Consider the following 56,345-nt stretch of genomic DNA (forward strand, 5'->3'; position numbering starts at 1 on the left):
TGGAACGGCATCAAGTCCGTCATCACCCCGGTGGTGAACTGGATCAAGAGCGCGATCCCGAACGCCTTCTCGGCCGTCAAGGACAAGATGTCCTCGATCTGGAACGGCCTCAAGGGCATCGCGACCCGGGCCTTCGAAGGCATCAAGAGCGGCGTATCCGGCCCGGTCAACGCCGTCATCGGCCTGATCAACCGGATGATCCGGGCGGTCAACGGCGTCAAGGTCAGCGTCCCCGGCTGGGTCCCGGTCGTCGGCGGCAAGACCTTCGGCGTCAACATCCCCACCATCCCCATGCTCGCCACCGGCGGTGTCGTCATGCCGCGCAGCGGCGGAGTCCCGGCGATCCTCGCCGAGGCCGGCGAGGCCGAGGCCGTCCTGCCGCTGTCCAAGCTGGACCGGCTGCTCGCCATGACCGCCCGCCGCGCCCGGATGACGGCGCAGCTCCAGTCCGGCAGGGGCGGCGGCGGTGCCGGGCTGCACATCGAGAACTACCACGCGGCCCGTAACAGCGACCCGCAGTCCACGGCGGACGCGCTGATGTACCTGGCGAAGGCACGCGGATGAGTGCCGCCGCCGTCCGGATGCCGGCGTTCAGGCGCCTGACGCCGACGATGACCTCCCTGCGGCAGGGCGCCGACACGGCCGGCGGCACGCTCAAGCGGCTCAAGCAGGACGTCCAGTCGGCGGCCGGCGGCGTCGCCCGGTTCGCCACCGACCTGCGGACCGCCGGCACCTCCGTACGCACGCTCGGGAGCACCGCGTCCGGCACGGCGACCTCCCTCGGCCGGATCCAGCGGTCGAAGGCGGCCGCCGGCCTCAAGAAGCTCGGCGCCGCGGCCGGCAAGGTCCGTACCGCCGCGGGGAAGCTCGGTCCCGCGGTCGGCGCCGTCCTGGCGATCCTGGCCCCGCTGCTCCCGATCACCGACACCGTCACCAAGCTGATGGACACCTACGGCACCCTCATGACCATCGCCTCGGTCGCCATGACCGGTGTCAACCTCGCCATGCGCGCCAACCCGCTCGGCTTCGTCCTCGGCATCCTCATGCCGGTCATCTCCTGGCTCATCGAGTACGCGGTGAACAGCGAGACCGGGCAGAAGATCATCAAGCAGGTCATGCAGCAGGCGCTGAAGGGCTTCCAGTCCGTCTGGACGTTCCTCCAGCCGGTCCTGAAGCTGATCGGCCAGGCGGTCGCGACGTACTTCAAGGGCTATCTGGCCGTCTTCACGACCTTCCTCAAGGTCATCGGGAACGCCGTCAGCGGTTTCTCCCGCGTCCGCACCTCCGTCACCTCCGCCACCCACGCCCTGCGCGGCATCGCCTCGCGCACGATCGGCGGCATCAAGGACGCGGTCCGCCCGTTCCTGTCCTTCTTCACCGACAAGATCCCGGGCTTCTTCCGCACCGCCAACGACGCGGTCGGCAGGGCCCTGCACGGCATGGGCGAACTGATCAAGGGCGCCCTCACCGCCGTCCTCGGCGTCGTGAAGGGGCCGATCAACGGCCTCATCGCGTTCGCCAACTGGATCATCGACGGGCTCAACAAGCTGAGCTTCAGCATCCTCGGCAAGAAGTTCGGCGTCGACATCGACAAGATCCCGATGCTCGCCGAGGGCGGCGTCGTCTTCCCCGGTGCCGACAGCGCGCCGCGCATCGACCCGCTCACCGTCCTCGACACCCGCCGGGTCCCCGCGATCGCCGAGCCGCCCCGGCAGCCGTACCGCATCAGGGACTTCTACGAGGACCCCGGCGCCGGCCCCCGGTCGACCGCCGAGGACCTGCTCTTCCTCGCGGCCGCCCACTGCTGAAGTCCGCTCACCCGACACCCCCTCAGAAGTGAGGTGACGGCCCCATGGCCGAGACCACCACCGCCTACGCCGGAAACACCTTCACCGCCGACCTCGCGCCCGGCTCGCTGATCACCCAGGACGGGCAGATCCAGTGGGCCGGGCTCCTCATCGGCCCCGGCACCCCCTTCAACGTCGACCGGTCCGGCCTCCAGGGCTGGGAGGACCTGCCCGAGTACGACTCCTCCGACGCCGACCGGCCCACCTCGCACGGCGCCTGGCCCGGCTCCCGGTACGCCAAGCCGCGCAAGATCAGCGGCACGATCGTGCTGATGCCGGAGTACGACGCCGCCACCGAGGCCATCCGCGCGCTGCGCCAGTCGCTCGCCCTGCTCGACGAGGAGCGCTGGCTCACCGTCCGGCTGCACGGCGAACTCCTCGCCGTGCGCGCCCGGATCGCCCAGCGCGTCGTCCCCGCCGACCAGGGCTTCGCCACCCAGGGCAGCTCCAGGATGTCGATCCAGTGGCTGGCCGCCGACCCGCGCCGCTACGCCGTCAACGAGCAGACCGCGAGCACCACGGCCCCGCAGCCCGAGACCGGGCTGACCTGGCCGCCGGAGGGCCTGCAGTGGCCGCTCTCCTGGGGCCAGGCCACCTCCACCGGCGACGCCGTCGCCGAGAACACCGGCTCCGCCGCCGCCCACCCGCTGATCGCCTTCCGCGGCCCGTGCTCCATGCCGACCGTCACCGAGCGGATCAGCAAGCGCCGGCTGCGGTACGCGATCGACCTCGCCGCCGGCGACGAGCTCGTCGTCGACACCGCCAACGGCACGGTGATGCTCAACGGCACCGCGTCCCGCCGCCACACCGCCATGGCGGACTCCAGCCCGGAGGAGCTGTTCGTGCTCGAACCGGGCCGCACGGAACTGGCGTTCCGGCCCGACGAGGCGACACCGGAGGCCGTCATGACGATCCGCTGGCGCAGCGCCGAGTGGTGACCCGGGCCCCGCTCATCCCCTCGACCGCTCCCCGCTCCCCGCTCCTCACGAAAGAGGTGAACCCATGACCGTACGGGCCGCCTGGCTCCAGCCCACGGGGCAGACCCGGGAGGACACCCGGATCGCCCTGTCCGCGCTCCTCACCCCCAACGGGCAGAGCGCGGCGGAGACTCCGCTGCGCTCGCGTCCCGGCATCGTGCCGGGCGGCCTGGTGCTGACCGGCACCGGGCCGATGCAGTGCTCGATCGGCACCGGCCGGGCCGTCGTCCAGGGCGGCGACACCGCCCAGGGCGCGTACATGCTCGCGGTGACCGCCCCCGAGACCCTCACCGTCGCCGACGGCGACCCGCAGAACGGCCGGATCGACCTGATCGAACTGGCCGTCCTCGACGACGCCTACGACAAGAGCGGCTCCACCACGGCCGTGATCCGTCTGATCAAGGGCACGCCCTCCGCCACCCCGGTCGCCCCCAACTCCGGCCCCGGCAGCGCCTTTCCGCTGTACACGGTCTCGGTCCCGGCCGGCACCTCGGCGGGCACCGGCGGCGTCCAGTGGAACACCCCGGGGGTCGTCGCCACCCAGCACTACCCGATGACGGCGCTCGGCGGCATCATCCCGACCAGCGGCTTCAAGGGCGCCTACCCGGGCCAGTACCGGGACGTCGCGGGCCTGCTCCAGCGCTGGGACGGCACGACCTGGATCTCGTACCCGAAGCACATCGGCGGGATCGCCCCGCACGGCACCATGACCAACGGCGGATACACCGGGCAGTACCGCGACAACGCCGGGATCCTCCAGCGCTGGGACGGCGCGGCCTGGCAGTACGCCGAAGGCAAGGCGACGATCCTGTTCAGCGCCTCGCAGACCGCGATGCAGAGCGTGCCGGCCGGCACCTGGACGCCGATCACCCTGCAGAACGTCGACATCGACGACTTCACCGGATGGAACGGCACCGAGAGCTTCGTCGTCCCGCGCACCGGCTGGTGGCGGGTCTCCGGCCACGTCGCCTGGAACGGCGACTCCACCACCGGGGTCCGCGGCGCCCGCATCCACCTCGGCGGCGTCGGCGTCCCCCGGATGACCTGGCTCGCCCCGGCGTCCACCGGGGCCGTCACCGTCGGCGGCCAGGGCCTGATCAAGCTCACCGCCGGAAACGTGCTGCAGCTCGCCGGCTACCACAACCACACGGCCGCGGTCCGCACCCTCGGCGGCTCCGGCTACTACTCCAACCTCTCCGCCCAGTGGATCCGGTCCTGACCCCGCCCTCCCCGTAACCCGATTGGAGCAACCCCATGAACCTGCGCAGCAGCTGGGTCCTCGAGACCGGCCAGACCCGCGAGGACACCCGCCTCACCCAGATGGGCGCCACCAACCCGCTCAACCCCGTCCAGGTGCGGTCCGGCATCCTGCCGGGCTCGTACGACGGCAAGTACCGGCTCTCCGGCTTCTGGATGACGAACTCCGCCGCCATGTCCGCGGTCGTCTCCGAGGGCCGGGCCGTCGTCCAGGGCGACATCTCGCAGGGCGCCTACCCGGTGACGCTGCCGACCTCCGAGGTCGTCACCTTCGCCCCCGGCAACGCGCAGTTCGACCGGATCGACCTCGTCGTCCTGCGGATCTACGACAAGCTCTACGAGGGCACCCGCAACGAGGCCGTCATCGAGGTCATCCAGGGCGTCCCCGAGGCGAACCCGAAGGCCCAGCAGGTCCCGCCGCGGAGCCTCCCGCTGTACGAGGTGCGGGTCCCGATCGGCGCCAGCGCGGGCAACGGCGGCATCCCGTGGGCCTCCGCCCTCAAGGACCTGCGCTCCACCGTCGTCTCCGCGGGCGGCATCCTCCCGGTCGAGGGTCCGGTCCAGCCGGGCGCCTACCCGGGCCAGTACCAGGACACCCCGAACAGCCAGTTCCAGCGGTGGGACGGCGGCAAGTGGGTGTCGTACCCGGAGGCCGTCGGCGGCATCATCCCCGCCTCCGCCTCCACCACCCAGGGCAGCTACACCGGCCAGTACCGGGACACCACGGGCGTGCTCCAGCGCTGGAACGGCTCGGCGTGGGCGCCGGCCTTCCCGGGGCCGTACTTCGCCGACCAGCTGGACGCGGGCTACACCCTGTCGACGACGTACGTGAACACCCTGCTCGACCGGACCACGAACCCGTTCACGCTGACCTTCACGGCCCCGCCCTCCAAGAACGTGCTGATCACCTTCGGCACGCGGGTGGAGACCATCCTGGAGTCCGGCACCAACGCCGCCGCGGGCGCCTGGATGTGCCTGAAGATCACCCAGGGCAGCACGGTCGTCCGTGACCTGGACGACGAGTACGCGGTGAAGGGCGGCCGCTCGTCGGCCCCGGCGGACGGCGTCTCCGCCTCGACGGTGCAGCGCCTGTCCGGCCTCACCCCCGGCGCCCCGTACACGCTCACCGCGTACTACCGCACCACGCACACCAACATCCGCGCGTGGTTCGACAACAGCTTCATGCAGGTCACCCCGCAGTACTGAGCCCGCGCGGCCGCCGCCCCGCCCACGCCCCGCCCGACAGGAGAACCGCATGCCCGTACGATCCGGCTGGCTGACGCCCACCGGCCAGACCCGTCAGCACACCCGACTCACCCACATCGGCGCCACCACCCCCGCGAACCCGCTGGCCTCGCGCTCCGGCATCCTGCCCGGCACGTACGACGGCAAGTTCCGGGTCGGCGGCCTGTGGATGGCCTCCACCGGTCCGATGACGGCCACCGTCTACCACGGGCGGGCCGTCGTCCAGGGCACCAACACCGACGGCGCCTACCCCGTCACCCTGGACCAGGACATGGTCGTCACCTTCGGCGACGGGGACCCGCTCAACCCCCGGATCGACCTGGTCGTGCTCCGCGTCTACGACCACGACGCCGACACCCAGGGCAGGTACGAGGCCGTCGTCGAGATCGTCAAGGGCGAGGCGAAGGCCGCCCCGGTGGCCCCGGCCGCCCCGGCCCGCTCGCTGGTCCTGTTCAGCGTGAAGGTCAAGGCCGGGGCCTCGGCGGGCAACGGCGGCATCGACTGGGCCGGCGGCGCCTCCACCGACCTGCGCACCACGCTGGTCGCCGCCGGCGGCATCCTGCCCGTCTACAACAACGCCGGTGTCCCCGGCTCCTACCCGGGCCAGTACCAGGACAACGACAACGCCCACTTCCTGCAGCGCTGGGACGGCACCGCCTGGACCGCCTACCCCAAGGAGATCGGCGGCATCGCGCCCGCCGGCACGATCACCACGGGCAGCTACCCCGGCCAGTACCGCGACAACGGCGGCCAGCTCCAGCGCTGGAACAACAACGCCTGGACCGCCTACCAGCCGCCCGTCGAGGTCGAGACGGTCAGCACGGGGGCCACCCCGGCCGCCGGCTGGACCCTGGGGGCCTTCGCGGGGCGCAGGACCCGCGGCGTGGCCACCGTCTCCGTGACGGTGGCCCGCAGCGGTCCCGACCTCACCGCCACCACCGCCGGCAACCTCAGCCCCGACGAGCTGGTCTGCACCCTGCCGACGGGCTGGCGTCCCACGATCGCCTACGAGGCGTCCGGCACCGACTTCTACGGCCAGGGCGCCTTCACCTTCTCGCCCGACGGCAACGTCCACGTGCGCACCTGGTCCGCCAACGGCGTCATGACCGCCGGACGGAACATCCGCATCACCGCCACCTACGTCCTCTGAGGGGCCCTCGATGGCCATCGACACGCCCTACCGGGCGATCTTCTGCGACCTGCTCACCGACCAGACACTCGACATCCTTCCGCTGCGGGACGTCTCCTTCGACGACTACATCGGCAAGGCCGGCTCGCTCTCCGGCACGATCCCCATCCCCGACAAGGCCATCGCCGAACGCGTCAAGAAGGTCCGGGAGGGCCGCACCGCGGTCTACCTGGAGCGCGGCGGGGACCTGTGGTGGGGCGGCATCGTCTGGACCAGCACCCTGCAGTCCAGCGGCCGCGGGGTGCTCACCCTCGGCATCCAGGCCGCCACCTTCGACTCGTACGCGGGCCGCCGGCGCATCCGCACCGACATCACGTACGACACCCCCACCCAGCAGCTGGAGATCGCGCGCAGGCTGTGGGCCGAGCTCGACGTCCAGACCTACCCCGGCGACCCGGACGCGGAGAACCCCAAGCGCCTCGGGATCACGTTCGGCGACGAGCAGCCCCGGAAGCCCGAGATCAAGCGCACCGTCTCGTGGCGGAAGGGCGACGAGACCGTCTACCTGGACGCGCTCAACCAGATCGCCGAGATGCAGGACGGCTTCGAGCACCAGATCCTGGTCTACCGCGACCCCGTCTCCGGACAGCGGATCCGGCAGCTCCGGCTCGGCGAGCCCAAGATCGTCAACGGCTCGACCGACCTGCTCTTCGACCGCCCCGGCGTCATCCTGTCGTACTCCTTCCCGTACGACGCGACGCGCGGCGCCACCACCGCCGTCGCCCGCGGCGCCTCGGCGAACGCCAACGCGGCGGCCGAGTCCCGGCCGCTGTACGGCAAGGAGCAGTACCGCAGCGAGCTGCTCGCCGACGGCTGGCCGCTGATCGACCTGTCCTCGGACCACAACGAGATCACCGACGAACTCGCCCTGGAGGCGCTGGCCTCGGCCGAACTCGACCAGGTCATGGGCGCCGTGGTGATCCCGACGATCACCATCCACCTCGGCGGAATCGTTCCGCCCGCGCTCATCGGACGCATGGCCCGCATCCGGATCCACGACGAGTGGTTCTCCCAGGGCCTCGACGCCCGCTACCGCATCATCGGCGTCAAGGTCACCCCGCCGGAACGCGGCCGCCCCGACACCGCCGAGCTCTACCTCGAGGAGTCCTGATGCCCCAGCTGCCCGAGGACATCATCGACCGGCTCAACCAGATGGAACGCCGGCTCAAGGACCTGTCCACCGCCGTCAACACCCGGCCCGCGGTCAACGAGTTCCGCCCGACGCAGACCGGCAGCGTCACCATCACCCGGCCGCTGTTCCGGATCTTCGACGGCTACAACCACGAGATCTTCGCCGACGACATCATGACCGGCGGCCTCGCCCGGCCCTGGCTGCCGCTCATGCCGCCCCTGGCGAGCGACACGAGCAAGTGGCCCTCCACCACCGCCGCCGCCTTCACCACCGTCGCCCGCTGCTCCAACCCGATCTGGCAGCCGAAGATGCGGCTCGCCGTCAACACGGCGGCGTCGACCGGCGGCGCCGGCCAGGTCCGGGTCCTCGTCGACAACGTCCAGTTCGGGCCCGTCGTCACCGCCGGCACCACCTACGACCACCTCGGCCTGCTGCCCGGCGACATGAAGACCCGGTTCGGCCAGACGATGTACATCGAGATCCAGGCCCTGGCCACCGCCGGCACGGTCTACGCCCAGCCCGCCCTCATCCACGGCGCCCAGACCTGACCCACCCGCCGAAGAGCGACCACGAGGAGCACCCATGAACATCGACCCCACCCAGCCCTGGGGCGTGGCCATCGACTACGCGGGCCGCGCCGTCGTCACCGAGGACGGCCACACCCTCACCGTCCGCGTGTACGACAACACCATGGGCTACACCCTGCAGCGCGACCCGGTCACCGGGCAGTACCCCTCGGTGTACATCACCGCCGAGGTCAACGAGAGGGGCGCCGGCGACACGACCCTGCGCGGCTACGGCCTGATCGTCGTGGACGCCAGGGACGGCGTCCCGGCCGTCCCCGACCAGAGCGCCGTCCAGCGCGCGGTCGCCGCCGCGCTCGCCGACTTCGAGGCCCGTCGCACCGCCTACGCCGCCCTGTGCGCGACCTGGGCCCCGTCGGCCCCTCCGGCCCCGTAGGCCCGTAGAACCCTTGAGGCCTCGCAGGGCCCCGTAGGCCCGACCCGCGCCCCACCTCGTCCACACGCCCGACCGGCTCCCGGTGCGGGCTTTTCTCATGCCCGCACCCCGCCCGCTCTCCCGTCCGGAGGACACCAGATGGCCACTCCCCTCACCGCGGAACGGCTCCTCGCCGCGCTCCGCGCCGAAGGCGTCACCGTCGTCGAACACCCCGGCTGGCGCACCCACAACCGCAACGGCCACGGCGCCTGGGGCCCCGTGACCGGCGTGATCATCCACCACACCGTCTCCGCCGGCACCGCGAACACCGTCGAGATGTGCTTCGACGGCTACGAAGGACTCCCGGGCCCGCTCTGCCACGGCGTCATCGCCAAGGACGGCAGCGTCCACCTCGTCGGCAACGGCCGCGCCAACCACGCCGGCGGCGGCGACCCGTCCGTCCTCCAGGCCGTGATCAGCGAGACGTACGGCGACCGGCCGCCCACCCCCCGCCAACACCAGGGCAGCTCCGGCGCCGTCGACGGCAACTCCCGCTTCTACGGCTTCGAGTGCGTCAACCTCGGCAACGGCACCGACCCCTGGCCGCCCGCCCAGCTCGACGCCATCGAACGGGTCTCCGCCGCCCTGTGCCGGGCCCACGGCTGGGGCGCCCGCTCCGTCATCGGCCACAAGGAGTGGTCGGACTGGAAGGACGACCCCCGGGGCTTCGCCATGCCGACGATGCGCGACCGGATCCAGGCCCGGCTCAACAAGGCCCCCGCCAAGCCCGCGCCCGACGCCGGCAAGCCGGCCGCCCCCCGACTCCAGCCCTTCCCGGGCACCTCGTTCTTCCGCAAGGAGACGAGCTCCCCGGTCATCACCGCCATGGGCCGCCGCCTCGTCGCCGAGGGCTGCTCCGCCTACACCGTCGGTCCCAGCCCCCGCTGGGGCGAGGCCGACCGGCTCAGCTACGCGAAGTGGCAGCACAAGCTCGGGTTCCGCGGCACCGACGCCGACGGCATCCCGGGCGCCGCGTCCTGGAACGCGCTGAAGGTCCCCTACACGAAGTGACCCCGAGGAGCACACCGATGTCCGATGCCGCCAAGCGCACGGCCCGTACCGTCCTCCAGTCCGCCGTCGGCATCGCCGTCGTCCTCCCCGCGATCGTCGACGCCTCCGGCATCCCCGCGACCCTCCCCTGGGTCGCGGGGGCGCTGGCCGTCGCCGGCGGGCTGGCCCGCGTGATGGCCCTCGACCTGGTGCAGAACCTGCTGCCATCCTGGCTGCGCCCCACCCCGGGCGGTGCCGATGACCGAGCCTGACCCGAACGACCCCGTCGCCGTGGCCCTCGAACTGGAGCGGCTCCGCGGCACCCTGGAGGCCGGTTTCGCCCGCGTCGACGGCTCGCTCGCGCTGCTCGTGCAGCGCAGCGACCAGACCGACAGGCAGCTCGCCGACCACGAGGCCCGCCTCGACGACCTGGAGCGGGCCCGCTGGCCGCTGAGCAGCATCGCCGCGCTCACCGCGAGCGCGGGCCTGCTCGTCGCGGTCTGGGAACTGGCCGCGCGCTGACACGCCGAAGGGCGGCCACCCCGTCGCCGGGGTGACCGCCCTTCGCACCACTACTTACTGGTTGTACGGACCGTAGTCGTAGTCCTCCAGCGGAACGGCCTGGCCGGAGCCCGAGCCGAACGGCGAGTAGTCGATGTCGTCGTAGCCGACGGCCGAGTACATCGCGGCCTTGGCCTCCTCGGTCGGCTCGACCCGGATGTTGCGGTAGCGGGACAGACCCGTACCGGCCGGGATGAGCTTACCGATGATGACGTTCTCCTTGAGGCCGATGAGGCTGTCGGACTTGGCGTTGATCGCCGCATCCGTCAGGACTCGGGTCGTCTCCTGGAAGGAGGCGGCCGACAGCCAGGACTCCGTCGCCAGCGAGGCCTTGGTGATACCCATCAGCTGCGGACGGCCGGAGGCGGGGTGACCGCCCTCGGTGACCACACGACGGTTCTCGGTCTCGAACTTCGACCGCTCGACCAGCTCGCCCGGCAGGAGCTCCGCGTCGCCGGACTCGATGATCGTCACGCGGCGCAGCATCTGCCGGATGATGATCTCGATGTGCTTGTCGTGGATCGACACGCCCTGCGAGTTGTAGACCTTCTGGACTTCGCCGACCAGGTGGACCTGGACCGCGCGCTGACCGAGGATCCGGAGCACGTCGTGCGGGTTGGTGGCACCCACGGTGAGCTTCTGGCCCACCTCGACGTGGTCGCCCTCGCCCACGAGCAGACGGGCACGCTTCGAGATCGGGAACGCCGTCTCGTCGGTGCCGTCGTCCGGGGTGACGACGATCTTCTTGGTCTTCTCGGTCTCCTCGATGCGGACGCGACCGGCCGCCTCGGAGATCGGGGCGACACCCTTCGGCTGCCGCGCCTCGAAGAGCTCGACGACACGGGGCAGACCCTGGGTGATGTCGTCACCGGCCACACCACCGGTGTGGAAGGTACGCATCGTCAGCTGGGTACCGGGCTCACCGATGGACTGGGCGGCGATGATGCCGACCGCCTCACCGATGTCGACCAGCTTGCCGGTGGCGAGCGAACGGCCGTAGCAGAACGCACAGGTGCCGACGGCGGACTCACAGGTCAGGACCGAGCGGGTCTTGACCTCCTCGACGCCCGCGTTGACCAGGGCGTCGATGAGCACGTCACCCAGGTCGACGTTGGCCGGCGCGATGACCTTGCCGTCGACGACGACGTCCTCGGCGAGCATCCGCGCGTACACGGAGGTCTCGACGTCGTCCGTCTTCCGCAGGACACCGGCCTCGTCCTTGGCCGCGATCCGCAGCTTCAGACCGCGCTCGGTGCCACAGTCCTCCTCGCGGATGATGACGTCCTGCGAGACGTCCACCAGACGACGGGTCAGGTAACCCGAGTCGGCGGTACGCAGGGCGGTGTCGGCGAGACCCTTACGGGCACCGTGCGTCGAGATGAAGTACTCGAGGACGGAGAGGCCCTCACGGAAGGACGCCTTGATGGGACGCGGGATGGTCTCGTTCTTGGCGTTCGACACCAGACCACGCATACCGGCGATCTGCCGCATCTGCATCATGTTTCCTCGGGCACCCGAGTCAACCATCATGAAGATGGGGTTCGTCTTGGGGAAGTTCGCGTTCATCGCCTCGGCGACCTCGTTGGTCGCCTTGGTCCAGATCGCGATGAGCTCCTGCGTGCGCTCTTCCTTGGTGATCAGACCGCGCTCGTACTGCTTCTGGACCTTCTCGTCCTGCGCCTCGTAGCCCTTGACGATCTCCTTCTTCGCCTCGGGAACGACGACGTCGGAGATGGCCACGGTGACACCGGAACGGGTCGCCCAGTAGAAGCCCGCCGCCTTCAGGTTGTCGAGCGTCGCCGCCACGATGACCTTGGGGTAGCGCTCGGCGAGGTCGTTGACGATCTCGGAGAGCTGCTTCTTGCCGACGGAGTAGTCGACGAACGGGTAGTCCTCGGGCAGCAGCTCGTTGAAGAGCGCGCGGCCCAGCGAGGTCTTCAGACGGAACGAGTCACCCTGCTGCCACTCCGGCTCGCCCTCCTCGGCGACCGGGGGAACCCAGCCACGGGGAGCGACGGTGCCGACCGGGAAGCGGATCTCGATCTGCGACTGCAGCGCGAGCTCGCCGGCGTCGAACGCCATGATCGCCTCGGCCGTGGAGCCGAACGCGCGGCCCTCGCCCTTGGTGTCACGGAGCTCACCGTCGGTGGTCAGGAAGAACAGACCGAGGACCATGTCCTGGGTCGGCATCGTGACCGGACGGCCGTCGGCGGGCTTGAGGATGTTGTTCGAGGACAGCATCAGGATGCGGGCCTCGGCCTGCGCCTCCGCGGAGAGCGGCAGGTGGACGGCCATCTGGTCACCGTCGAAGTCCGCGTTGAACGCGGTGCAGACGAGCGGGTGGATCTGGATGGCCTTGCCCTCGACCAGCTGCGGCTCGAAGGCCTGGATGCCGAGGCGGTGCAGCGTGGGCGCACGGTTCAGCAGGACCGGGTGCTCGGCGATGACCTCTTCGAGGACGTCGTACACGACCGTGCGGCCGCGCTCGACCATCCGCTTGGCGCTCTTGATGTTCTGCGCGTGGTTCAGGTCGACCAGGCGCTTCATCACGAACGGCTTGAAGAGCTCCAGCGCCATGGCCTTCGGGAGACCGCACTGGTGCAGCTTCAGCTGCGGACCGACGACGATGACGGAACGCGCGGAGTAGTCCACACGCTTGCCGAGCAGGTTCTGACGGAAACGACCCTGCTTGCCCTTCAGCATGTCGCTGAGGGACTTGAGGGGACGGTTACCGGGACCGGTCACCGGACGACCACGACGACCGTTGTCGAAGAGGGCGTCCACGGCCTCCTGAAGCATGCGCTTCTCGTTGTTCACGATGATCTCGGGCGCGCCGAGGTCGAGGAGTCGCTTCAGACGGTTGTTGCGGTTGATCACGCGGCGGTACAGGTCGTTCAGGTCGGAGGTCGCGAAGCGGCCACCGTCCAGCTGCACCATCGGACGCAGGTCCGGCGGGATGACCGGGACGCAGTCGAGAACCATGCCCTTGGGGCTGTTCGCGGTCTGCAGGAACGCGGAGACGACCTTGAGGCGCTTGAGCGCACGGGTCTTCTTCTGGCCCTTGCCGGTGCGGATGATCTCGCGGAGGCGCTCGGCCTCCTCCTCCAGGTCGAAGGACTCCAGGCGCTTCTGCAGCGCCGCGGCACCCATCGAGCCGTCGAAGTACGTGCCGAAGCGGTCACGCAGCTCGCGGTAGAGGAGCTCGTCGCCCTCCAGGTCCTGGACCTTGAGGTTCTTGAAGCGCGACCAGACCTCGTCCAGACGGTCGATCTCGCGCTGCGCGCGGTCGCGCAGCTGCTTCATCTCGCGCTCGGCACCCTCGCGCACCTTGCGGCGCACGTCGGCCTTGGCGCCCTCGGCCTCCAGCTCGGCGAGGTCGTTCTCGAGCTTCTTGGCGCGGGCCTCCAGGTCGGAGTCGCGACGGTTCTCGATCTGCTGACGCTCGACGGAGACGTGCGCCTCCAGCGAGGGCAGGTCACGCGTACGACGCTCGTCGTCGACGTACGTGATCATGTACGCCGCGAAGTAGATGACCTTCTCCAGGTCCTTCGGGGCGAGGTCGAGCAGGTAGCCAAGACGCGACGGGACGCCCTTGAAGTACCAGATGTGGGTGACGGGGGCGGCGAGCTCGATGTGGCCCATCCGCTCACGACGCACCTTGGCGCGGGTGACCTCGACGCCACACCGCTCACAGATGATGCCCTTGAAGCGGACACGCTTGTACTTGCCGCAGTAGCACTCCCAGTCCCGGGTCGGACCGAAGATCTTCTCGCAGAAGAGTCCGTCCTTCTCGGGCTTCAGGGTGCGGTAGTTGATGGTCTCCGGCTTCTTGACCTCGCCGTGGCTCCACTGACGGATGTCGTCAGCGGTGGCCAGACCGATCCGGAGCTCGTCGAAGAAGTTGACGTCGAGCACTATGCGTCAATCCCTCTCAGGGTTGTAAGGCTTTGGGGTCTGATACGGGGGTCCTGGGGCCGGCCGGGGACTCAGCGGTGAAATCGCCGAGTCCCCGACCGAACTCCCGTCAGACCTCTTCGACGCTGCTCGGCTCGCGCCGGGACAGGTCGATGCCGAGCTCCTCCGCTGCGCGGAAGACGTCCTCGTCGGTGTCGCGCATCTCGATGGACATGCCGTCCGAGGACAGCACCTCCACGTTGAGGCACAGGGACTGCATCTCCTTGATGAGGACCTTGAAGGACTCGGGGATGCCGGGCTCAGGGATGTTCTCGCCCTTGACGATGGCCTCGTAGACCTTCACGCGGCCGGTCACGTCGTCGGACTTGATCGTCAGCAGCTCCTGGAGGGCGTACGCGGCGCCGTATGCCTCCAGCGCCCACACCTCCATCTCACCGAAGCGCTGGCCACCGAACTGGGCCTTACCACCCAGCGGCTGCTGGGTGATCATCGAGTACGGGCCGGTCGAACGCGCGTGCAGCTTGTCGTCGACCAGGTGGTGGAGCTTGAGGATGTACATGTACCCGACGGAGATCGGGTCCGGGAACGGCTCGCCGGAGCGGCCGTCGAACAGCCTCGCCTTACCGGTCGGGAGCACCATGCGCTCGCCGTCGCGGTTCGGGATGGTGTGCTGGAGCAGACCCGCGAGCTCGTCCTCACGCGCACCGTCGAAGACCGGGGTCGCGACGTTGGTGCCGGGGGCGACCTGGTCGGCGCCGATCGCCTGGAGGCGCTGCGCCCACTCGTCCGCGAGACCGGAGACGTCCCAGCCGCGGCTGGCGAGCCAGCCGAGGTGGATCTCCAGGACCTGTCCCGGGTTCATTCGGGACGGGACACCCAGCGGGTTGAGGATGATGTCGACCGGGGTGCCGTCCTCGAGGAAGGGCATGTCCTCGATCGGGAGGATCTTGGAGATGACACCCTTGTTGCCGTGACGGCCGGCGAGCTTGTCACCGTCGGTGATCTTGCGCTTCTGGGCGACGTAGACGCGGACCAGCTGGTTCACGCCCGGGGGAAGCTCGTCGCCCTCCTCGCGGTCGAAGACGCGGACGCCGATGATCTTGCCGATCTCGCCGTGCGGCACCTTCAGCGAGGTGTCACGGACCTCACGGGCCTTCTCACCGAAGATCGCGCGGAGCAGGCGCTCCTCCGGGGTCAGCTCGGTCTCGCCCTTGGGCGTGACCTTGCCGACCAGGATGTCGCCGGCGACGACCTCGGCACCGATGCGGATGATGCCGCGCTCGTCGAGGTCCGCGAGGACCTCCTCGGAGACGTTCGGGATGTCCCGGGTGATCTCCTCCGGGCCGAGCTTGGTGTCACGGGCGTCGACCTCGTGCTCCTCGATGTGGATCGAGGAGAGGACGTCGTCCTGCACGAGGCGCTGCGACAGGATGATCGCGTCCTCGTAGTTGTGGCCCTCCCACGGCATGAACGCCACGAGGAGGTTCTTGCCGAGCGCCATCTCGCCGTCTTCGGTGGCGGGACCGTCGGCGAGGACCTGGCCCTCGATGACGCGGTCGCCCTCGTCCACGACGACCTTCTGGTTCACAGAGGTGCCCTGGTTGGAGCGGGAGAACTTGTGCAGGCGGTACGTGATGTACGTGCCGTCGTCGTTGGCGACCGTGATGTAGTCGGCCGACAGCTCCTGGACGACACCGTCCTTCTCGGCCTTGAGCACGTCGCCGGCGTCGGTGGCGCAGCGGTACTCCATGCCGGTGCCGACGAGCGGGGCCTCCGACTTAATCAGCGGGACGGCCTGACGCATCATGTTCGCGCCCATGAGGGCACGGTTGGCGTCGTCGTGCTCGAGGAACGGGATCATGGCGGTCGCGACCGACACCATCTGGCGCGGCGAGACGTCCATGTAGTCCACGTCGGCGGGCTCGACGTAGTCGACCTCGCCGCCACGCTTGCGGACGAGGACGCGCGGCTCGGAGAAGCGGAGCTCGTCGTTGAGCGCGGCGTTGGCCTGCGCGATGACGAAGCGGTCCTCCTCGTCGGCGGTGACGTAGTCGACCTCGTCGGTGACCTGGCCGTCGACGACCTTGCGGTACGGCGTCTCGATGAAGCCGAACGCGTTGACGCGGCCGTACGAGGCGAGCGAACCGATCAGACCGATGTTCGGGCCTTCGGGGGTCTCGATCGGGCACATGCGTCCGTAGTGGGACGGGTGCACGTCGCGGACCTCGAAGCCGGCCCGCTCACGGGAGAGACCACCGGGACCCAGCGCCGAGAGACGACGCTTGTGCGTCAGACCCGACAGCGGGTTGTTCTGGTCCATGAACTGGGACAGCTGCGAGGTGCCGAAGAACTCCTTGATCGACGCCACGACCGGGCGGATGTTGATCAGGGTCTGCGGGGTGATCGCCTCGACGTCCTGGGTGGTCATCCGCTCGCGGACGACGCGCTCCATACGAGCCAGACCCGTGCGGACCTGGTTCTGGATGAGCTCGCCGACGTTGCGCAGACGACGGTTGCCGAAGTGGTCGATGTCGTCGGTCTCGACGACGATCTCGTTGCCGTTCTCGCCGATCGTCTCGGTCTCGCCCGCGTGGAGCTTGACCAGGTACTTGATCGTGGCGATGACGTCGTCGGTCGTGAGGACACCGGCGTCCAGCGGCTCGTCGGCGCCGAGCTTCTTGTTCACCTTGTAGCGGCCGACCTTCGCGAGGTCGTAGCGCTTCGGGTTGAAGTAGAGGTTCTCGAGCAGCGTCTGAGCGGCCTCACGGGTCGGCGGCTCGCCCGGACGGAGCTTGCGGTAGATGTCCAGCAGCGCGTCGTCCTGGCCCTGGGTGTGGTCCTTCTCCAGGGTGGCGCGCATCGACTCGTACTCGCCGAACTCCTGGAGGATCTGCTCGGTGGTCCAGCCGAGGGCCTTCAGGAGGACGGTGACGGACTGCTTGCGCTTGCGGTCGATGCGGACACCGACCAGGTCGCGCTTGTCGATCTCCATCTCCAGCCAGGCACCCCGGGACGGGATGATCTTGGCGGAGAAGATGTCCTTGTCGGACGTCTTGTCGATGGAGGAGTCGAAGTAGACACCGGGGGAACGGACCAGCTGCGACACCACGACACGCTCGGTGCCGTTGATGACGAAGGTGCCCTTGTTCGTCATGAGCGGGAAGTCGCCCATGAAGACCGTCTGGGACTTGATCTCGCCGGTCTCGTTGTTGGTGAACTCGGCGGTGACGAAGAGCGGGGCGCCGTACGTGAAGTCACGGTCCTTGCACTCGTCGATCGAGTTCTTCGGCGGCTCGAAGCGGTGGTCGCGGAAGGTCAGCGACATCGACCCGGAGAAGTCCTCGATCGGGGAGATCTCCTCGAAGATCTCCTCCAGACCGGACTTCGTGGGGACGTCCTGTCCCGACTCAAGGGCAGCCTCGACGCGAGCCTTCCAGGCGGCGTTGCCGAGCAGCCAGTCAAAGCTCTCGGTCTGCAGCGCGAGGAGGTTCGGAACCTCGAGGGGCTCCTTGATCTTTGCAAAGGAGATGCGCAGCGGGGCGGTGCTTGCGCCGTTGTTCGTATTGGTCGAGGCGTTGCGCGAGGCGGCCAAGAGGGGGTCCTTCCGAGGGCTCGGACTCACTACGCGCGTACCGGTCCCCAGCAACGCTTCACGGCAGACGTTTCCTGAGATGACCAAAAGGCCAGGTCAGACGGGGTCGGTCCACGAAGCTGATGCGAAGGTATGCCCCTGGTGACGGGCAGGGGGCAGCTAACAGGCAGCGCAAAGGGTCAGTGTAGCCACTTGGCTCACTGATGTCCAGGGCGACTTCTTCGCGACCCTCGTTGCTCTCAACTCCGCCGTACCTCGCGCCGTGCGGCGCACCTCGATACTGCCCGTTCAGTCGTCGATCCATGCCTCGGAAACGGATCGTTGTGACGACGCGTCCTGAGAATTGCGCGCTGCGTGCGGTTCGTCAAGACCCGCCGGTCCGCGGGGCGCACGGCGAAGATCACCATACTCCGCTTCACGCGCCTCTCAGGCCCCTCGCCACGCCCGTCCCGGGAACGCCGAAAGGCGACCACCCAGAAGGGTGATCGCCTTTCGCTGCCCCCGCGTTACACGGGGGCAGGAGTCAGCTACAGCGACTCGAAACGGTCTTACTTGACCGTGACGGAGGCGCCGGCGGCCTTGAGGGACTCGGCAGCCTTCTCGGCGGCCTCCTTCGCGACCTTCTCGAGGACCGGCTTCGGGGTGCCGTCGACGAGGTCCTTGGCCTCCTTGAGGCCCAGGGAGGTGAGCTCGCGCACGACCTTGATGACCTGGATCTTCTTGTCGCCGGCACCCTCGAGGATGACGTCGAACTCGTCCTGCTCCTCGGCCTGGGCGCCAGCGTCGCCACCACCGACGGCGGGACCGGCAACGGCGACGGCCGCGGCGGCGGTGACGTCGAACTTCTCCTCGAAGGCCTTCACGAACTCGGAGAGCTCGATGAGGGTCATCTCCTCGAACTGGGCGAGGAGGTCGTCCTGAGAGAGCTTCGCCATGATGGGCGATCCTTCCACTAATCTCGGCAGGTGCCGATGTGTCTATAGAGGCGGGCGTAACGGCCCGCTACGACCCGCGCACTAGGCGGCGCGGATCAATGCGCGAGCCGAATTACTCGGCACCGCCCTGCTCGGCGAGCTTGACGCGAAGCGCTTCCGCGGTGCGGACGAACTTCGACGGCAGCGCCTGGAAGAGCGAGGCAGCCTGAGACTGCTTGCCCTTGAAGGCACCGGCCAGCTTGCTGAGCAGAACCTCGCGGGACTCGAGGTCCGCAAGCTTCTTGATGTCGTCGGCGGAGAGAGCCTTACCGTCAAGGACACCGGCCTTGATGATGAGGTTCGGGTTCTCCTTGGCGAAGTCACGCAGAGCCTTCGCCGACTCCACCGGGTCACCGGTGACGAAGGCGACCGCGGTCGGACCAGCGAAGTGCTCGTCCAGTGCGGTGATCCCGGCCTCGTTGGCCGCGATCTTGGTCAGCGTGTTCTTCACCACGGCGTACTGGGCGTTCTCACCGAGCGAACGACGCAGCGTCTTGAGCTGCGCCACGGTGAGACCCCGGTACTCGGTCAGCACGGCGGCGTTGGAGCTCTGGAACGCGTCCTTGAGCTCGGCCACCGATGCAGCCTTGTTGGGCGTCGGCATAGTGCTTCGGCCTCCTTCCGGGTGATGAGGACCGCTCAGAAGGGGACTGAACAAAACAAAACGCCCCGGGCGCAGGCGCACGGGGCTGAGCTCGACCGGATCGTGAAATCCGGGAACTTTCCACAGTCACCTGCGCGGGTCGTCCGTCGTGAGCGGATCCTTCGGCCACCGCACCCGGTAGGGCACAGCAACGACCAGCGGTCTTTGGCTTCTGTGGAAGAGTACGTGACGGCCTGGGCCGGGAGCAAATCAGCCCCGGGCGAGGCGCTTCAGGAGGTCCGGGAAGGCGACGGTGTCCTCGGCGGGCGGGGTCCGGAAGGCGGCCTTGGTGCCGAAGCCGGAGTACGTCGTGCTGAGCGAGGTCATGGCTCCGCCCCCGGGGGTCGGCGTGTGGACGACCGTCTTCACCGGGTACCCGTCCGCACCGATCCAGACCTGCATGAGCTTGCCCCCGGGGAGTTCGCCCTCGTAGCCCTGGGCGCCCTTGAAGTCGCCGCGCGTCGCGGGGCCGACGTGCTGGAGCGCCGGCGACCCGGCGAGGAGGCCGAGTTCCTTGGGCAGGTCCGTGTTCACCGCGGCCAGGCCGCCGGTCAGCTGGAGCGTCAGCTCGTCCCCGGCGGCGGACGCGGCCTCCACCTTCAGCCAGCGCTTGCCGCCCGTCTGCGCGGACAGCCCCGTCCCCAGGTCCACGTAGGTGGCACCGCCCACGGAGCGCACGAACGTCTCGACGGGGGCTCCCGGGATGTCGGCCAGGTACGACGAGTCGTAGACCTTCAGATCGGCGGCCGAGGGCCCCCATGCCTGGACCCCGGTGAACGTGCTGCCGCCGGGCGCCCTGTCGTCGCCCACGTTGAGGCGCATCTCGACCCTGGCGCTCTTCGCGGCCGCGGCCTTGGTGTACGCGGCCCGGACGGCCTTCGCGGCCTCCTCCGGGCTCTGGGTGCGCTGCGCGCTCGGCTGCGCCGTCGCGGACGCCCCGGCCGCCTTCGTACCGCTGTCGCCGTCCTGGCACCCGGCGACACCCGCCACGACGGCCAGCGCCACCACGGCGTGCCTCCATCGGAAGCCGTTCCCCACTCGTCCCCACCCCTTGATCGTTCTCGTACAAGAAACCGGCCCCGCGCCTCCGGAGAGGTGCGGGGCCGGCGTGACCACTCAGCGAACCGGTGAGGTTCAGACCGCGGCCGGGTCCTCCTCGACGAGGAGGTTACGGGTGCGGTTGGAGTCCAGCGGGATGCCGGGGCCCATGGTCGTCGTCAGGGTCGCCTTCTTGATGTAGCGGCCCTTGGCGGCGGACGGCTTCAGACGGAGGATCTCCTCCAGCGCCGCGGCGTAGTTCTCGACCAGCTTCGTCTCGTCGAAGGAGACCTTGCCGATGATGAAGTGCAGGTTCGAGTGCTTGTCGACGCGGAACTCGATCTTGCCGCCCTTGATGTCGTTGACAGCCTTCGCGACATCGGGGGTGACGGTGCCGACCTTGGGGTTCGGCATGAGACCACGCGGGCCGAGGACGCGGCCGAGGCGGCCGACCTTGCCCATGAGGTCCGGGGTGGCCACCACGGCGTCGAACTCGTTCAGGCGGTTGCCCTTGGAGATCTCGTCGATGAGCTCGTCGGAGCCGACGATGTCGGCGCCCGCGGCGATCGCGGCCTCGGCACGGTCACCGGTCGCGAAGACCAGGACCCGGGCGGTCTTACCGGTGCCGTGCGGAAGGTTCACGGTGCCACGGACCATCTGGTCGGCCTTGCGCGGGTCGACGCCCAGGCGGAAGGCGACCTCGACGGTGCCGTCGAACTTCGTGGTGGCGGTGTCCTTGGCGAGGCGGACGGCCTCGAGGGGAGCGTAGTTCCGCTCGCGGTCCACCTTGGCGTCCGCGGTGCGGAGAGCCTTGCTGCGCTTCACTGCTTCTCCTGTTGGTTCAGGTGTGGAGTCGTGGTGCGGGCCGCGCCGGCCCTACCACTGAAGGTCACGAGAGGGGGGTGATCAGCCCTCGACCGTGATGCCCATGGAGCGGGCGGTGCCGGCGATGATCTTGGACGCGGCGTCCAGGTCATTGGCGTTGAGGTCGGGGAGCTTGACCGTGGCGATCTCGCGGACCTGGGCGGCCGTGAGCTTGGCGACCTTGGTCTTGTGCGGCTCGCCGGAGCCCTTGTCCACACCCGCGGCCTTGAGGATCAGCTTGGCGGCCGGCGGAGTCTTGGTGATGAAGGTGAAGGTGCGGTCTTCGTAGACCGTGATCTCCACCGGCACGACCATGCCACGCTGCGACTCGGTCGCGGCGTTGTAGGCCTTGCAGAACTCCATGATGTTGACGCCGTGCTGACCGAGCGCGGGGCCGACCGGCGGGGCCGGGTTGGCCGCACCGGCGTTGATCTGGAGCTTGATAAGCCCCGTGACCTTCTTCTTCTTGGGAGGCATTGCTCTCTCCGGGTCCTAGTGAGAGTGTTCAGCCCGCCATCCGGTCATCCGGATGGAGGCATACCGCACAACGATAACGGGTATAGACGTGCGGCTAAAAACCGAGCAGGTCAGAGCGGCTTTTGACAGCCACTCTGACCTGGTCGGAAGACGGTGAGATCAGTTCTTCTGGATCTGGTCGAAGCTCAGCTCGACCGGGGTCTCGCGACCGAAGATCTCGACGAGGCCCTTGACCTTCTTCGAGTCCGGGTTGATCTCGTTGATCGTGGCCTGGAGGGTCGCGAACGGGCCGTCGGTGACGGTGACCGAGTCGCCGACCTCGAAGTCCAGGACCTGGACCTCCAGCTTGCGGGCGGGAGCCGGCTTGCCCTCGGCCTCGGCGGCCTCGCGGGCGGCCTTCTCCTCGGCCTCCGGGGCGAGCATCTTGACGATCTCGTCCAGGGTCAGCGGGTACGGGTCGTAGGCGTTGCCCACGAAGCCGGTGACGCCGGGGGTGTTGCGGACGACGCCCCAGGACTCGTTCGTCAGGTCCATGCGGACGAGGACGTAGCCGGGGAGCTTGTTCTGCTTGACGTTCTTCCGCTCGCCGCCCTTGATCTGGACGATCTCTTCCTCGGGGACCTCGGCCTGGTAGATGAAGTCCTCGACGTTGAGCGAGACGGCGCGCTGCTCGAGGTTGGCCTTCACGCGCTTCTCGTAGCCCGCGTAGGTGTGGATGACGTACCACTCGCCGGGGAGGGTGCGGAGCTCCTCGCGGAGCGCGGCGACCGGGTCGACCGGGGCGGCCGGCTCGGCCTCCTCCTCGGTCTCTTCCTCCGCGTCCTCGGCCTCGGCCTCGGCGTCCTCGACCTCGTCGGTCTCGTCCTCGTCGGCGTCGACGGTCTCGTCGATCTCGACGTCGTCCTCGTCCGCAGCGTCCTCTGCAGCGTCGACCTCGACGTCCTCGACGTCCTCGTCGGCGGCCTCGACGATGTCCAGCTCGTCCTCGACGGACTCGGACTCGAAGGCGTCGTTCAGGTTCGCGTCAGACACGGTGGCTGCTTCTTCCTGCGATACAGATGGGGTGGAACAAAAAGTCAGCCGAAGACGTACTTGACTGCTTCCTGGAAGCCATAGTCAATCACGGTGACGAGGCCGATCATGATGACGACGAAGACAATCACCACGGTGGTGTACGTCGACAGCTGGCTGCGCGTGGGCCAGACGACCTTGCGGAGCTCGGCGATGATCTGGCGGTAGAAGAGCGCGAGACGGCCCAGAGGGCCCTTCTTTCCGCGCTTCCCGCCCTTGCGGGACTTCTTCTTCGACTCTGAGGTCTCGTCGTCGGCATCAGGCATGTCGATGGAGCCTACGGCGTCCGTCACGATCTCTCACCTGATTCCGGGTCGGCCGTGCCGCGCCCGGGTGGAGCCGCACGGCGGTGCAATGAAGTACGTACATGCGCACAACACCTGGCGGTGTGTGTAGCAGGGCCGGAGGGACTTGAACCCCCAACCGCCGGTTTTGGAGACCGGTGCTCTACCAATTGAGCTACGACCCTTTGTCGGTGCCCCCAACGTACCGCATCGTGAGATGTGGTCGGTGCGGGCCAACGAGGAGTGAGCATACGTGGTCAGGGGCCCCTACGTCGAACAGAAAGCGCGCCGACCTGCCGTCGGACGCGCGTACGACCGGTAATGACCGGTCCTGTCCGGTCCGTGAAACCTGTGTGCCGGGCCCGGAGGCGGTCTGGGACGATGGCCGCATGAGCGCTGCTACCCCTCCCACCGAGCGTCGGGTCTCCGCCCGGATCGGTGCGATCTCCGAGTCCGCCACCCTCGCCGTCGACGCCAAGGCCAAGGCCCTCAAGGCCGCCGGGCGCCCGGTGATCGGTTTCGGCGCGGGTGAGCCCGACTTCCCGACCCCGGACTACATCGTCGACGCGGCCGTCGAGGCCTGCAAGAACCCGAAGTACCACCGCTACACGCCGGCCGGCGGTCTGCCCGAGCTGAAGGCCGCGATCGCCGCCAAGACGCTGCGCGACTCCGGTTACGAGGTCGACGCCTCCCAGGTCCTGGTGACCAACGGCGGCAAGCAGGCGATCTACGAGGCCTTCGCCGCGATCCTCGACCCGGGCGACGAGGTCATCGTCCCGGCGCCGTACTGGACGACGTACCCCGAGTCGATCCGCCTCGCCGGCGGTGTCCCGGTGGAGGTCGTCGCCGACGAGACCACGGGCTACCGGGTGTCGGTGGAGCAGCTGGAGGCGGCCCGCACGGAGAAGACCAAGGTCGTCCTCTTCGTGTCGCCGTCGAACCCGACCGGCGCGGTGTACAGCGAGGCGGACGCCGAGGCGATCGGCCGCTGGGCCGTCGAGCACGGTCTGTGGGTCCTGACGGACGAGATCTACGAGCACCTGGTCTACGGCGACGCGAAGTTCACCTCGCTGCCGACGATCGTGCCCGAGCTGCGCGACAAGTGCATCGTGGTGAACGGCGTGGCGAAGACGTACGCGATGACGGGCTGGCGCGTCGGGTGGATCGTCGGCCCGAAGGACGTCGTCAAGGCCGCGACGAACCTGCAGTCGCACGCCACGTCCAACGTGAGCAACGTGGCCCAGGTGGCCGCGCTCGCCGCCGTCTCCGGGAACCTGGACGCGGTCGCGGAGATGCGCACCGCCTTCGACCGCCGCCGCCAGACGATCGTGCGGATGCTGAACGAGATCGACGGCGTGTACTGCCCGACCCCCGAGGGCGCGTTCTACGCGTACCCGTCGGTGAAGGGCCTCCTCGGCAAGGAGATCCGCGGCAAGCGCCCGCAGACCTCCGTCGAGCTCGCCGCCCTGATCCTGGACGAGGCCGAGGTCGCGGTCGTCCCGGGCGAGGCCTTCGGCACCCCGGGCTACCTGCGCCTGTCGTACGCGCTGGGCGACGAGGACCTGGTGGAGGGCGTGTCCCGGATCCAGAAGCTCCTCGCCGAGGCGAAGGCCTGATCCTCCTGAGGTGCGGGCCCCCGGTTCTCCGGAACCGGGGGCCCGTTTTTGCGTTCTAGCAAGGTCCCGATCGGGGAAATGGACTTCATTCGTCCATTCGAGTGCGGCAGTATCGGCCAATGGAGCACGTACGCGATCTCACCCTGCTGCCCAAGGCCCATCTGCACCTGCACTTCACCGGTTCGATGCGGCCCACGACGCTGCTCGAACTGGCCGACAAGTACGGCGTGCACCTCCCGGAGGCGCTCAGGAGCGGCACCCCGCCCAAGCTGCGGGCCACCGACGAGCGAGGCTGGTTCCGGTTCCAGCGGCTCTACGACATCGCCCGCTCCTGCCTGCGCTCCCCCGAGGACATCCAGCGGCTCGTCCGGGAGGCGGCCCAGGAGGACGTCAGGGACGGCTCGGGGTGGCTGGAGATCCAGGTCGACCCGACCTCGTACGCCCCGCACCTCGGCGGGCTGATCCCGGCCCTGGAGATCATCCTCGACGCGGTCGACGCGGCCTCCAGGGAGACCGGGCTCGGGATGCGGGTGCTGGTCGCGGCGAACCGGATGAAGCACCCCCTGGAGGCACGGACGCTGGCCCGGCTCGCGGTGCGCTTCGCCGACCGGGGCGTGGTCGGCTTCGGGCTCTCCAACGACGAGCGGCGGGGCATGGCCCGGGACTTCGACCGGGCCTTCGCGATCGCCCGCGACGGCGGCCTGCTCGCGGCCCCGCACGGCGGCGAGCTGACGGGGCCCTCCTCCGTACGGGACTGCCTGGACGATCTGCGGGCGGCGCGGGTCGGCCACGGGGTCCGGTCGGCGGAGGATCCGCGGCTGCTGCGGAAGCTCGCCGAGAAGGGCGTGACCTGCGAGGTGTGCCCCGCGTCGAACGTGGCCCTCGGGGTGTACGAGAAGCACGAGGACGTGCCCCTGCGGACGCTCTTCGAGGCCGGGGTGCCGATGGCGCTCGGCGCGGACGACCCGCTGCTCTTCGGCTCGCGGCTCGCCGCGCAGTACGAGATCGCCCGCCGTCACCACGGCTTCACGGACGCGGAGCTGGCCGAGCTGGCCCGTCAGTCCGTGCGGGGTTCGGCGGCGCCCGCGGACGTGCAGGCGAAGCTGCTCGCGGGGATCGACGACTGGATCACGGGCTGATCCCCTTCAGCAGGGTGCGGGCGAGCGCGCGGGCGAAGTCGTCGAGGGAGTCCGGCGGCCTGCGGTCGGGGCTCATCTCCCAGGCGAAGGAGCGCTGCACGCAGGCCCCGAGGAGCAGGGACGCGGTGGCGACCGGGTCGGCGTCGGCGCTGACGCGGCCGTGCCGCTGCTCGGCGCGGAGGTAGGCGGCGAGGCCCTCGATGGGCTTGTGGGGGCCCATGCCGTACGTGCGCATGGCCTCCTCGTGGCGCCGTTTGAGCTGCGGCTCGGCGTACAGGGACGCGACGACCGGGAAGGTCTGCTCGTAGAAGAGGGCGGCCTGCCGGGCGACCTCGACGAGGTTCTCCTCCACGGTGCGGCCGCCGGGGTCGGCGGCGAGGGTGCCGAGGAGCCCGCCGAGCTGCGGCAGGCGCTCGTTCAGGACGGTCAGGAAGAGCTCTTCCTTGCTGCTGAAGTACTTGTAGAGCGCGGCTTCCGAGCAGCCGGCCGCCTTGGCGATCTCCTTGGTGGTGGTGCGGGCGAGCCCCGCCGTCCGCATGAGGTCGCGGGCGGCGTCGACGATCCGGGTCCGGGTCGGTTTCTGATCCATGCATCCTCCAGCCACGCTTGACGTCTAGGTGAGTATCCACTCACCCTGGAGGTGAGTGAATACTTACCCACCCAGGAGGGTGCGACATGAAGCTCACAGTCTTCGGCGCGACCGGCGGCATCGGCCAGGAGATCGTCCGGCAGGCGCTGGCCTCGGGGCACGAGGTGACGGCGGTGGTGCGCGACCCGGCACGGCTCACGGTGACCGGCACCCGTCTGACGGTCCGCCGGGACGACCTGACCGACCCGGAGGCGCTGCGCGCCGCCGTCGCGGGCCGCGACGCGGTGCTCTCGGGCCTCGGCGCACGGACCCGGGCCGACGCGGGCGTGGCCGCCCGGCTGACCCGCTCGGTGCTCACCGCGATGGAGGCCGAGAAGACGCGCCGGCTCCTGGTGGTCAGCGCGGCCCCGCTGGGCCCGGTCCCGGACGGCCAGGCCCTCGTCGACCGGGCGGTGCTCTCGATCGTCAACGCCGTCCTGAAGGACGTCTACGCCGACCTGCGGGTCATGGAGGCCGACCTCGCCGCGAGCGGCGCCGACTGGACCTCCGTGCGCCCGCCGAAGCTGACGGACGGGCAGGGCACCGGGCAGTACCGCGCGGTCGTCGGCGGCACCCCGCCCCGGGGCCGCTCCCTCGCTCGCGCGGACGTCGCGCACGCCATGCTGGCGATGATCGACGACCTCGCGACGGTCAGGCAGGGCGTCGGGGTCGCGTACTAGGGGGTGTTCGAAAGTCCTGTGCGGTGCGGGACTTCCGAAACAGCCCCTAGAGCTCCACGCCCACGGTGACGGGCTCGTTGACGAGGGTGACCCCGAAGGCCTCGCGCACGCCGGCGACGACCTCGCGGGCGAGGGCCAGGAGGTCCTCGGTGGTCGCCCCGCCGCGGTTGGTCAGGGCGAGCGTGTGCTTGGTGGAGATCCGGGCGGGCCCGGAGCCGTACCCCTTGGTGAAGCCCGCCTTGTCGATCAGCCAGGCGGCCGAGGTCTTCACGGCACCGTCCGCGCCCGCGGGGAAGGCCGGCGGCGTGACGTCCGGGCCGAGCCGCCCGGCCACGCGCGCGAGGAAGGTCTCGTACTCCCCCGCCGTGAGGATCGGGTTGGTGAAGAAGGATCCGGCGGACCAGGTGTCGTGGTCCTCGGGGTCCAGGACCATGCCCTTGCCCGCGCGCAGCTTCAGGACGGTCTCGCGGGCGGCGGCGAGGGGCACCCGGTCCCCGGCCCCGACGCCCAGGGCGCGGGCGGTCTCGGCGTACTTGACCGGCGCGGACATCCCGTCCGCGTCCTCCAGGCCGAAGCGGACCCGCAGCACCACGTACCGGTCGGGCTGGTCCTTGAAGAGGCTGTGCCGGTACGAGAAGGCGCACGCGGCATTCGTGAGGGTGACGGTCTCCTCGGCGCGCCGGTCGTAGGCGACGACCTCGGTGATCGTGGCGGAGACGTCCTGCCCGTAGGCGCCGACGTTCTGGATCGGGGTCGCGCCGGCCGAGCCGGGGATGCCGGCCAGGCACTCGATCCCGGCGAGCCCGGCCTCGACGGTCCGGGCGACGACGTCGGTCCAGACCTCACCGGCGGCGACCTCCAGCCGGGTCCCGTCGAGGGTGACGCCCGTGGTGGCGACGCGCAGCGCGGTCCCCTCGAAGCCCTTGTCCCCGATGACCAGGTTGGATCCGCCGCCGATGATCAGCAGCGGGGTGCCCGCGGCGTCGGCCTCGCGGACGGCGGCGACCACCTCGTCGTCGGTGGTCGCCGTGACGAGCCGGGTGGCGGGGCCGCCCAGCCGGAAGGTGGTCAGGGGCGCGAGGGGGGCGTCTGCGATCTGCTGCACGGGCTCAAGCGTACGGGCGCGGTCGCGGCAGGAGAAAAGGCGACGGCCCCGCCGGGAGTGGCGGGGCCGTGCGCGGCGCGGTGCCGCGGCGCCCTCGCGCGGCACCGGGGGTGCCGTCACGCGGTGATCAGCCCCGGCTTCCCGGCGTCGGCCCCGGTCCCGGCCCCGGCCGCGGACTCCGCATCGGTCCCGGCCTCGACACCGGCCTCGGTCCCGGCCGCGACACCGGCCTCGGAGGGCGTCGCGGACAGCACCTCGGACTCCGTCTCCGCCGTGCGTCGGGCCTCCTGGCGCCGCGAGGGGGCGAAGAGCACCGCCACCGCGCCGAGTGCCACCGCCCCGGCGCCGACCCACAGCGCGGGGACCAGGCCGTCGACGAAGCTGCGGCCCGACTCGTATCCGCCCTGCGCGGTGAAGATCGAGGCCATGACGGCGACGCCGAGCGCGCCGCCGACCTCACGCAGCGCGTTGTTGGCGCCGGACGCGATGCCCTGCTCCGAGGGGCGGACGCTGGACATCACGAGGTTGGCCGCGGGGGCGAAGTACAGCGCCATGCCGATGCCGCTCACGACGAGGGCGGGGAGCTGGGCGGCGTACGAGGCGTCGGGGGTCAGGACCAGGGCGAACCAGGCGAGGCCGAGCGCCTGGAGGGCGAGGCCCGCGGCGACGACCGGCCGGCCGCCGATCCGGTCGGAGAGGGCGCCCGCGATCGGCGCGACGATCATCGGCATTCCGGTCCAGGGCAGCATCCGCAGCCCCGCCTCGGTGGGCGAGTAGCCGAGCACGCCCTGCATGTACTGGCTGAGCAGGAAGATCGAGCCGAACATGCCGAGGAACATCAGCAGGCTGGCCGCGTTGATGCCGGAGAAGGCGCGGTTGCGGAAGAGCCGCATGGGCAGCATCGGCGCCTTGTTGCGGATGCCGTGGTGGACGAAGCCGCCGATGAGCGCCGAGCCGGCGATCAGCGCGGTGAGCACGGTGGCGGAGGTCCAGCCGTCGAGCGGACCGCGGATCAGTCCGTACACGATGCCGAACAGGCCGCCGCTGGCGAGGAGGGTGCCGGCGATGTCGAGCCGGGCGCCGACGCCGTACGACTCGGCCAGCCGCAGCCGGGCGAGCGGCAGGAGGGCGAGGCCGAGCGGGACGTTCAGCCAGAAGATCCACTGCCAGGACATGTGCTCGGTGAGGGTGCCGCCGATGAGCGGGCCGGCGGCGACGGCGAGGCCGTTGACCGCGCCCCAGATGCCGAACGCCATGCCGCGCCTGGCCGCCGGGACGGCCGCGGTGAGCAGGGTGAGGGTGAGCGGCATCATGATCGCGGCACCGACGCCCTGGACGGCGCGGGCGGCGATCAGCGCGTCGATGCCGGGGGCGAGCGCGGCGGCGGCGGAGGCGCCGGTGAAGACGGCGAGCCCGGCGACGAAGAGCCTGCGGCGGCCGAAGCGGTCGCCGAGGGCGGCGCCGAACATGAGCAGGACGGCGAAGGTGAGGGTGTAGGCGCTCACCGTCCATTCGAGGTCGTGCAGTCCTCCCCCGAGGTCCTCCCGGATGGAGGGCAGGGCGGTGGTGACGACGAGGTTGTCGAGGGCCGCCATGAAGCCGGCGACGCTGGTGATGACGAGGGCCCAGGCGGCGGAGCCGCGGCGGGCTGCGGGCTGGTTCATTGCTGCTCACCCTTCGGGTTAGTTATTGATGACTAACTTCTACGAACAGGGGTCGGCCGGCGCGCGGGCCGGTCCCGGGCCGGAGCCCGGGTGCACTACTTCTCCAGCCGTCCGAGGCGCCGGGCCGAGGGGTAGAACCCCTCCCAGACCCGGTGCTCGGGCGGGAATCCCATGGCGACGAGGTTGTTGATGAGCATGCCGTACGCCAGGAAGGTCGTGGTCTCGCCGACGTCGGCGCCGAGCGGCAGATGGACGGTCTCCCAGAGCTCCATCCAGCCGGCCCGGACGGCCTCGCCGAACTCGTGGTCGCCGGCCTCCTCCGCGGCGGCCACCGCGACGTACACCTGCATCTGCATCAGGAGCCGCTCCGGCTGCTCGGCGATGAGCCGGGTGTAGGCGTTGGCCATGGCGTGCAGGGCCTCCTCCCCCGACAGCCCCTCGGCGGCCTCCTCGAAGACCCGCCGGGTGTCCGCCAGGCAGCGTTCGGACGCCGCCAGGAAGATCGCCTTCTTTCCGGGGAAGAGCCGGAAGAGGTACGGCTGCGAGACGCCGACACGGCGGGCGATCGCCTCCGTGGAGGTGCCGTGGTAGCCGCCCCGGGCGAACTCCCTCATCGCGGCGCGGATCACGCTCTCGCGCCGTTCCTCTGCGCTCATCCTGACCATGCATAGAAAGTTAGTACTCAATCACTACCTTCGTCAACCCGGGAAAAGGGGCGGCCTCGTCGGGACGGCCGCCCCCACCCGGAATCCGGGGTCAGGCCAGTCGCACGACGGCCCGGGACATGCCCAGGACCTTCTGCCCGGCGGAGGTCGCCGTGAGGTCGACGCGCACCCGCTGGTCGTCCAGCTTGGCGGCGACCTTGGCGGAGACCTCGATCAGGGCGCCGGTGTCGTCGTTGGGGACGACGACCGGCTTGGTGAAGCGGACGCCGTACTCGACGACGGCGGCGGGGTCGCCGGTCCAGTCGGTGACGACGCGGATCGCCTCGGCCATGGTGAACATGCCGTGGGCGATGACGTCCGGGAGGCCGACCTCGCGCGCGAACCTCTCGTTCCAGTGGATCGGGTTGAAGTCCCCGGAGGCACCCGCGTACCGGACGAGGGTGGCGCGGGTCACGGGGAAGGTCTGCGCGGGCAGCTCGGTGCCGACCTCGACCTCGTCGTAGGCGATCTTCGCGGTCATGGTCAGGCCCCCTCGGGTGCGCGGGAGACGAGCTTGGTCCAGGCGGTGACGACGTGCTCGCCGGAGGCGTCGTGGACCTCTCCGCGGATGTCCAGGATGTCGTTGCCTGCGAGGGACTTGATCGCCTCGATGGTGGAGGTGACCGAGAGCCGGTCCCCGGCGCGAACGGGCCGGGTGTAGGCGAACTTCTGGTCGCCGTGGACGACGCGGCTGTAGTCGAGGCCCAGCTGCGGGTCCTCGATGACGGCGCCGGCCGCCTTGAAGGTGATGGCGAACACGAAAGTGGGCGGGGCGATCACATCGGAATGTCCGAGCGCCTTGGCCGCCTCGGTGTCGGTGTACGCGGCATTGGCGTCACCGATCGCCTCGGCGAACTCGCGGATCTTCTCGCGGCCGACCTCGTAGGGCGCGGTGGGCGGATAGGTCCGGCCCACGAAGGACTGGTCGAGCGCCATGGACTCGATACCTCCTGGATTTGTTGCCGACAAACGACACGAGGCCGCCCCCGAGTGGGGACGGCCTCGTGTACGAGCCTGATTAGCGCGTCTCGCGGTGCGCAGTGTGCGAGTTGCAGCGAGGGCAGTGCTTCTTCATCTCAAGACGGTCCGGGTTGTTACGCCGGTTCTTCTTGGTGATGTAGTTCCGCTCCTTGCACTCCACGCAGGCCAGCGTGATCTTCGGGCGGACGTCGGTGGCAGCCACGTGAGTGCTCCTTGACGGACGGATGGACGGATGAACGCATAGAAGAGTAGCCGATCGAAGGACCGACCCCACAATCGGCTACTGTCTGTAGCGGTGACCGGACTTGAACCGGTGACACAGCGATTATGAGCCGCTTGCTCTACCGACTGAGCTACACCGCTTTGATGATCCGGACCCCGTCCGAAGACGGGATCCCTCTCACCAGAGCCCCAATACGGAATCGAACCGTAGACCTTCTCCTTACCATGGAGACGCTCTACCGACTGAGCTATTGGGGCGAGCGAGGAAGACATTACACGGTCTCCGGCCCATCACCCAAATCCGTTTCCCCACGGCCTCGCGACGGCCCTCACCAGGCGTCCCGTACGCCACTCGTGGCCTCATCGGTACGACTATTGCGCTCCTCCTCGAAGGTCGCTCCGAGCGCCCCTAGGCTCGGCCCCACCCTTCGTGATCTTGACCCTTGAGGAGCCTTGAGGAGCCTGATGTCAGCCGACAGCAAGCAGCCCCAGCCGCCCGAGGACGGGGCCGCCACCACCGCCGACTCGACCTCGCTCCTGCTCTCCCACGCGCGGCTCGGCGACGGACGGACGGTGGACGTGCGGCTCGCCGGCGGCCGGATCGAGGCCGTCGGCACCGCGGGCAGCCTCACCACCGCGGGCGCGCGGGTCGACCTCGGCGGCTATCTGCTGCTGCCCGCCGCCGCCGAACCGCACGCCCACGCCGACACCGCGCTCTCCGCCGACACCCCCGGCCCCGTCTCGTACGCCCCCGAGGAGGTGCAGCGGCGGGCCACCGAGGCGGCCCTGCTCCAGCTCGGCCACGGCGCGACGGCGCTCCGCGCGCACGTGCGCATCGGCGACGTCCACGGACTCGGCCCGCTCGAAGCCGTGCTCCAGGCCCGGCGCTCGCTGCGCGGCCTCGCCGACCTGACGGCCGTCGCGGTGCCCCGGCTGCTCACGGGCGTCGCGGGCGCGGACGGGCTCGCGATGCTGCGGGACGCGGTGAAGATGGGCGCCGGGGTGGTCGGCGGCTGCCCGGACCTCGACCCGGACCCGGCGGGCTACGTGGAGGCCGTGCTCGACGTCGCCGCCGAGCACGGCGCCCCGGTCGACCTGCACACCGACGGGGACGACCCGGCGCGCCTGGCCCGGCTCGCGGCGATGGCGGGCGGGCTGCGGCCCGGGGTGACGATCGGGCCGTGCGCGGGGCTCTCCCGGCTCCCGTCCGAGGCCGCCCGCCGCGCGGCCGACCAGCTGGCGGCGGCCGGGGTGGCGGTGGTGTGCCTGCCGCAGGGCGGCTGCGGGGGCACGGAGCTGCGCGGCGCGGCCCCGGTGCGGCTGCTGCGGGCGGCCGGGGTGCGGGTCGCGGCCGGCAGCGGAACGCTGCGGGACGTGGCCAATCCGGTGGGGCGCGGTGACCCGCTGGAGGCGGCCTACCTGCTGGCCTCGCTGGGCGGTCTGGCCCCCCAGGAGGCGTACGCGGCGGTGGGCGCGGAGGCGCGGGCGGTGATGGGCCTCCCCGAGGTGCGGGTGGAGGCCGGCTTCCCGGCGGAGCTGCTCGCGGTGCGCGGCGAGCGCCTGGCGGGCGTGCTGTCCCTGGCGTACAGCCGGATCGTGGTGCACCGGGGGCGGGTGGTGGCGCGGACGAGCGCGGTGCGGGAGTACTGCGACTCGGCGGCGGCCCTGGACCTGCCGCGCCAGGCGCGCCCGGAGCGGCCGCCCGAGCCGGGAAGCCCTCCGGCCGGTCCCGTCGTACGGTCGTGAGTATGCGCATCGTCATCGCTGGAGGACACGGACAGATCGCCCTGCGCCTGGAGAGGCTGCTCTCGGCGGCCGGGCACGAGGTCGCGGGGATCATCCGCACGCCGGAACAGGGCGCCGACCTGCGGGAGGCGGGCGCCGAGCCCGTCGTCCTCGACCTGGAGTCGGCGTCGGTCGAGATGGTCGCCGCGGTGCTCCAGGGCGCCGACGCGGCCGTCTTCGCGGCGGGCGCGGGGCCGGGCAGCGGCGCCGGCCGCAAGGACACGGTGGACCGGGCGGCGGCCGTCCTGTTCGCCGACGCGGCGGAACGCGCGGGCGTGCGCCGCTATCTGGTCGTCTCCTCGATGGGCGCGGACGCGTCGCATCCGGGCGACGACATCTTCGACGCCTACCTGCGCGCCAAGGGCGCGGCCGACGACGAGGTCCGCTCCCGTACGCGCCTGGAGTGGACGATCCTGCGGCCCGGCTCCCTGACGAACGACGCGGGCACGGGCATGGTCCGCCTGGAAGCCCGCACGGGCCGGGGCCCGGTCCCCCGCGACGACGTGGCCGCGGTCCTCGCCGAACTCCTCGACACCCCGGCGACCGCCGGCCTCACCCTGGAACTGATCGCCGGTTCGGTCCCGCTCTCGGTCGCGGTGAAAGACGTGGCCGGCAACTGACCCGCCCCGCCCCCGGAAACGAGTGAAGGCCCCCGGCGCAAGCACCGGGGGCCTTCTTCACGTGGCGACGCCAGGATTCGAACCTGGGTAGGCTAAGCCGACGGATTTACAGTCCGCTCCCATTGGCCACTCGGGCACATCGCCATGGGTTCGTTGCTGTGGTTCCCCGCTGTTCTGCGGTGTTCCCCGGCAACGACGTAAACAATACCTGATCCCCGGGGGTGGTTCGCCACCGGATTGATCAGCGGTTCGGCCGGTGACTCACCCCCTAGGCTTTGGGGGTACCCCACAGCATCCGAGCAAGGAGCCACGAGTCATGGCCGACTCCAGTTTCGACATCGTCTCCAAGGTCGAGCGGCAGGAGGTCGACAACGCCCTCAACCAGGCCGTGAAGGAGATCTCCCAGCGCTACGACTTCAAGGGAACCAACGCCTCGATCTCCTGGTCGGGCGAGAAGATCCTGATGCAGGCGAGCGGTGACGAGCGCGTCAAGGCGATCCTCGACATCTTCCAGTCCAAGCTGATCAAGCGGGGCATCTCGCTGAAGTCGCTGGAGGTCGAGGGCGAGCCGCAGCTGTCCGGCAAGGAGTACAAGCTCTTCGCCTCCGTCCAGGAGGGCATCTCCCAGGAGAACGCCAAGAAGGTCGCGAAGGCCATCCGCGACGAGGGCCCCAAGGGCGTCAAGGCGCAGGTCCAGGGCGACGAGCTGCGGGTCAGCTCGAAGAGCCGGGACGACCTGCAGGCCGTGCAGGCGCTGCTCAAGGGCAAGGACTTCGACTTCGCGATCCAGTTCGTGAACTACCGCTGACCTCGTCACGGGCCGGGACGGTCGTGTCCGAATACCGCCAGCCCCGCGCGCCGCGGTCCCCGCACACTGGGTCTCAGGAAGACCCGTGCGGGGAGAGGAACCAGTCATGACCGTGTACGCGTACGTCGACGGCCCCCTGGGCGAGATGCTCCTCGTCGGGCAGCTCGCCGAAGGGGGCCGTGCCGTGCTGCGCTCCCTGTCCCTGCCGGGGCAGAAGGGCGCCGTCGCGGTCGAGGACGGCTGGACGCTCGCGCCCGGGGCGTTCACCGAGGCCGCGCGGCAGCTCGACGAGTACTTCGCCGGGCGGCGCGACCGCTTCGACCTGCCGCTGGCCGACGACGCCGGGACCGTGTTCCAGCGGCGCGTCTGGCGGGCCCTGGAGGACATCCCGTACGGGACGACCGTCTCGTACGGGGAGATCGCCCGCCGGGTCGGCTCGGCCGGCGCCGGGGTGCGGGCCGTGGGCACCGCGATCGGGCGCAATCCGCTGCTCGTGGTGCGGCCCTGCCACCGGGTGATCGGGGCCGACGGGAACCTGCGCGGGTACGCCGCCGGGCTCGACCGCAAGGAGCGGCTCCTCGGACTCGAAGGGGCCCTCGAAGGCGCCCTCGGAGGATCCCGCGTGTGACCGGCGACGGGCTCTTCCCCCGCGAGAGGGTCACCGTGGCGCCCGGAGCGGTGCACGTGCCCGCGTGGCTCCCCTTCGCGCGCCGGCGGCAGCTGGTGGACGCCTGCCGGGAATGGGGCCGCGGCCCCGTCCCGTACCGGCAGACCGTGCTCCCCGGCGGCGGCGTGATGTCCGTGCGGTCCCTGTGCCTGGGCCGGCGCTGGGTGCCGTACCGCTACCTCGACTCCGTCGGGATCCCCCTGCCGGACTGGCTCGTCGCGCTCGGCCGCGAGGCGCTCGTCGAGGCGTACGGGGACCACGGGGGTTTCACCCCCGACACGGCGCTCGTGAACTTCTACGCGCCGGGGGCGCGCATGGGCATGCACCAGGACCGGGAGGAGCGCTCGGGAGCGCCGGTGGTGTCGCTGAGCCTCGGCGACCGGTGCGTGTTCCGGTTCGGGAACGCGGAGAACCGCGGCCGGCCGTACCGGGACGTCGATCTGGCCTCCGGGGACCTCTTCGTCTTCGGCGGTGCTTCGCGGTGGGTTCACCACGGGGTCCCCAAGGTGTTCCCGGGGACCGCCGAACCCGCCCTCGGCCTGGCCGGACGCCTGAACATCACGCTCAGGGAGACCGGCCTCAGCGTCTAATGTGCGGAGCATGACACCGGAACTGCGCCGCTCCCTGGGCCTCTTCGACGCGGTCGTGATCGGGCTCGGTTCGATGATCGGCGCGGGGATCTTCGTCGCCCTCGGGCCCGCCGCGGACGCGGCCGGCTCCGGCGCGGGGCTGCTCTGGGCGCTCGGTGCCGCCGCCGTCGTCGCGTACTGCAACGCGATGTCCTCGGCCCGGCTCGCCGCCCGCCACCCCGCCTCCGGCGGCACGTACGTGTACGGTCGCGAACGCCTCGGTTCCTTCTGGGGCTACCTGGCCGGCTGGGCCTTCGTCGCCGGCAAGACCGCCTCCTGCGCGGCGATGGCGCTGACCGTCGGCGCGTACGTGTGGCCGGAGCAGGCGCACGCGGTCGCGGTCGCCGCCGTGGTGGCCCTGACAGCCCTCAACTACGGGGGAGTTCAGAAGTCGGCGCTGCTCACCCGGGTGATCGTGGCGCTCGTCCTCGCGGTGCTCGCCTGCGTCGTCACGGTCTCCTTCGGGGCCGGCGAGAAGGGCGTCGCCGCCCTCGGCGGGGAGTTCACGACGGGCGGAGTCCTCCAGGCCGCGGGTTTGCTCTTCTTCGCGTTCGCGGGGTACGCGCGGATCGCCACGCTCGGCGAGGAGGTCCGCGATCCGGCCCGGACCATCCCCCGGGCGGTGCCGCTCGCGCTCGGCATCACCCTCGCCGTCTACGCCCTGGTCACCGTCGGCGTGCTCACCGTCCTCGGCCCCACCGCCCTCGCCGCCTCCCCCGCGCCGCTCGCCGACGCGGCCCGCGCGGCGGACGCCGGCTGGCTGGTGCCCCTGGTCACCGTGGGCGCGGCCGTCGCGGCGCTCGGCTCGCTCCTCTCACTGATCCTCGGGGTGTCCCGTACGACCCTGGCGATGGCCCGCGACGCCTACCTGCCGACGGCCCTCGCGGCCGTCCACCCCCGCTACCGGGTGCCGCACCGGGCAGAGGTCGCCGTGGGCGCCGTGGTGGCCCTCGTCGTGGCGACCGTGGACGTGCGCGGCGCGATCGGCTTCTCGTCCTTCGGCGTCCTCGTCTACTACGGGATCGCGAACGCCAGCGCGTGGACGCTGGGCGGCCGCGACCGCGCCCTGGCCGCCCTCGGCCTCACCGGCTGCGCCGCGCTCGCCTTCGCCCTCCCCCTGGGCTCGGTGCTCGCGGGCTCGGGGGTCATGGCGGCGGGCGTGGTGGCCTGGGCCGTCAGCCGGGGCCGTGCGGTGCCGCCGCACGCGTAGGGCGCGCCGCACGCGTAGGGCGCGAAGGGGGCGTCAGCGCGTGCCGTAGCCGTAGCCGTACGCCTGGTCCGTCGGGACGATCTCCTTGCCCAGGGGCAGCAGCGACACCGGGATCATCTTGAAGTTCGCGATGCCCAGCGGAATGCCGATGATCGTGATGCAGAGGGCGATCCCGGTGGTGATGTGGCCGAGCGCGAGCCACCAGCCCGCCAGGATCAGCCACAGCACGTTCCCGACGCAGGACGGGGCGCCCGCGTCGCGCCGGTCGACGACCGTGTGCCCGAAGGGCCAGAGCGCGTAGATGCCGATGCGGAACGCGGCGAGTCCGAAGGGGATGCCGATGATGGTGATGCAGAGGAGGATCCCGGCTGCCATGTAGCCGAGGAACATCCAGAATCCGCAGAGCACCAGCCAGATGATGTTGAGGATGGTCTTCACGGGCGTCGACCTGCCATCTGTTCGAGCCGGGCGATCCGCTCGGCCATCGGCGGATGAGTGGAGAACATCTTGGAGAGGCCCTGGCCGGGCCGGAACGGATTGGCGATCATCATGTGGCTCGCGGTCTCGATCCGCGGCTCGGGCGGCAGCGGCAGCTGCTTCGTCCCGGCCTCCAGCTTCCTGAGGGCGCTGGCGAGGGCCAGCGGGTCCCCGGTGAGCTGGGCGCCGGAGGCGTCGGCCTCGTACTCCCGGGAGCGGGAGATGGCGAGCTGGATGACGGAGGCGGCGATCGGGCCGAGGATGAGGACCAGCAGGTAGCCGAGGATGCCCGGGCCGTCGTCGTCGTTGGAGCGGCCGACCGGGATCAGCCAGGCGAAGTTGACCAGGAACATGATCACGGAGGCGAGCGCTCCGGCGACCGAGGAGATGAGGATGTCCCGGTTGTAGACGTGGCTCAGCTCGTGGCCGATGACCCCGCGCAGCTCGCGCTCGTCGAGGATCGCGAGGATGCCCTCGGTGCAGCAGACGGCGGCGTTGCGCGGGTTGCGGCCGGTCGCGAAGGCGTTCGGCGCCTGCGTCGGCGAGATGTAGAGCCGGGGCATGGGCTGCCGCGCCTGCGTGGAGAGCTCGCGCACCATCCGGTACAGCGCGGGGGCCTCGAACTCGCTCACCGGCCGGGCGCGCATGGCCCGCAGCGCCAGCTTGTCGCTGTTCCAGTACGCGTACGCGTTGGTGCCGAGCGCCACGAGCAGCGCGACGATCAGCCCCGTACGTCCGAAGAAGCTGCCGATGACGATGATGAGGGCCGAGAGCCCTCCGAGGAGGACCGCGGTCCTCAGCCCGTTGTGCCGGCGGTGCACGGTACGCCCTCCAAGTGGTGCGGCAGGGGAACCCTTTTCCTCGCGGTGGTCCACGCGTCCAGTGGACCCTCCCGTACTGGTCAACGCCAGGCGAGAGCCGCGGGTTCCCCAGCTCGCACGGGGTGCCGTGTGGGCCGTACGGGTGAGCCGACGGTCACGGCACTAGCGGGCGGCCGGGATCTTGTCCAGGCCGAGGACGGTCGGCTCGATCTCGCTCGTGCAGTGGGCGCAGCGGGTGGCGATGGCCGGGACCTCGGTGAAGCAGCGGGGGCAGTCGCGCTTCTCCGCCTTGGGGTCCATCGCCTCCTCCTTGGCGAACTTCTCCTGGATCTTCGTCATGGGGACGACGATGAGGAAGTAGAGGACCGCGGCGGTGATGACGAACGCTATGGCGGCGGCGATCGCCAGACCGTAGGGGAAGTCGGTCTTGCCGATGGTGAACTTGGCCTCGCTGAAGTCACCGACGGAGCCGGTCGCCAGACCGATGAGCGGGGTGATGAACGCCTTGCTGAAGCCGGTGACCACGGCCGTGAACGCGGAGCCGACGGCCAGACCGATGGCCATCGAGACGACGTTCCCGCGAAGTATGAAGTCCTTGAATCCGTTCAGCACGGGGTGTTGCTCCTCGGTTCTTCTCTTGTGTGGGGGGTCAGAACAGGGCCGTCGACACGAAGCGGAGGGCGAACTGCGGGTAGCCCGACAGGACGGCTCCGGCCACGGCGGTCAGCACGATCGCGAGGGTGACCGGCGCGGGGGCCCTGTGCGTGACGGGCGCGCCCTCCGGCGTACGGAAGAGCAGCGCCGTCCAGCGCAGGTAGTAGAAGAGCGCGATCACGACGTTGACGCCCATGATCACGGCCAGCCACCCGAGGCCCGCGTCGACGGCCGCCGAGAAGACGGTCACCTTGGCGAAGAGGCCGATGATACCCGGGGGCAAACCGGCCAGATTCAGGAGGAAGAACCCGAGCGCGAGGGCGGCCGCGGGGCGGGCGGCGTACAGGCCGCGGTAGTCGCTGATCCGGTTCTCGGGGTGGGTGCGGGCGACGAGCGTGACGACCGCGAAGGCGCCGAGGTTCACGACGGCGTACATCAGGGCGTACGCGACGGTGGCGCCGATCTGGTCGTCGCCGGAGTACGCGGCGGCCGCGATCGGCACCAGGAGGTAGCCGGCCTGGGCGACCGAGGACCAGGCGAGCAGCCGTACCGCGCTCCACGCGCGCGTGGACACCTGGCGGAGCGCGGCGACGTTGCCCGCGGTCATGGTGAGCGCGGCGAGGACGGCGAGCGCGGGGCCCCACACGTCCGCGTACGAGGGGAAGGCGACGACGGTCACCAGGATGAGGCCGGTGAAGCCGACGGCCTTGCCGACGACGGAGAGGTACGCGGCGACGGGCAGCGGGGCTCCGACGTAGGTGTCGGGGACCCAGAAGTGGAAGGGGACGGCGGCCGTCTTGAAGGCGAAGCCGACGAGGGTGAGGGCGACCCCGGCCTCGGCGAGCGTCTGGAGCTGCCCGGGGACGTCGTCGAGGCGCTGGGCGATCTCCGTGAGGTGGAGGGTGCCGGTCGCCGCGTACACGAAGCTCGCGCCGAGCAGGGTGACGGCGGTCGCGGTGACGGACGAGAGGAAGAACTTGAGGGCGGCCTCGCCGGACATGCGGTCGCCGCGCTTGAGGCCGACGAGCGCGAACGCGGGCAGCGAGGCGACTTCGAGGGCGACGACGAGGGTGGCGAGGTCGCGGGAGGCGGGCAGCAGGGCGGCGCCGGCGGCCGAGGACAGCAGCAGGAACCAGTACTCGCCGGGCGGGAGCTTCTCGCGGGTCTCGTCCAGCGAGAGGAACGCGGTGACCAGCGCTCCGGCGAGGACGAGGAACTGGATGACCAGGGTGAAGTGGTCGGCGGTGTAGCTGCACGCGTCCGCGTGGCCCCCGGCCTGCGCCGTGGCGGTGAGGCAGAAGGTGGCGCGGTCGCCGGCCCGCAGCGGCACGAGGAGCGCGAGGGAGGCGACGAGGCCGCCGATCGCGGTCCAGCCGAGGAGCTGCTTGCGCTCGCGCGGCACGAACAGGTCGGCGACGAGGACGACGAGGGCGACCAGGGCCGTGAGGGTGGGCGGCGCGATCGTGAGCCAGTCGACGGACTGGACGAGGGACGTCATCGGGGTCCTCCCGCGAGGAGCTGCTGGACGGCCGGGTCGGTGAGGCCGAGGAGGACGGCGGGCCAGAGTCCGGCGAGGACGGTGAGGGCGACGAGGGGCGTCCAGGCGGCGAACTCGTACCCCTGGACGTCGGCGATCGCCGTCTCCCCCGCGGGTCGCGGGCCGCCCATGCAGACGCGGCGGACCACGACGAGGAGGTAGGCGGCGGTGAGGAGGGTGCCGAAGGCGCCGATCGCCATGAAGGTGAGGAAGGCGGGGCGGCTGAGGCCCTCGGCCGGTTCGAAGGCGCCGAACAGGGCGAGCATCTCGCCCCAGAAGCCGGCGAGGCCGGGCAGCCCGAGGGAGGCGACGGCGGCGAAGGCGAGGAGCGCGCCGAGGCGGGGGGCGCGGCCGTAGAGGGCGGCGCCGGTGGCGCCGGCCAGGGTGTCGAGGTCGGCGGTGCCGTAGCGGTCCTTGACCGCGCCGACCAGGAAGAACAGCAGGCCGGTGACGAGGCCGTGGGCGATGTTCGCGAAGAGGGCGCCGTTGACCCCGGTGGGGGTCATGGTGGCGATGCCGAGGAGGACGAAGCCCATGTGGCCGACGGAGGAGTACGCGATGAGGCGCTTGAGGTCGCCCTTGTTGCCGGGCTTCGCGAGGGCGAGGCAGGCGAGCGATCCGTAGATGATCCCGGCGACGGCGAAGGCCGCGAGGTAGGGGGCGAAGGTCCGCATGCCGTCGGGGGTGATCGGCAGGACGATCCGCACGAATCCGTACGTGCCCATCTTCAGCAGGACGCCGGCGAGGAGGACGGAGCCGACGGTCGGGGCGGCGGTGTGGGCGTCCGGGAGCCAGCTGTGGAGCGGCCACATCGGGGTCTTCACGGCGAGCCCGAGACCGATCGCGAGAACGGCGATGACCTGCACGGACGTGGTCAGTCCACGGCCGTTGTCAGTGGCGAGTGCCACCATGTCGAACGTGCCCGCCTTCACGCCGATGAGGAGCAGGCCGAGCAGCATGACGACGGAGCCGAGCAGCGTGTAGAGGATGAACTTCCAGGCGGCGGCCTGCCTGCCCTCGCCGCCCCAGCGGGCGATGAGGAAGTACATCGGGATGAGGACCATCTCGAAGGCCAGGAAGAACAGGACGAGGTCGAGGACGGCGAAGGTGGCGAGGGTGCCGGACTCCAGGACGAGGAGCAGGGCGACGAAGGCCTTCGGGGACCCGCCCGCGGGCAGCTTGAAGTAGCTGTACAGCGCGCAGAGGAAGCTCAGCAGCGCGGTCAGGACCAGGAGGGGGAGGGAAATGCCGTCGACACCGAGGTGGATGCGCACGTCGAGTGCCCTGATCCAGCTGATGTCCGTCGTGGCCTGCATCGTCGACGGGTGGTCGTGGTCGAAGCCGAGGGCGAGGACGAGCGCGGCCAGCAGGATGACGCCGGTGACGGTCACGCCGTGGCGGAGCACGGCCTGGTCGGGTGACTTTCCCTTCAGTCCGGGCGGGGCGGGCAGGAGAGCGGCGGCGGCGCCGAGGAGCGGGCCGGCGACGATCAATGCCAGAAGGAACTGCATCACGGATTCGCTGATATCGATCACGGCTCACGCTCCGGCGGCGGCGTTGGCGAGGGCGACGGCGACGATCGCCAGGACGACGGAGCCGGCGAGCAGGGCGCTCAGATAGGTCTGCGCGTTGCCGGTCTGGGCGCGGCGGACGAGCCAGCCGAGGCCCTTGGCGCTGTTCCCCGCGGCTTGTACGTAGGTGTCGACGACCTCGCGGTCCAGGAAGCGGACCAGGGAGGCGGCGGCGAGCACGGGGCGGACGAACGCGGTCCGGTAGACGGCGTCCAGGTGGAAGCCGTCGGCGGCCGGTCCGTGCAGCGGGCCGAGGAGGACGCGGCCGGGGTCGGCCGGGTCCTCGGCGGGGTGCGGCAGGCGCAGCGCCTCGGCCTCGACCTGGCCCGCCTCGGCGTCCGGGTGGGCGACGTGCGGGACGGGTGCCGTGACCGGGGTGCGGGCGGCGAGGGTGCGCCAGACCGCGTAGGTGACGGCGGCTCCGGCGACGGCGAGCCCCGTGCCGAGGACGGCCGTGGTCAGGGTCGGGGTGAGGGGGTGCCCGTCGAACCAGTCGTCGAGGTAGGTGACGGTCAGACCGAAGCCGAGCGACGGGATCGCGAGGACCCAGAGGACGGCGGTCATGGCGATCGGCTGGCGGCCGTGGTCGGGGGCCTCGGCGCCGCGGCCGCGGAAGGTCCGCAGCCAGAGACGGAGGGCGTACGCGGCGGTCAGCAGGGCCGTGAGCAGTCCGGCGACGAGGACGGTCCAGCCGGCCCCGGCCGGGGCGACGTCCCGCTCACCGAGGGCGGTGTGCTCGGCGGCCACGAGGACGGCTTCCTTGGAGAAGAAGCCGGCGAAGGGCGGGATCGCGGCGAGCGCGAGGAGGGCGACGGTCATCGTCCAGTACGCGTCGGGGATCCGCCGGGCGAGGCCGCTCATGCGGGACATGGCGGTGAGGGAGTTCGTCCCGGCGGCGTGGATGACCGCGCCGGCGGCGAGGAAGAGGAGCGCCTTGAACGCGCCGTGCGCGACGAGGTGGAAGACGGCGGCGCCCCGGTCGCCGACGGCGAGGGCTCCGGCCATGTAGCCGAGCTGGCCGATCGTCGAGTAGGCGAGGACCCGCTTGATGTCGTCCTGGGCGAGCGCGGCGAGTGCCGAGCCGACCATCGTGATCGCGGCCATCACGGCGAGCACGGTCATCGCGGCGGCGGAGGCGGCGAAGACCGGGAGGAGGCGGGCGGTGAAGTAGATGCCGGCGGCGACCATCGTCGCCGCGTGGATGAGCGCGGAGACGGGGGTGGGGCCGGCCATGGCGTCCGGGAGCCAGGTGTGCAGCGGGAACTGGGCGGACTTGCCCGCGACGCCGGCGAGCAGCAGCAGCGCGATCAGGGTGGGGTGGTCGATGCCGCCGCTCGCGACGGCGCCGAGGACGCCCGTGATCCGGAAGGTGCCCGCGTCGGTGGCGAGGGCGAAGAGACCGATGAGGAAGGGGACGTCGCCGAGCTTGGTGACGAGGAAGGCCTTGAGGGAGGCGGACCGCGCCTCGGGGGTCTCCCAGTAGTGCCCGACGAGGAAGTACGAGCAGATGCCCATGATCTCCCAGCCGACCAGGAGCACCATCAGGTCGCCGGAGTAGACGACGAGCAGCATCGCGGAGGTGAAGAGGGAGACGAGCGCGGCGTACGAGGGGTAGCGGGGGTCGTCGCGGAGGTAGCCGGTCGAGTAGATCTGCACGCAGGTCGCGACCACGCCGACGAGGACGGCGACGAGGGCGGCGAAGCCGTCGATGTAGAGGCTCAGGTCGATGGGGACGGACCCGGTCGGCGTGTACTGGGTGGCTGCCTCGATCGCCTTCCCCCCGCCCTGGCGGGCGGCGACCACGCCGGCGAGGACCGCGGCGGCGAGGGTCGGCAGCACCGCCAGGGGGCGGACGAAGCCGGGCGCGGTGCGGCCCAGCAGGAGTCCGGCGGCGGAGCCGAGGAAGGGGAGGAGGGGGACGAGGACGGCGAGGGTGGTCGTGGTCACGCGGCGGCCTCGGCCTTCTCCTCGGCGGACGGCTGTTCCTTGGTGTCGCGCAGACGGTCGACGTCCGAGGTGCCGCGGTTGCGGTGGACCATCAGGACGATGGCGAGACCGATGCCGATCTCCGCGGCGGCGACGGCGATGGTGAAGAGGGTGAGCGCCTGGCCGGCGTGGAGGGTGTCGCGGAGCCAGACGTCGAAGGCGACGAGGTTGAGGTTGACGGCGTTGAGCATCAGCTCGACGGACATCAGGACGAGGATCGCGTTGCGGCGGGCGAGGACGCCGTAGACGCCGACGGCGAAGAGGAGGGCGGCGAGGACGGCCGGGTAGGCGAGGTGCATCAGCTCTCGTCCTCCTTCTTCTTCCGGGAGAGGACGATCGCACCGACCAGGGCGGCGAGGAGCAGCACCGACAGCGCCTCGAAGGGCAGCACCCAGTGTTGGAAGAGGATCTCGCCCATGACGCCCGTGGAGCCCTGGGCGGGTCCGTCGAGGTCGATCCAGGTCGTGCGGAAGGCGTCGACGACGACCCAGACGAGGGCCGCCGCGGCGGCGAGCGCGACGGCGAGGGCCACGGGCCGGTTGCCGGAGTCGGCGTCCGGGGAGCGGCCGATGGGGGCCTTGGTGAGCATGAGACCGAAGAGGAGGAGGACGACGACGGAACCGACGTAGATCAGGACCTGGACCCAGGCGATGAACTCGGCGGTGAGGAGGAGGTACTCGACGGCGAGCCCGCCGAGCGCCACGACCAGCCAGAGGGCGGCATGCACCAGCTGGCGGGTGGTGACGGTGACGAGGGCGGCGCCGAGGGTGACGAGGCCGACGAGGACGAAGGCGATCTCGACGCCGGTGGGCGAGAGGAAGCCGGCGCTCTGTGCTGCGAGGGTCACTGCTGGTCCTCCTGGGCCTGCGCCTGGGCTTCGGCGGCGGCCTGGGCGGCGGCCTCGGCCTGGGCGGCGGCCTTCTCCGCCGCCTTCCGGGCCGCGGCGATCTCCTTCGGCTCCTCCGCACGGGGGTCGAGCGCGGGCGGCTCGGGAACCGTCCACATCCACTCGCGGAGCTTGTCGCGCTCGTGGGTCAGCTCGTGGATGTCGGTCTCCGCGTACTCGAACTCGGGCGACCAGAACAGGGCGTCGAAGGGGCAGACCTCGATGCAGATCCCGCAGTACATGCAGAGCGAGAAGTCGATCGCGAAACGGTCGAGGACGTTCCGGCTGCGCTCGCGGCCGCCGGGGGCTGAGGGCGGCACCGTCTCCTTGTGGGAGTCGATGTAGATGCACCAGTCGGGGCACTCGCGGGCGCAGAGCATGCAGACCGTGCAGTTCTCCTCGAACAGGCCGATGACCCCGCGGGTGCGGGGCGGCAGCTCGGGCTGCACGTCCGGGTACTGCGCGGTGACGGTCTTCCTCGTCATCGTGCGGAGGGTGACGGCGAGGCCCTTGGCGAGGCCGGAGCCGGGGATGGGCATTACTGGATCGCCACCTTCACGATGCCGGTGAGCGCGATCTGCGCGAGCGCGAGCGGGACGAGCGTCGTCCAGGCGAGCTTCTGGAGCTGGTCCTCACGGAGCCGCGGGTAGCTCACCCGCAGCCAGATGACGACGAAGGCGAGGACGGCCGTCTTGAGGAGGGTCCAGACCCAGCCGAGCCCGTCGGCGCCGAAGGGGCCGTGCCAGCCCCCGAGGAACAGGACGGTCGTGAGACCGCAGAGGACGACGATGCCCGCGTACTCGGCGAGCAGGAAGAGCGCGAAGCGGAGACCGGTGTACTCGGTGTAGGCGCCGAAGATGATCTCCGAGTCGGCGACCGGCATGTCGAACGGGGGCCGCTGGAGTTCGGCGAGGCCGGCGACGAAGAACACCAGGGCGCCGATGATCTGCCAGGGCAGCCACCACCACTCGAAGGCGTTCAGGATGCCGGGCAGCGAGACGGTGCCGGCGGCCATCGCGACCGAGGCGGCCGTCAGCAGCATGGGGAGCTCGTACGCGAGGAGCTGGGCGGCGGTGCGGAGGCCGCCGAGCAGCGAGAACTTGTTCGCGGAGGCCCAGCCGGCCATGAGCGAGCCGAGGACGCCGACGCCCATGACGGCGAGCACGAAGAAGATGCCGGCGTCGACGACCTGTCCGACGGCGCCTTCGCTCGGGCCGATCGGGATCGCGACCAGCACGAGCAGATACGGGAGGAGGGCGACGGCCGGCGCGAGCTGGAAGATCCGCCGGTCCGCGTCCTTCGGGACCACGTCCTCCTTCTGTGCGAACTTCACGCCGTCGGCGACGAGCTGGGCCCAGCCGTGGAAGCCGCCCGCGTACATGGGGCCGAGACGGCCCTGCATGTGCGCCATGACCTTGTGCTCGGTCTGCCCGACGACGAGCGGCAGCACGAGGAAGACGGCGAAGACGATGAGCAGCCGGACGGCGACGTCGAGTGCGTCGTTCACGCGGGATCGCCTCCGGCGGTGTCGGTGGACTGGTCGGCACCGGGCCCTGCGGGCGGCCCGGCGGGAGTGGCCCGGGCGGCCTCCGTCTCCGGGGCCTCCGGCTCGGCGGCACCGGGTTCAGAGGCACCGACCCCGGCGGCCTCTGCCTCCAGGGCCTGCGTCTCCGGGGCCTCCGGGTCGGTGGCACCGGGTTCAGGGGCACCGGCCCCGGCGGCCTCTGCCTCCGGGGCCTCTGCCTCCGGGGCCTCTGCCTCCGGGGCCTCCGGCTCGGCGGCACCGGGCTCGGCGGCGCGGGGCTTCTGGACCTCCGGCCCAGCGGCACCGGCCTCGGCGGCCTCTGCCTTCTCGGCCTCCGGCCCGTCGGTCCCCGCCGGGGCCTCCGGCTCGGTCGAGGGCTCGTCGAAGGCCGGGCGGGCGTGGTGCCAGGGGGCGTCCGAGCTGCGGGTACGCGGGGTGGCGGCCGTCCCGCGCGACGCGGGACCGTCACCCGGGGCGGGCGCCTCCGGGGCCGTCGGCTCCGGGGCTCCCGGCTCCGGGGCGGCCGGCTCGGGAGCTGTCGGCTGCGGGGCGGCCTGGCTCGCCGAGCCGTCGGCCGCCGAGCGGGAGCGGCGCGGCGGGCGGGCGGTGGCCGGCGGGGCGTCCGTGCCCGGGCCCGCCTCAGGGGCGGCCTGGCTCGCCGAGCCGTCGGCGGCCGAGCGGCTGCGGCGCGGCGGACGGGGCGCTTCGGCCGGGGCTTCCGGCGTGCCGGGCTGCTCCGGGGTCGCCTGGCTCGCCGAGCCCTCGGACGCCGTGCGGGAACGCCGTACCGGAGCACCCGCCTCCGGAGCCGCCTGGCTCGCCGAGCCCTCCGTGGCCGTGCGGGCGCGGCGGACGGGGCGGTCGCCCGCGGCCGCTCGGGCCGGGCGGTCGCCGGCCGCGGCGCGGGCCGGGCGGGCGGGGGCCGGGGGGAGCTGGCCCTTCAGGGGGCCCCATTCGTTGGGGTCCGGGACGCCCGGCGGGAGCATCTGGCGGCGCTTGGGACCGCCGCCGTCGTGCGACTCGCCCGGCTCCTTCGCGCCCGGCCACGCCTTCGCGACCCGGGCGGCGAGGACGAAGTCCTTGCGCAGCGGGTGGCCCTCGAAGTTCTCGGGGAGGAGGAGGGGCACGAGGTGCGGGTGGCCCTCGAAGGCCACGCCGAACATCTCGTGGGTCTCGCGCTCGTGCCAGCCCGCGCCCGCGTAGACGCCGATCGCCGTGGGAAGGACGGGCGCCTCGTGCGGGACGGTCGTGCGGAGCAGGAGGCGCTTGGGGGCCCCCTCCCCCAGCGCCACCACGTGCGCGCAGACCCGGAAGCCCGTGCCCGGCTCGTCCACCGCGCTCAGCCAGTCGAAGTACGTGCAGCCCAGCTCGTCACGGGCGGTGGTGAGCGCCGTGATCCAGGAGGCCGGGGGGACGTCGACGGTCAGCAGGTCGTACGCCCGCTCCGCCGTCGCGTCCGCGCCGAAGACCTCCGTGACGGCGTCGGGGAGGGAGTCGTACGCGCTCATGCCGTGCCTCCCGGCGGCGGAACCAGCGGGCTCGTCAGCTGTGCCGTCGAGGGCGTCGTCGTGTACCGCTCCGCCAGGCTCTCCCGGGCGATCTTCTCCTGGAGCTTGAGGATGCCCTGGAGCAGCGCCTCGGGCCGCGGCGGGCAGCCGGGCACGTAGACGTCGACGGGGATGATCTGGTCGACGCCCTTGGTGACCGAGTACGAGTCCCAGTAGGGGCCGCCGCAGTTCGAGCAGGCGCCGAAGGAGATGACGTACTTCGGCTCGGGCATCTGCTCGTACAGGCGCTTCACGGCCGGTGCCATCTTGTCCGTCACCGTGCCGGAGACGATCATCAGGTCGGCCTGGCGCGGGCCCGGCGCGAAGGGGATCACGCCGAGCCGGATGAAGTCGTGCCGGGCCATCGACGCGGCGATGAACTCGATCGCGCAGCAGGCGAGCCCGAAGTTGAAGACCCACAGGCTGTAGCGGCGGCCCCAGTTCAGGACCACCTTCATCGGCTCGGGGGCGAGGCGGGCGAGCGGCCCCAGCTTCGGAGCGGGCAGGGGTGTGGGCAGGGGTGTTACGTCCATGCCAGGACGCCCTTCTTGTACGCGTAGAGCAGCCCCACGGCCAGGAAGCCGAGGAAGACGAACATCTCGACCAGGGTCGTGGCGCCGTAGCCGGGCGCGGCGAAGACCGTCGCCCAGGGGAAGAGGAAGATCGAGTCGACGGCGAAGATGACGTAGAGGAAGGCGTACACGTAGTAGCGGACCTGGGTGTGCGCCCAGCCCTCCCCCACGGGGTCGACACCGCACTCGTAGGTGAGGAGTTTCTCGGGCGTCGGCACGACGGGCCGGAGCAGCCGGCCCGCGCCGAAGGCCACGGCGACGAAGAGCACGCCGACGACGGCCAGGAGGCCGACGACGGAGTACGTCTGGAAGTAGTCCGCCGCGTCGGCCGCGACAACGGTCGGTTCCCGCACGTCCGCCCCTCGGTCCAGGTGTCTCATGAATCACTTCTCTACAGCGGCGAGTCTAGGCCCTGCTAAAGAGACCGTAAGCAGCCGCGGGTGCCTCCGCGCGTACCCGCCGGTACGTCGCGGGCGCCGGTGCCGGTGGGGATATCCCCCCTCCCGCTCACCCACCTCCCCCATGGCGTCGCGCCCTCCCCGGACGGCAGTCTGGGGACCATGAGCGCCGATCTTGATCCCGTGGAGTCCCCCGCGTCCTCCGGCTCCGCCGAGAGACCCCGTCCGCCGCTGCGGCTCGCGTACGGCAAGGAGACCTGGAAGGAGATCGCCTTCCTCCTCTCCAACCTCTTCACCGCACTGGCCGGTTTCGTCTACGCGGTCGTCAGCATCGCGCTCGGCGTGGGCCTCGCCGTCACCGTGATCGGGCTGCCGCTGCTCGCCCTCGGTCTCGGCGGCGCCCGCCTGATCGGCCGGTCGGAGCGGTCCCGGGCCCGGGGACTGCTGGGGCTGCGGATCACCGAGCCGTCGCCGCTGCCCTCGGCCGGCGGCTTCTTCGGCTGGCTGTGGTCGCGGCTGAAGGACCCGGTGGCCTGGCGGACCCAGCTGTACGGGCTGATCCGGCTGCCCTGGGGGATCGTGACGTTCACCGTCGGACTGGTCTCGCTCCTCGTCCTCTGGCCCGTCCTCCCCTTCCTGGCCCGCGGCCTGGCCAACGCCGACCGGGGCATGGTCCGGGGGCTGCTCTCGCCGTCCGACGAGCTGGAGCGGCGGATCGCCGAACTGGAGTCGGACCGGGGCGTGGTCGTCGACACGGCCGCCGCCGACCTGCGCCGCATCGAGCGCGACCTGCACGACGGCGCCCAGGCCCGGCTCGTGGCCCTGGCCATGGGGCTCGGCCTGGCGAAGGAGAAGCTCCTGGAGGATCCGGAGGCCGCGGCGGCGATGGTCGACGAGGCGCACGGCGAGGTGAAGCTGGCCCTCCAGGAGCTGCGGGACCTCGCCCGGGGCATCCACCCGGCGGTCCTCACCGACCGGGGGCTCGACGCGGCGCTCTCCGCGGTGGCCTCCCGCTGCACGGTCCCGGTGAAGGTGCACGTGGACCTGACCGAGCGGCCGGCGGAGGCGATCGAGGGCATCGCGTACTTCACGGTCTCGGAGCTCCTCCAGAACGTGTCCAAGCACGCCCGCGCCCGGTCCGCGTCCGTGGAGGTGTGGCGGTCGGGCGACCGGCTGATGCTCCAGGTGCGGGACGACGGGGCCGGCGGGGCGCGCTTCGACGGCGGCACGGGCCTCGCGGGGCTCGCGGAGCGGCTCGGCGCGGTCGACGGCCTGCTCGTCCTCGACTCCCCCGGGGGCGGTCCGACGCAGGTCACGGCGGAGCTGCCCTGGCGGTCCCGGCCGGCTCGGGGCCCCCTGCGGTAGGGGCAGGTAGGGAAAACCCCCGCCCGCAGACGCCCACCCGCCTCATGGTCCGGCGGGGCGCGGAACGGAACCCTGGAACACGTACCGACCGCACCCCGCCTCTCCCCCTGAACCGCTCCGAGCAGAGAAGGAACACCGTGATGGCCGCCTCCCACCGACTTCCCGCCGCGATCCGCGCGCCGTTCGAGGGCCGCACCTGGCGCGCCTTCGGGTACGTGCTGATCGGGCTGCCGCTGAGCGTCCTCTGGTTCTCGCTCGCCGTCTCGTTCGTCTCGGCCGGCGCCGGGCTCCTCATCACCTTCCTCGGCGTGCCGATCCTGGCCGGGGCGCTCGGCATGTGCCGGGGCTTCGGCGCGGTGGAGCGGGCCAGGGCCCGCGGGCTGCTCGACCTCGACGTGGCCGCGCCGGAGCCGGTGCGCGGGCGTACCGGCGGGGCCTTCTCGTGGATGGGCGCGATGCTGAAGAGCGGTGCGTCGTGGCGGCACCTGCTGTACGCGGTCCTGCACATGCCGTGGGCGGTGTTCTCGTTCTCGGTGACCGTGGCGCTGTTCGCCTGGGGCTGGAGCCTCTTCACGTACCCGCTGTGGCAGTGGGTCTTCCCCGCCTGGGTCGGGCAGGACGGCATCCAGCTGTACGGCGACGCCACGCACTCCTTCTACCTGGACGCGCCCTTCGAGATCGCCGTGACCAGTCTGATCGGGCTCGTGTTCGTGCTCATCGGGCCGTGGGTGCTGCGCGGCCTCGTCTCCGTCGACCGGCTCCTCGTGTCCGGGCTCCTCGGCCCGTCCCGGCTGGCCTCGCGCGTCACGGAGCTGGAGTCGGACCGGGGCGTGGTCGTCGACACGGCCGCCGCCGACCTGCGGCGCATCGAGCGCGACCTGCACGACGGAGCGCAGGCCCGGCTCGCCGCGCTCGCCATGGACCTGGGGCTCGCGAAGGAGAAGATGGCGCGGGACCCGCAGGCGGCGGCCGTCCTCGTCGACGAGGCGCACGGCGAGGTGAAGCTGGCCCTCCAGGAGCTGCGGGACCTCGCCCGCGGCATCCACCCGGCGGTCCTCACCGACCGGGGCCTCGACGCGGCGCTCTCCGCGGTCGCCTCCCGCTGCACGGTCCCGGTGTCGGTGGACGTCGACCTGCCCGCGCGGCCGGTCCCGGCGATCGAGGGCATCGCGTACTTCACGGTCTCGGAGCTCCTCCAGAACATCTCCCGGCACGCGGGCGCGCGGCGCGCGTGGGTGGACGTGTGGCGGACCGGCGACCGGCTGATGCTCCAGGTCCGGGACGACGGGACGGGCGGCGCGATGGTCGGGGGCGGCGGCGGGTCGGGCCTCGCGGGGCTCTCCGAGCGGGTCGGCGCGGTGGACGGCGTCCTGGCGGTGGACTCGCCGTCGGGCGGCCCGACGACGGTGACGGTCGAACTCCCCTGGCGCGCGTAGCCCCTGCGGGGGCGGTGCCCGCGGGGTGCCATGCTGAAGGTTCCGAATGGAGGACCGGAAGCATGGGGGCAGAAGTGACAGGCCGTGTACGCGTGGTCATCGCCGAGGATTCCGTACTGCTCAGGGAGGGCCTGACCCGGCTCCTGACCGATCTGGGGCACGAGGTCGTCGCCGGCGTCGGGGACGGCGAGGCGCTGGTGGAGACGGTCGCGGGGCTCGCGGGTGAGGGCGCGCTGCCGGACGTGGTGGTGGCGGACGTGCGGATGCCGCCGACGCACACCGACGAGGGGGTGCGGGCGGCGGTGCGGCTGCGGAAGGAGCACCCGGGACTGGGGGTGCTCGTCCTGTCGCAGTACGTGGAGGAGCAGTACGCCACCGAACTGCTGGCCGGATCCAGTCGGGGCGTGGGTTATCTGCTGAAGGACCGGGTCGCGGAGGTCCGTGAGTTCGTGGACGCGGTCGTGCGGGTGGCCGGGGGCGGTACGGCCCTGGACCCGGAGGTCGTGCAGCAGCTGCTCGGCCGGAGCCGTCAGCAGGACGTGCTGGCGAATCTGACCCCGCGCGAGCGGGAGGTCCTGGGCCTGATGGCGGAGGGCCGGACGAACTCGGCGATCGCGAAGGCGCTGGTCGTGAGCGACGGCGCGGTGGAGAAGCACATCAGCAACATCTTCCTGAAGCTGGGTCTCTCGCCGAGTGACGGTGATCACCGCCGGGTACTCGCGGTATTGACGTACCTGAAGTCCTGATCATCTGACACCCTGTCAGATATCCTGGTCCTAGTCCCAAGGGACGAGGCGGGAGCCGGCCGGGGGTCAGCCCCCTCGGGCGCTCCGAGTGGTGACAGAAGGTGACGATTCAGGGCAAAAGGGTGTCTCATAAAGAGGTCCATGATATGAGAGGTCCCGGGTAGGCCCCCCTCACCGTCGTAGGGTGGGCCACGGGACGGAAGGTGATCTCCACCCGGGGACCACCCGCCGCACCCCGAGCCTTCTCCCCGCCTCCGGCGGAGAGAACCCTTGCCGCGAGGGAGGTCCAGTTCAGTGACCAGCCAGGTCAGCAGCGAGGCCGGTGAGGCCCTGGTCGGGGAGCAGCGCAGCGCCCCCGCGACGCCCCACCACGGCACCGAGAAGGAAGTGCGCCGGCTCGACCGGGTGATCATCCGCTTCGCGGGTGACTCCGGTGACGGCATGCAGCTCACGGGTGACCGCTTCACCTCGGAGACGGCGTCCTTCGGGAACGACCTCTCGACGCTGCCGAACTTCCCGGCCGAGATCCGGGCACCCGCCGGAACCCTGCCGGGCGTGTCGTCCTTCCAGCTCCACTTCGCCGACCACGACATCCTGACCCCGGGCGACGCCCCGAACGTGCTGGTCGCGATGAATCCCGCCGCCCTGAAGGCGAACATCGGGGACGTGCCGCGCGGTGGCGAGATCATCGTCAACACGGACGAGTTCGCGAAGCGCGCGATGGCGAAGGTCGGGTACGCGACCTCGCCGCTCGACGACGGCTCCCTGGACGCCTATCACGTGCATCCGGTGCCGCTGACGACGCTGACCCTTGAGGCGCTCAAGGAGTTCGGCCTGTCCCGGAAGGAGGCCGAGCGCAGCAAGAACATGTTCGCGCTCGGGCTCCTCTCCTGGATGTACCACCGCCCGACCGAGGGCACCGAGACCTTCCTGCGCCAGAAGTTCGCGAAGAAGCCGGAGATCGCCGAGGCCAACGTGGCCGCCTTCCGGGCCGGCTGGAACTTCGGCGAGACCACCGAGGACTTCGCCGTCTCGTACGAGGTCGCGCCCGCGACCCGGGCCTTCCCCACCGGCACCTACCGGAACATCTCGGGGAACCTGGCCCTCTCGTACGGCCTGGTCGCCGCCGCCCGCCAGGCGGACCTGCCGCTCTACCTCGGCTCGTACCCGATCACCCCGGCCTCGGACATCCTGCACGAGCTGTCGAAGCACAAGAACTTCGGCGTGCGGACCTTCCAGGCCGAGGACGAGATCGCCGGCATCGGCGCCGCGCTCGGCGCCGCCTTCGGCGGATCGCTGGCCGTCACCACCACGAGCGGCCCCGGTGTAGCGCTCAAGTCCGAGACCATCGGCCTCGCCGTCTCGCTCGAACTGCCCCTGCTGATCGTCGACATCCAGCGCGGCGGGCCGTCCACCGGCCTGCCGACCAAGACCGAGCAGGCCGACCTCCTCCAGGCCATGTACGGCCGCAACGGCGAGGCGCCGGTGCCGGTCGTGGCCCCGAGGACGCCCGCCGACTGCTTCGACGCGGCCCTGGACGCCGCCCGGATCGCGCTCACGTACCGCACGCCGGTCTTCCTGCTCTCCGACGGCTACCTCGCCAACGGCTCCGAGCCCTGGCGGATCCCGGACGTCGAGGAACTCCCCGACCTGCGGACGCAGTTCGCCACCGGACCCAACCACGCCCTGGCCGACGGCACCGAGGTCTTCTGGCCGTACAAGCGCGACCCGGAGACCCTCGCCCGCCCCTGGGCCGTGCCCGGCACCCCCGGCCTCGAACACCGCATCGGCGGCATCGAGAAGCAGGACGGCACCGGCAACATCTCGTACGACCCCGCCAACCACGAGTTCATGGTCCGCACCCGCCAGGCCAAGATCGACGGCATCGCCGTCCCGGACCTGGAGGTCGACGACCCGGACGGCGCGGGCACCCTGGTCCTCGGCTGGGGCTCCACGTACGGGCCGATCACGGCCGCCGTGCGCCGCATCCGCCGCGAGGGCGGCCACATCGCCCAGGCCCACCTGCGCCACCTCAACCCCTTCCCGAGGAACCTCGGCGAGGTGCTGAAGCGGTACGAGAAGGTCGTGATCCCCGAGATGAACCTCGGCCAGCTCGCCACCCTCGTCCGGGCGAAGTACCTCGTCGACGCCCGCAGCCACACCCAGGTCAACGGCATGCCGTTCAAGGCCGAGCAGCTCGCCGCCGCCCTCAAGGAGGCCATCGATGCCTGAGCCCACGGAGACGCTGCTGAGCCTGGTGCCCAAGGCCGAGGCGCAGCAGTCCATGAAGGACTTCAAGTCGGACCAGGAGGTCCGCTGGTGTCCCGGCTGCGGTGACTACGCCGTCCTCGCCGCCGTCCAGGGCTTCATGCCCGAACTCGGCCTGGCGAAGGAGAACATCGTCTTCGTCTCCGGCATCGGCTGCTCCTCCCGCTTCCCGTACTACATGAACACCTACGGGATGCACTCCATCCACGGCCGCGCCCCGGCCATCGCGACCGGTCTCGCCACCTCCCGCCGCGACCTGTCCGTCTGGGTCGTCACCGGCGACGGCGACGCCCTCTCCATCGGCGGCAACCACCTCATCCACGCCCTGCGCCGCAATGTGAACCTCAAGATCCTGCTGTTCAACAACCGGATCTACGGCCTCACCAAGGGCCAGTACAGCCCCACCTCCGAGGTCGGCAAGATCACCAAGTCGACCCCGATGGGCTCGCTGGACGCGCCGTTCAACCCGGTGTCGCTGGCGCTCGGCGCCGAGGCCTCGTTCGTGGCCCGGACGGTCGACTCCGACCGCAAGCACCTCACCGAGGTGCTGCGCCAGGCCTCCGAGCACAACGGCACGGCGCTCGTCGAGATCTACCAGAACTGCAACATCTTCAACGACGGCGCGTTCGAGGTCCTGAAGGACAAGGACCAGGCGAAGGAGGCGGTCATCCGCCTCGAACACGGGCAGCCGATCCGCTTCGGCGCCGAGAACGGGAAGGGCGTCGTCCGCGACCCCGCCACCGGCGACCTCCAGGTCGTCACGGTCACCGACGAGAACGCCTCCCGCGTCCTCGTCCACGACGCCCACGCGGCCACCCCCACGACCGCCTTCGCCCTCTCCCGGCTCGCGGACCCGGACACCCTCCACCAGACCCCCATCGGGGTGTTCCGCTCGGTGGACCGCCCGGTGTACGACACGCTGATGGCTGAGCAGCTGGAGACGGCGGTCGAACGCCACGGCAAGGGCGACCTGGGCCAGCTCCTGACGGGCAACGACACCTGGACGGTGGTCGGCTGACCGGGGAACACCCGGGCCCGGTCCG

Annotated in this window: 54 protein-coding genes, 4 tRNA genes and 1 pseudogene (1 of these 59 running past the window's edge); 26 read left to right on the top strand and 33 right to left on the bottom strand. The window is 71.0% G+C overall.

All coding sequences use genetic code 11. The features are described 5' to 3' along the window. The 12 genes from ABTY59_RS02680 to ABTY59_RS02735 form a co-directional block, all read left to right on the top strand. On the top strand, positions 1–564 hold the 3' end of the coding sequence (locus ABTY59_RS02680) for a phage tail protein (protein WP_352017054.1). 642 nt of this gene lie to the left of the window's left edge; the window shows 564 of its 1,206 coding nt (coding positions 643–1,206); the start codon falls outside the window, past its left edge; the stop codon is at positions 562–564. After that, positions 561–1,808 carry a phage tail tape measure protein gene (locus ABTY59_RS02685; RefSeq protein WP_352017055.1) on the top strand — a complete coding sequence of 416 codons (1,248 nt, stop codon included), beginning with the start codon at positions 561–563 and terminating at the stop codon, positions 1,806–1,808. The genes ABTY59_RS02680 and ABTY59_RS02685 overlap by 4 nt, the downstream gene beginning before the upstream one ends. A 44-nt stretch (positions 1,809–1,852) precedes the next feature. Continuing rightward, positions 1,853–2,785: a phage distal tail protein gene (locus ABTY59_RS02690; protein ID WP_352017056.1), complete on the top strand. Its 933-nt coding sequence runs from the start codon at positions 1,853–1,855 to the stop codon at positions 2,783–2,785. A 64-nt stretch (positions 2,786–2,849) separates the two neighbouring features. Then, a complete protein-coding gene (locus tag ABTY59_RS02695; RefSeq protein ID WP_352017057.1) occupies positions 2,850–4,043 on the top strand; it encodes a hypothetical protein in 1,194 nt (397 codons plus the stop codon). Positions 4,044–4,078: 35 nt separating this feature from the next. Continuing rightward, positions 4,079–5,287 carry a hypothetical protein gene (locus ABTY59_RS02700; protein ID WP_352017058.1) on the top strand — a complete coding sequence of 403 codons (1,209 nt, stop codon included), beginning with the start codon at positions 4,079–4,081 and terminating at the stop codon, positions 5,285–5,287. Between the two features lie 49 nt (positions 5,288–5,336). Continuing rightward, entirely contained in the window at positions 5,337–6,476 is a 1,140-nt protein-coding gene (locus tag ABTY59_RS02705) for a hypothetical protein (protein ID WP_352017059.1), read from the top strand. A gap of 10 nt (positions 6,477–6,486) precedes the next feature. Continuing rightward, complete coding sequence (locus ABTY59_RS02710; protein WP_352017060.1) at positions 6,487–7,626, top strand: hypothetical protein; 1,140 nt, start codon at positions 6,487–6,489, stop codon at positions 7,624–7,626. Then, on the top strand, positions 7,626–8,195 hold the full coding sequence (locus ABTY59_RS02715; protein ID WP_352017061.1) for a hypothetical protein: 570 nt from the start codon (positions 7,626–7,628) through the stop codon (positions 8,193–8,195). The genes ABTY59_RS02710 and ABTY59_RS02715 overlap by 1 nt, the downstream gene beginning before the upstream one ends. A gap of 34 nt (positions 8,196–8,229) precedes the next feature. Continuing rightward, on the top strand, positions 8,230–8,607 hold the full coding sequence (locus ABTY59_RS02720; RefSeq protein ID WP_352017062.1) for an ATP-binding protein: 378 nt from the start codon (positions 8,230–8,232) through the stop codon (positions 8,605–8,607). Between the two features lie 138 nt (positions 8,608–8,745). Next, positions 8,746–9,657 carry a peptidoglycan-binding protein gene (locus ABTY59_RS02725; RefSeq protein WP_352017063.1) on the top strand — a complete coding sequence of 304 codons (912 nt, stop codon included), beginning with the start codon at positions 8,746–8,748 and terminating at the stop codon, positions 9,655–9,657. A gap of 17 nt (positions 9,658–9,674) precedes the next feature. After that, positions 9,675–9,908, top strand: a complete 234-nt coding sequence (locus ABTY59_RS02730) for a hypothetical protein (protein ID WP_116159371.1) — start codon at positions 9,675–9,677, stop codon at positions 9,906–9,908. Beyond that, positions 9,895–10,158, top strand: coding sequence for a hypothetical protein (locus ABTY59_RS02735; protein ID WP_352017064.1), 264 nt, complete (start codon positions 9,895–9,897; stop codon positions 10,156–10,158). Before ABTY59_RS02730 ends, ABTY59_RS02735 begins: the two co-directional genes overlap by 14 nt. Positions 10,159–10,212: 54 nt before the next feature. Here ABTY59_RS02735 and ABTY59_RS02740 read toward each other — a convergent pair whose 3' ends face one another. The 10 genes from ABTY59_RS02740 to ABTY59_RS02785 form a co-directional block, all read right to left on the bottom strand. Continuing rightward, complete coding sequence (locus tag ABTY59_RS02740) at positions 10,213–14,112, bottom strand: DNA-directed RNA polymerase subunit beta' (protein WP_041130748.1); 3,900 nt, start codon at positions 14,110–14,112, stop codon at positions 10,213–10,215. Positions 14,113–14,221: 109 nt separating this feature from the next. Further along, entirely contained in the window at positions 14,222–17,704 is a 3,483-nt protein-coding gene (gene rpoB / locus ABTY59_RS02745) for a DNA-directed RNA polymerase subunit beta (protein ID WP_352017065.1), read from the bottom strand. 548 nt (positions 17,705–18,252) lie between these two features. Continuing rightward, positions 18,253–18,639 (bottom strand): 50S ribosomal protein L7/L12, encoded by a 387-nt coding sequence (gene rplL, locus ABTY59_RS02750; protein ID WP_015035540.1) that lies wholly within the window; start codon positions 18,637–18,639, stop codon positions 18,253–18,255. A 112-nt stretch (positions 18,640–18,751) separates the two neighbouring features. Next, positions 18,752–19,282: a 50S ribosomal protein L10 gene (rplJ, locus tag ABTY59_RS02755; protein ID WP_030687887.1), complete on the bottom strand. Its 531-nt coding sequence runs from the start codon at positions 19,280–19,282 to the stop codon at positions 18,752–18,754. A gap of 249 nt (positions 19,283–19,531) precedes the next feature. Continuing rightward, complete coding sequence (locus tag ABTY59_RS02760) at positions 19,532–20,329, bottom strand: SCO4651 family lipoprotein (protein WP_352017066.1); 798 nt, start codon at positions 20,327–20,329, stop codon at positions 19,532–19,534. Positions 20,330–20,455: 126 nt separating this feature from the next. Beyond that, entirely contained in the window at positions 20,456–21,184 is a 729-nt protein-coding gene (gene rplA / locus ABTY59_RS02765) for a 50S ribosomal protein L1 (protein WP_352017067.1), read from the bottom strand. 81 nt (positions 21,185–21,265) lie between these two features. Continuing rightward, positions 21,266–21,700 (bottom strand): 50S ribosomal protein L11, encoded by a 435-nt coding sequence (rplK, locus tag ABTY59_RS02770; protein ID WP_015035536.1) that lies wholly within the window; start codon positions 21,698–21,700, stop codon positions 21,266–21,268. A gap of 159 nt (positions 21,701–21,859) precedes the next feature. Then, positions 21,860–22,732 (bottom strand): transcription termination/antitermination protein NusG, encoded by an 873-nt coding sequence (nusG, locus tag ABTY59_RS02775; protein WP_352017068.1) that lies wholly within the window; start codon positions 22,730–22,732, stop codon positions 21,860–21,862. Positions 22,733–22,776: 44 nt separating this feature from the next. Next, complete coding sequence (gene secE, locus ABTY59_RS02780) at positions 22,777–23,064, bottom strand: preprotein translocase subunit SecE (protein ID WP_352017069.1); 288 nt, start codon at positions 23,062–23,064, stop codon at positions 22,777–22,779. A 103-nt stretch (positions 23,065–23,167) separates the two neighbouring features. Next, positions 23,168–23,240, bottom strand: a tRNA-Trp gene (locus tag ABTY59_RS02785). A 204-nt stretch (positions 23,241–23,444) separates the two neighbouring features. Between ABTY59_RS02785 and ABTY59_RS02790 the strand changes: the two genes are divergently transcribed. Together ABTY59_RS02790 and ABTY59_RS02795 are read left to right on the top strand one after the other, a co-directional pair. After that, entirely contained in the window at positions 23,445–24,671 is a 1,227-nt protein-coding gene (locus tag ABTY59_RS02790) for a pyridoxal phosphate-dependent aminotransferase (protein WP_352017070.1), read from the top strand. A gap of 119 nt (positions 24,672–24,790) precedes the next feature. Continuing rightward, positions 24,791–25,810, top strand: a complete 1,020-nt coding sequence (locus ABTY59_RS02795) for an adenosine deaminase (protein ID WP_352017071.1) — start codon at positions 24,791–24,793, stop codon at positions 25,808–25,810. Here the strand turns inward: ABTY59_RS02795 and ABTY59_RS02800 are convergent. Next, entirely contained in the window at positions 25,800–26,399 is a 600-nt protein-coding gene (locus tag ABTY59_RS02800; RefSeq protein ID WP_352017072.1) for a TetR/AcrR family transcriptional regulator, read from the bottom strand. The genes ABTY59_RS02795 and ABTY59_RS02800 overlap by 11 nt on opposite strands. 86 nt (positions 26,400–26,485) lie before the next feature. Between ABTY59_RS02800 and ABTY59_RS02805 the strand changes: the two genes are divergently transcribed. Then, the gene (locus tag ABTY59_RS02805; protein WP_352017073.1) at positions 26,486–27,118 is read left to right on the top strand and encodes an NAD(P)-dependent oxidoreductase; all 633 of its coding nucleotides are present in this window, start codon (positions 26,486–26,488) and stop codon (positions 27,116–27,118) included. Between the two features lie 46 nt (positions 27,119–27,164). On the opposite strand, the pseudogene ABTY59_RS02810 reads toward ABTY59_RS02805, so the two are convergent. The 8 genes and pseudogenes from ABTY59_RS02810 to ABTY59_RS02845 form a co-directional block, all read right to left on the bottom strand. Further along, positions 27,165–28,241: pseudogene (locus ABTY59_RS02810) on the bottom strand (UDP-N-acetylmuramate dehydrogenase); the annotation flags it as partial. 98 nt (positions 28,242–28,339) lie between these two features. Further along, positions 28,340–29,887, bottom strand: coding sequence for an MFS transporter (locus ABTY59_RS02815; protein ID WP_352017074.1), 1,548 nt, complete (start codon positions 29,885–29,887; stop codon positions 28,340–28,342). A 95-nt stretch (positions 29,888–29,982) separates the two neighbouring features. Further along, positions 29,983–30,552, bottom strand: coding sequence for a TetR/AcrR family transcriptional regulator (locus ABTY59_RS02820; protein ID WP_352017075.1), 570 nt, complete (start codon positions 30,550–30,552; stop codon positions 29,983–29,985). 91 nt (positions 30,553–30,643) lie between these two features. Continuing rightward, a complete protein-coding gene (locus tag ABTY59_RS02825; RefSeq protein WP_352017076.1) occupies positions 30,644–31,072 on the bottom strand; it encodes a MaoC family dehydratase in 429 nt (142 codons plus the stop codon). 2 nt (positions 31,073–31,074) lie between these two features. Then, positions 31,075–31,527 carry an FAS1-like dehydratase domain-containing protein gene (locus ABTY59_RS02830; RefSeq protein WP_352017077.1) on the bottom strand — a complete coding sequence of 151 codons (453 nt, stop codon included), beginning with the start codon at positions 31,525–31,527 and terminating at the stop codon, positions 31,075–31,077. Between the two features lie 82 nt (positions 31,528–31,609). After that, positions 31,610–31,774, bottom strand: a complete 165-nt coding sequence (rpmG, locus tag ABTY59_RS02835) for a 50S ribosomal protein L33 (RefSeq protein ID WP_003956487.1) — start codon at positions 31,772–31,774, stop codon at positions 31,610–31,612. Between the two features lie 88 nt (positions 31,775–31,862). Then, positions 31,863–31,935 (bottom strand) — tRNA-Met (locus tag ABTY59_RS02840). A gap of 44 nt (positions 31,936–31,979) precedes the next feature. After that, a tRNA-Thr gene (locus ABTY59_RS02845) sits at positions 31,980–32,052 on the bottom strand. 207 nt (positions 32,053–32,259) lie between these two features. Here ABTY59_RS02845 and ABTY59_RS02850 point away from each other — a divergent pair. After that, positions 32,260–33,540: an amidohydrolase family protein gene (locus ABTY59_RS02850; RefSeq protein ID WP_352017078.1), complete on the top strand. Its 1,281-nt coding sequence runs from the start codon at positions 32,260–32,262 to the stop codon at positions 33,538–33,540. A gap of 2 nt (positions 33,541–33,542) precedes the next feature. Continuing rightward, entirely contained in the window at positions 33,543–34,199 is a 657-nt protein-coding gene (locus ABTY59_RS02855; RefSeq protein WP_352017079.1) for an NAD(P)H-binding protein, read from the top strand. Between the two features lie 62 nt (positions 34,200–34,261). On the opposite strand, the gene ABTY59_RS02860 is transcribed toward ABTY59_RS02855, so the two are convergent. Then, a tRNA-Tyr gene (locus ABTY59_RS02860) sits at positions 34,262–34,343 on the bottom strand. A 172-nt stretch (positions 34,344–34,515) separates the two neighbouring features. Between ABTY59_RS02860 and ABTY59_RS02865 the strand changes: the two genes are divergently transcribed. The 4 genes from ABTY59_RS02865 (at position 34,516) to ABTY59_RS02880 (ending at position 37,513) form a co-directional block, all read left to right on the top strand. Then, on the top strand, positions 34,516–35,007 hold the full coding sequence (locus tag ABTY59_RS02865; protein ID WP_352017080.1) for a YajQ family cyclic di-GMP-binding protein: 492 nt from the start codon (positions 34,516–34,518) through the stop codon (positions 35,005–35,007). A gap of 106 nt (positions 35,008–35,113) precedes the next feature. Next, the gene (locus ABTY59_RS02870) at positions 35,114–35,635 is read left to right on the top strand and encodes a methylated-DNA--[protein]-cysteine S-methyltransferase (RefSeq protein WP_352017081.1); all 522 of its coding nucleotides are present in this window, start codon (positions 35,114–35,116) and stop codon (positions 35,633–35,635) included. Next, complete coding sequence (locus ABTY59_RS02875) at positions 35,632–36,264, top strand: alpha-ketoglutarate-dependent dioxygenase AlkB family protein (protein ID WP_352017082.1); 633 nt, start codon at positions 35,632–35,634, stop codon at positions 36,262–36,264. Before ABTY59_RS02870 ends, ABTY59_RS02875 begins: the two co-directional genes overlap by 4 nt. A 10-nt stretch (positions 36,265–36,274) precedes the next feature. Continuing rightward, complete coding sequence (locus ABTY59_RS02880; RefSeq protein WP_352017083.1) at positions 36,275–37,513, top strand: APC family permease; 1,239 nt, start codon at positions 36,275–36,277, stop codon at positions 37,511–37,513. 33 nt (positions 37,514–37,546) lie between these two features. On the opposite strand, the gene ABTY59_RS02885 is transcribed toward ABTY59_RS02880, so the two are convergent. From ABTY59_RS02885 to ABTY59_RS02945, 13 genes are all read right to left on the bottom strand, one after another. Next, positions 37,547–37,951 carry a YccF domain-containing protein gene (locus ABTY59_RS02885; protein ID WP_352017084.1) on the bottom strand — a complete coding sequence of 135 codons (405 nt, stop codon included), beginning with the start codon at positions 37,949–37,951 and terminating at the stop codon, positions 37,547–37,549. Further along, positions 37,948–38,811 carry a zinc metalloprotease HtpX gene (gene htpX / locus ABTY59_RS02890; protein WP_352017085.1) on the bottom strand — a complete coding sequence of 288 codons (864 nt, stop codon included), beginning with the start codon at positions 38,809–38,811 and terminating at the stop codon, positions 37,948–37,950. Before htpX ends, ABTY59_RS02885 begins: the two co-directional genes overlap by 4 nt. Before the next feature lie 162 nt (positions 38,812–38,973). Then, on the bottom strand, positions 38,974–39,423 hold the full coding sequence (gene mscL, locus ABTY59_RS02895; RefSeq protein ID WP_352017086.1) for a large conductance mechanosensitive channel protein MscL: 450 nt from the start codon (positions 39,421–39,423) through the stop codon (positions 38,974–38,976). 37 nt (positions 39,424–39,460) lie between these two features. Continuing rightward, on the bottom strand, positions 39,461–40,963 hold the full coding sequence (locus ABTY59_RS02900) for an NADH-quinone oxidoreductase subunit N (protein ID WP_352017087.1): 1,503 nt from the start codon (positions 40,961–40,963) through the stop codon (positions 39,461–39,463). Then, positions 40,960–42,513 carry a complex I subunit 4 family protein gene (locus ABTY59_RS02905; RefSeq protein ID WP_352017305.1) on the bottom strand — a complete coding sequence of 518 codons (1,554 nt, stop codon included), beginning with the start codon at positions 42,511–42,513 and terminating at the stop codon, positions 40,960–40,962. Before ABTY59_RS02905 ends, ABTY59_RS02900 begins: the two co-directional genes overlap by 4 nt. A 27-nt stretch (positions 42,514–42,540) precedes the next feature. Next, the gene (locus ABTY59_RS02910) at positions 42,541–44,520 is read right to left on the bottom strand and encodes an NADH-quinone oxidoreductase subunit 5 family protein (RefSeq protein ID WP_352017088.1); all 1,980 of its coding nucleotides are present in this window, start codon (positions 44,518–44,520) and stop codon (positions 42,541–42,543) included. Beyond that, positions 44,517–44,858, bottom strand: a complete 342-nt coding sequence (gene nuoK, locus ABTY59_RS02915; RefSeq protein WP_352017089.1) for an NADH-quinone oxidoreductase subunit NuoK — start codon at positions 44,856–44,858, stop codon at positions 44,517–44,519. The genes ABTY59_RS02910 and nuoK overlap by 4 nt, the downstream gene beginning before the upstream one ends. Then, the gene (locus ABTY59_RS02920) at positions 44,858–45,406 is read right to left on the bottom strand and encodes an NADH-quinone oxidoreductase subunit J family protein (RefSeq protein ID WP_352017090.1); all 549 of its coding nucleotides are present in this window, start codon (positions 45,404–45,406) and stop codon (positions 44,858–44,860) included. Before ABTY59_RS02920 ends, nuoK begins: the two co-directional genes overlap by 1 nt. Next, on the bottom strand, positions 45,403–45,984 hold the full coding sequence (locus ABTY59_RS02925) for a NuoI/complex I 23 kDa subunit family protein (RefSeq protein ID WP_352017091.1): 582 nt from the start codon (positions 45,982–45,984) through the stop codon (positions 45,403–45,405). The genes ABTY59_RS02920 and ABTY59_RS02925 overlap by 4 nt, the downstream gene beginning before the upstream one ends. Further along, positions 45,984–46,952, bottom strand: coding sequence for a complex I subunit 1/NuoH family protein (locus ABTY59_RS02930; RefSeq protein ID WP_352017092.1), 969 nt, complete (start codon positions 46,950–46,952; stop codon positions 45,984–45,986). Before ABTY59_RS02930 ends, ABTY59_RS02925 begins: the two co-directional genes overlap by 1 nt. Then, a complete protein-coding gene (locus ABTY59_RS02935; protein WP_352017093.1) occupies positions 46,949–48,478 on the bottom strand; it encodes an NADH-quinone oxidoreductase subunit C in 1,530 nt (509 codons plus the stop codon). The genes ABTY59_RS02930 and ABTY59_RS02935 overlap by 4 nt, the downstream gene beginning before the upstream one ends. Further along, entirely contained in the window at positions 48,475–49,050 is a 576-nt protein-coding gene (locus tag ABTY59_RS02940; protein ID WP_352017094.1) for an NADH-quinone oxidoreductase subunit B, read from the bottom strand. Before ABTY59_RS02940 ends, ABTY59_RS02935 begins: the two co-directional genes overlap by 4 nt. Continuing rightward, positions 49,041–49,469, bottom strand: a complete 429-nt coding sequence (locus ABTY59_RS02945; protein ID WP_352017095.1) for an NADH-quinone oxidoreductase subunit A — start codon at positions 49,467–49,469, stop codon at positions 49,041–49,043. Before ABTY59_RS02945 ends, ABTY59_RS02940 begins: the two co-directional genes overlap by 10 nt. 180 nt (positions 49,470–49,649) lie before the next feature. On the opposite strand from ABTY59_RS02945, the gene ABTY59_RS02950 reads away from it, so the two are divergent. From ABTY59_RS02950 to ABTY59_RS02970, 5 genes are all read left to right on the top strand, one after another. Beyond that, positions 49,650–50,852 carry a sensor histidine kinase gene (locus ABTY59_RS02950; protein ID WP_352017096.1) on the top strand — a complete coding sequence of 401 codons (1,203 nt, stop codon included), beginning with the start codon at positions 49,650–49,652 and terminating at the stop codon, positions 50,850–50,852. 140 nt (positions 50,853–50,992) lie between these two features. Beyond that, positions 50,993–52,288, top strand: a complete 1,296-nt coding sequence (locus ABTY59_RS02955; RefSeq protein WP_352017097.1) for a sensor histidine kinase — start codon at positions 50,993–50,995, stop codon at positions 52,286–52,288. Between the two features lie 62 nt (positions 52,289–52,350). Further along, a complete protein-coding gene (locus ABTY59_RS02960) occupies positions 52,351–53,034 on the top strand; it encodes a LuxR C-terminal-related transcriptional regulator (protein ID WP_352017098.1) in 684 nt (227 codons plus the stop codon). Positions 53,035–53,328: 294 nt separating this feature from the next. Then, positions 53,329–55,266 (top strand): 2-oxoacid:acceptor oxidoreductase subunit alpha, encoded by a 1,938-nt coding sequence (locus tag ABTY59_RS02965; RefSeq protein WP_352017099.1) that lies wholly within the window; start codon positions 53,329–53,331, stop codon positions 55,264–55,266. Beyond that, positions 55,259–56,320, top strand: coding sequence for a 2-oxoacid:ferredoxin oxidoreductase subunit beta (locus tag ABTY59_RS02970; protein ID WP_352017100.1), 1,062 nt, complete (start codon positions 55,259–55,261; stop codon positions 56,318–56,320). The genes ABTY59_RS02965 and ABTY59_RS02970 overlap by 8 nt, the downstream gene beginning before the upstream one ends. Positions 56,321–56,345: the final 25 nt, after the last annotated feature.

It is taken from the genome of Streptomyces sp. NPDC096079 (assembly GCF_040303145.1).
In the GTDB taxonomy this organism is placed as follows: Bacteria; Actinomycetota; Actinomycetes; order Streptomycetales; family Streptomycetaceae; genus Streptomyces.

Bases quoted from the DNA above. Each gene is read 5' to 3' on its own strand.
- ABTY59_RS02685 (WP_352017055.1), top strand. From the start codon at position 561: ATGAGTGCCGCCGCCGTCCGGATGCCGGCGTTCAGGCGCCTGACGCCG.
- ABTY59_RS02690 (WP_352017056.1), top strand. From the start codon at position 1,853: ATGGCCGAGACCACCACCGCCTACGCCGGAAACACCTTCACCGCCGAC.
- ABTY59_RS02695 (WP_352017057.1), top strand. From the start codon at position 2,850: ATGACCGTACGGGCCGCCTGGCTCCAGCCCACGGGGCAGACCCGGGAG.
- ABTY59_RS02700 (WP_352017058.1), top strand. From the start codon at position 4,079: ATGAACCTGCGCAGCAGCTGGGTCCTCGAGACCGGCCAGACCCGCGAG.
- ABTY59_RS02705 (WP_352017059.1), top strand. From the start codon at position 5,337: ATGCCCGTACGATCCGGCTGGCTGACGCCCACCGGCCAGACCCGTCAG.
- ABTY59_RS02710 (WP_352017060.1), top strand. From the start codon at position 6,487: ATGGCCATCGACACGCCCTACCGGGCGATCTTCTGCGACCTGCTCACC.
- ABTY59_RS02715 (WP_352017061.1), top strand. From the start codon at position 7,626: ATGCCCCAGCTGCCCGAGGACATCATCGACCGGCTCAACCAGATGGAA.
- ABTY59_RS02720 (WP_352017062.1), top strand. From the start codon at position 8,230: ATGAACATCGACCCCACCCAGCCCTGGGGCGTGGCCATCGACTACGCG.
- ABTY59_RS02725 (WP_352017063.1), top strand. From the start codon at position 8,746: ATGGCCACTCCCCTCACCGCGGAACGGCTCCTCGCCGCGCTCCGCGCC.
- ABTY59_RS02730 (WP_116159371.1), top strand. From the start codon at position 9,675: ATGTCCGATGCCGCCAAGCGCACGGCCCGTACCGTCCTCCAGTCCGCC.
- ABTY59_RS02735 (WP_352017064.1), top strand. From the start codon at position 9,895: ATGACCGAGCCTGACCCGAACGACCCCGTCGCCGTGGCCCTCGAACTG.
- rplL (WP_015035540.1), bottom strand. From the start codon at position 18,639: ATGGCGAAGCTCTCTCAGGACGACCTCCTCGCCCAGTTCGAGGAGATG.
- rplJ (WP_030687887.1), bottom strand. From the start codon at position 19,282: ATGCCGACGCCCAACAAGGCTGCATCGGTGGCCGAGCTCAAGGACGCG.
- rplK (WP_015035536.1), bottom strand. From the start codon at position 21,700: ATGCCTCCCAAGAAGAAGAAGGTCACGGGGCTTATCAAGCTCCAGATC.
- ABTY59_RS02790 (WP_352017070.1), top strand. From the start codon at position 23,445: ATGAGCGCTGCTACCCCTCCCACCGAGCGTCGGGTCTCCGCCCGGATC.
- ABTY59_RS02795 (WP_352017071.1), top strand. From the start codon at position 24,791: ATGGAGCACGTACGCGATCTCACCCTGCTGCCCAAGGCCCATCTGCAC.
- ABTY59_RS02800 (WP_352017072.1), bottom strand. From the start codon at position 26,399: ATGGATCAGAAACCGACCCGGACCCGGATCGTCGACGCCGCCCGCGAC.
- ABTY59_RS02805 (WP_352017073.1), top strand. From the start codon at position 26,486: ATGAAGCTCACAGTCTTCGGCGCGACCGGCGGCATCGGCCAGGAGATC.
- ABTY59_RS02815 (WP_352017074.1), bottom strand. From the start codon at position 29,887: ATGAACCAGCCCGCAGCCCGCCGCGGCTCCGCCGCCTGGGCCCTCGTC.
- ABTY59_RS02820 (WP_352017075.1), bottom strand. From the start codon at position 30,552: ATGGTCAGGATGAGCGCAGAGGAACGGCGCGAGAGCGTGATCCGCGCC.
- ABTY59_RS02825 (WP_352017076.1), bottom strand. From the start codon at position 31,072: ATGACCGCGAAGATCGCCTACGACGAGGTCGAGGTCGGCACCGAGCTG.
- ABTY59_RS02830 (WP_352017077.1), bottom strand. From the start codon at position 31,527: ATGGCGCTCGACCAGTCCTTCGTGGGCCGGACCTATCCGCCCACCGCG.
- ABTY59_RS02850 (WP_352017078.1), top strand. From the start codon at position 32,260: ATGTCAGCCGACAGCAAGCAGCCCCAGCCGCCCGAGGACGGGGCCGCC.
- ABTY59_RS02855 (WP_352017079.1), top strand. From the start codon at position 33,543: ATGCGCATCGTCATCGCTGGAGGACACGGACAGATCGCCCTGCGCCTG.
- ABTY59_RS02865 (WP_352017080.1), top strand. From the start codon at position 34,516: ATGGCCGACTCCAGTTTCGACATCGTCTCCAAGGTCGAGCGGCAGGAG.
- ABTY59_RS02870 (WP_352017081.1), top strand. From the start codon at position 35,114: ATGACCGTGTACGCGTACGTCGACGGCCCCCTGGGCGAGATGCTCCTC.
- ABTY59_RS02880 (WP_352017083.1), top strand. From the start codon at position 36,275: ATGACACCGGAACTGCGCCGCTCCCTGGGCCTCTTCGACGCGGTCGTG.
- ABTY59_RS02900 (WP_352017087.1), bottom strand. From the start codon at position 40,963: ATGACGTCCCTCGTCCAGTCCGTCGACTGGCTCACGATCGCGCCGCCC.
- ABTY59_RS02905 (WP_352017305.1), bottom strand. From the start codon at position 42,513: ATGCAGTTCCTTCTGGCATTGATCGTCGCCGGCCCGCTCCTCGGCGCC.
- nuoK (WP_352017089.1), bottom strand. From the start codon at position 44,858: ATGCACCTCGCCTACCCGGCCGTCCTCGCCGCCCTCCTCTTCGCCGTC.
- ABTY59_RS02925 (WP_352017091.1), bottom strand. From the start codon at position 45,984: ATGCCCATCCCCGGCTCCGGCCTCGCCAAGGGCCTCGCCGTCACCCTC.
- ABTY59_RS02935 (WP_352017093.1), bottom strand. From the start codon at position 48,478: ATGAGCGCGTACGACTCCCTCCCCGACGCCGTCACGGAGGTCTTCGGC.
- ABTY59_RS02940 (WP_352017094.1), bottom strand. From the start codon at position 49,050: ATGGACGTAACACCCCTGCCCACACCCCTGCCCGCTCCGAAGCTGGGG.
- ABTY59_RS02945 (WP_352017095.1), bottom strand. From the start codon at position 49,469: ATGAGACACCTGGACCGAGGGGCGGACGTGCGGGAACCGACCGTTGTC.
- ABTY59_RS02950 (WP_352017096.1), top strand. From the start codon at position 49,650: ATGAGCGCCGATCTTGATCCCGTGGAGTCCCCCGCGTCCTCCGGCTCC.
- ABTY59_RS02955 (WP_352017097.1), top strand. From the start codon at position 50,993: ATGGCCGCCTCCCACCGACTTCCCGCCGCGATCCGCGCGCCGTTCGAG.
- ABTY59_RS02960 (WP_352017098.1), top strand. From the start codon at position 52,351: ATGGGGGCAGAAGTGACAGGCCGTGTACGCGTGGTCATCGCCGAGGAT.
- ABTY59_RS02970 (WP_352017100.1), top strand. From the start codon at position 55,259: ATGCCTGAGCCCACGGAGACGCTGCTGAGCCTGGTGCCCAAGGCCGAG.